The sequence below is a fragment of the Micromonospora sp. NPDC051227 genome (genome assembly GCF_044455385.1).
In the GTDB taxonomy this organism is placed as follows: domain Bacteria; phylum Actinomycetota; class Actinomycetes; order Mycobacteriales; family Micromonosporaceae; genus Micromonospora.
Genome location: NZ_JBITET010000001.1, coordinates 341720 through 398195 on the forward strand (window position 1 = coordinate 341720; position 56476 = coordinate 398195).

Sequence of the window (56476 nt, forward strand, 5' to 3'; positions counted from 1 at the left end):
CAGCGCTGCCGCAGCCGGTCGATGTCAGGAAGTTTGGCGGCGACGTCGTAGACGGTCACCGGGTCACCCTAGTGAGGCGTCAGCACCCCGGACCCGGGGGCGAGGACCCGAGTGAAGAACGCCAGGGTGTCGCGGACCAGCGGCTCCAGCGGCACTCCGGCGAAACAGTGGTCGGCCCCCTGCACCACCGACAACTCGACCTCGGCACCCGCCGCGGTCAACGCCGCGGCAAGTTCCTCGCTCTGCCCCACCGGTACGACCAGGTCCTGGTCGCCGTGGATCAGCAACATGGGCGGAGCCTGGTCGGTGACGTAGGTGATCGGACTGGCCGCCGAGCCCAGCCGCGGGTTGTCGGCCAACGGGGCGCCGATCAGCAGTGACTCGGGTGAGTCCGCCGCGTCGTGGTCGATCGTCCCGGACGGGTGTGCCTGTGACTGCATGGTCAACAGGTTCGATGGCGCGTACCAGCAGACTGCCGCCCGGACGCCGCTGTCGTCCTGGTCGTCCCCCGTCAGCGCGACCATCGAGGCCAGGTGCCCACCGGCCGACTCACCCCACACGCCGATCCGCTCGCCGTCCACGCCGACCTTGTCGCCGTGTCGGCGCAGCCAACGCACCGCCGCCTTGACGTCGTCGAGTTGAGCGGGGAAGTGCGCCTCCCCGCTGAGCCGGTACTGCGCGGAGGCGACCGCGAATCCCGCACGGATGGCGGCGGTGAACGGATCCGCCTTCATGAGCCAGTCCGCCGGGTGCTTGGGCGAGCCGAACAGCCACGCGCCGCCGTGGATCCACACCAGGACCGGGGCCAGTCGGGGTGCCCCCACCGGCAAGACAATGTCCACCGTCACCGGGCGGAAGCCCGGCGCCTCGTTGACGACGATGTCACGGTGCTCAATCCGGTCGTTCCAGCGCGGGGGTTCCAAATCGGTCATCGCGTCATCGTCGCACCGACGGTCCGGGCGTGCGGACCAGCCGACCGGGCAGAGTCGGGCTCGATCACTGCTGCTTGTCGGGCCATCAGGGCCGGTCGGACCACCACGGTGGTCGCCGTCGGTACCGCCCGCCATCCCCGGACAGGGCCCACCAGCGCCGGTACGCTCCGCGCCGGTCTCAGCCCAGCTCACGGCAACCCCGGGAAGTAGGTAGGCCATTGATACCGTGTTTCACGAGGAGGGCTGTTGCGGCTGCCCGTCGATGGGCTTCGGCTTGGCCGTGCCGGTGTCCGCAGGTCTGCTCACCCCGGTGACCGACAGGTCAGAGGTGTCCGAGCTGGTGTGAGCCTTGACGTCGTCCGCCGCGAAATTCGAGGGCCAGGACCGGGCCGAGGTGAGAAGGATGGAGCAGTACATGATTGTTCCGCAGGGGTTCCGCGCGGTGGTCGCGAACGCCGGGCTCAAGGAGGACGAGGACGACTTCGCCGCCCTGGTCTCCGAGGTGCCTGCGGTCAGCGCCGCAGTGTTCACCCGCTCCCGGTTCGCCGGCCCCAGCGTCGTGCTCAGCCGTTCGGCGGCGTCGACATCGTCCGCCCGCGGCGTCGTGGTGCTCTCCCGCAACGCGAACGTGGCCACCGGCAAGGAAGGGCTGGAGAACGCCCGCGAGGTGCGGTCCATCGTGGCTCGCGCCGCCGGGCTGGACGACGACGAGCTGCTGATCGCGTCGACCGGGGTGATCGGGAAGCAGTATCCGATGCCGCGGGTGCGACAGCGCCTGGCCGAGCTTCGGTGGCCCTTTCCTGCTGCCGATTTCGACCGGATCGCACGGGCGATCATGACCACCGACACCACGCCCAAGGTGGTGCGGGTCAGCTGCGGAGCGGCGAGCATCGTCGGTGTCGCGAAGGGCGTCGGCATGATCGAACCGAACATGGCCACCCTGTTGACGTTCTTCTGTACAGACGCCCGCATCGAGCCGGTCGACCTGGACCGGGTGTTCCGGTCGGTTATCGCTCGCACCTTCAACGCGGTCAGCATCGACACCGACACCTCCACCAGCGACACCGCGGCCGTCTTCGCCAACGGCCTGGCCGGGCCGGTCGATCTGGACGAGTTCGAACAGGCGTTGTACACGGTCGCACTGGATCTGGTGCGGATGGTCGCCCGCGACGGGGAGGGTGCCAGCAAACTCATCGAGGTACGGGTCAGCGGCGCCCGGGACGGCCAGCAGGCCAAGCGGGTCGGCAAGGCCATCGTCAACTCACCGCTGGTGAAGACGGCCGTGCACGGCGCGGACCCGAACTGGGGCCGGGTAGCCATGGCGGTCGGCAAGTGCGAGGACGACGAAGACATCGACCAGCAACGGGTACGGATTGGCTTCGGCGGTATCGAGGTCTATCCGACACCGGCCACTGAGGAGACCCTGGTTCGGCTGCGGCGTCACCTCGAAGGCGACGACGTTGTGATCGAGGTCGACCTGGGGATCGGCGCCGACGCCTTCACCGTGTACGGGTGCGACCTCACTGAAGGATACATCCGGATCAACGCTGACTACACCACCTGAGCGACGATGCATCCGGGCGGTACCCCACACCGGCCCACTGCACCCGGGTGGCGCGCTCGCGCAACACGACCCGCGCGAGCAGGAGCGTGCTGACCGGGTAGAGCGATGCCAGCAGTTGAGGCGGCCGACCAGATTGCTCAGACCCGGCGACTCACCGTCGAGGCTCACCGCAAGTGGGGTTGAGCAGCGCCTGGACACTCCACTCCCGAAGATTCGTACGGATTACCGCTGCTTGTCCGGTGTGGCGGGGCGGGCGCGGACGTGCAACCGTTCCCCCTGCGGCCCGAAGAGGCTGAGGGCTTCGGCGGTGCCGGGGCCGGGGTTGAAGAAGAGGTGCGGAATGCGGGTGTCGAACTCGGCCACCTCCCCCGGGGTCAGCGTCAGATCACGGTCACCGAGCAGCAGGCGTAGCCGGCCGGAGAGCACGTAGAGCCACTCGTACCCCTCGTGGGCCTGTGGGGTTCGGCCCCCGGCGGACGGGTCCGGCGGGAAGATCTGCTTGAACGCCTGCACGCCGCCCGGTCGGCGGGTCAGCGGCAGGTGAGTCACGCCGTGGATGACGATCGGTTTGGGGCGTACCCGGGGGTCGCCGGTGGCGGGGGCGTCGACCAGTTCGTCAAGCGCCACCTGGTAGGCCCTCGCCAGCGGGAGCAGCAGCTCCAGGGTGGGCCGACGGCTACCGGACTCCAGCCGGGACAGGGTGCTCACCGAGATGCCGGTCAGGTCGGCGAGCTGGGTCAGCGTGGTCCCGCGTTGGTGACGCAGGGCACGTAGCCGGGGGCCGACGGCCGCCAGCGCGGCGCTGTCCTCGTTTGCCATAACGGCAAGGATAGTTGCCACCATGCCGACGGCGACGGATGGTGGGCGCAGCCGACAGAGCAAGAGGGAGATATACCGGTGGACGAGACATATGACGTGGTGGTGGTGGGTGGCGGTGCCGCAGGGCTCAGCGGGGCCCTGGCGCTGAGCCGGGCCCGACGATCGGTGCTGGTGATCGACTCCGGTGAGCCGCGCAATGCGCCGGCCGACCGGATACACAACTACCTGGGCCGGGAGGGGACGCCGCCGGGCGAGCTGCTCACGATCGGCCGGGCGGAGGTGGCCGGGTACGGCGGGCAGTTCCGCACCGGGCGGGTGCAGGCTGCGGCCCGCGACGACGACGGGTTCCGGCTGAGCCTCGACGGCGGGGATTCGGTGCGGGCCCGCCGGCTGCTGGTGACCACCGGTCTGACCGACGAGCTGCCCGACGTGCCCGGCCTGGCCCAGCGGTGGGGTCGCGACGTGCTGCACTGCCCGTACTGCCACGGGTGGGAGGTTCGCGACCGGCGGATCGGCGTCCTGGCGACCAGCCCGTTGAGCGTGCACCAGGCCGAGATGTGGCGACAGTGGAGCCCGAGCGTGCTGCTCCTCCTGCACGACTCCCCGGCGCCGGACGCGGAGACAGCCGAGCGGCTCGCCGCCCGCAGCATCGCGGTGGTGCCCGGTCCGGTCGCCGCCGTGGAGGTGACCGACGACGCGCTGACCGGTGTACGGCTCGCCGACGGCCGGGTGGTGGCGCTCGACGCGATCGTGGTGGCGACCCGGCTCACTCCCCGCGCAGACGTGCTGGTGGGGCTGGGCCTGGCTCCGGAGGAGGTGACGATGGGTGAGCACGTCATCGGCGCCCAGATCCCGACCGACGCCACCGGCGCGACGACCGTTCCGGGTGTCTGGGTGGCGGGCAACGTGGCCGACATCCGCGGTCAGGTGATCACGTCCGCCGCTGCCGGCCTGAACGCGGCGGCGGCGATCAACGCCGACCTCATCGCCGAGGAGACCCGCGACGCGGTGTCCGCGTACCGGCAGTTGGTGGCCACGACGTTCGAGGAACCCGCGTGGGAGGAGCGCTACCAGTCCCGCCCCTCGGTCTGGAGTGGCCGGCCGAACCCGCAACTGGTCGCCGAGGTCACCGACCTGGCCCCGGGCCGCGCCCTGGACGTGGGCAGCGGCGAGGGCGCCGACGCGGTGTGGTTGGCCGAGCGCGGCTGGCAGGTGACGGCGGTGGACATCTCCACCACGGCGTTGAGCCGGGCCGCCGCGCACGCCGAGGCCGTCGGCGTGGGCGACCGGATCGAGTTCACCCACGCCGACCTACGGGACAAGCCGCCCACCGAGGAGGCGTACGACCTGGTGTCCGCGCAGTTCATGCACCTGCCACCGACGGAGCGGCGGGAGCTGTTCGGCCGCCTGGCCGCGGCGGTGGCACCCGGTGGCGTCCTGCTGATCGTCGGGCACCACCCGTCCGATCTGTGGGGGTTGGCGCACCGGATGCACATGCCGGACGCGATGTACACCGCGCAGGACGTGGCCGCCGATCTGAAGCCGGCCCACTGGGAGGTGCTGGCGGCGGAGGAACGCTCCCGCCTCGCCACCAACCAGAACGGCGAGGACATCACCCTCCACGACGCGGTCCTGGTCGCCCGCCGACGCTGACCTCGCGCGACCACGTCGCCGTACGGTTCCCATGTTGGCCTGCGTCGATCATGGAGTGGTGCTGGATGACAAAGGTGGTGGAGCACCACCTTTCCGACACGACGAGTCCATGATCGGCGCGGGATCGGGGCAACGCGGGATGGCAACGTGAGAGGTGGTGGGGCAGGACTTCGCATGAGGTCCGCTCGGCGGTAGCGTTGCGCCACACTGACGGCCCGTGGGGCAGGCGACCGCCGACCCTGACGCCCCGATCGTACGGAGGATGGTGCATGTCCCTCGGCGCTGAGCCGCACGCAGCACGCGACGATGCGGCCTCCCGGCCGAGCTTCGAGCTCGCCCTGCGCGGATACGACAAACGCCAGGTGGACCGGCACCTGGAGCAGCTGGACGGCCAGATCGCGATGCTGAGCGGGGAGCACGGGCGTTCCGCCGTCCGCGTCCGTGAACTGACCGCCGAGGTGCAGCGGCTGCGCGCCGAACTGGCCGAGCTTCAGGAGCAACCCGTGCAGGTGGACCGCGCTTCATTCCACGATCTGGGCCCGATGGTCGGCGAGATCATGGCGCTCGCCGAGAAGCAGGCTGGCATCATCACCGAGTCGGCCACCGACCGGGCAAACGAGCTGCGCAGCGAGTCCGAGCGGATCCTCGCCGACACCCGTGAGCGGGCCGCGCAGGCACGTCAGGATCTGGCCGAGGAGCTGGCCGCCCGGCGGGCCGAGCAGGAGCAGGCGCACGAGGAACGGCGCACCCTGGCCGAGGCCGAATTGACAGCGATCCGCGAGCACGCCGAGCAGTTGCGGGCCGACGGTGAGGCCGCGCACGAGCGCGCCCAGCACGAGGCCAAGCGGATCACCGAGCAGAGCGCGCAGCAGCTCAACCAGACCCGGGTCGCCGCCGACGCGCTGATGAAGTCGGCCCGTACCCAGATCCAGCAGGAACTCCAGTCGGCCCGCTCCAAGCACCAGCAGGAGATGGCCCAGTGGCAGGCCAACGTGGAGCGGGAGGTCAACGAACGACGTACCGCCGCCGAGCAGGACATCGCCGAACAGCAGGCCGCCGCCGAGCAGGAGCTGGCCGAGGAGCGCAGCGCGACCGAGCAGCAGATCGCCGGGCTACTGGCCGAGGCGCAGCAGCACGTGACCGAGCTGCGCAACCGCGCCGACGAGCAGGCCGCCAGCCATCAGCAGCAGCTCGCCGCCCTGCAGAAGGAGCTTGAGGAGCGCCGACAGGAGGCCGCCGAGCTGAACACCGAGCTGAACACCGGCCGCCAGCAGCTCGCCGAGATCCGCCAGGAGGGCGAGACGCTGGAGAACGAGCTGTCCCGGATGCAGCAGCGACTCAGTGAGGTCCGGCGGGACCTGACCGCCGAAAGCGCCCGGTTGGACGAGGCCCGGCGTGCCGGGGACTCCGCCGAGCGGCACGCCAAGGAGGTCCGCGCCCGCGTACAGCGGGAGGCGAAGCGGGTGGCCGACCTCGCCGCCGCCGCGGTCATGGCCGCGGCAGCCGGCGGTACGGAGACCGCCGAGTACCCGATGGTGGGCTCCCGCTTAAGCGCCGAGCGGCCCGCCCCGGAGCGGGTAGGTGTCGAGCGGCTCAACGTCGACCGCGTCGGCGTCGACAGGCACCCCGCGGAGCGACCCACAGTGGACGACGCGGACGCCGACCGCGCCACTACCGACCGCGCCCCGCTCGACGCCGCACCTGCCGACCGGAGCCCGGTCGAGAACGGCTACGCCGACCTGATCCCGGTGGAGCAGGCCAGTGGCGACCGAGCCCCGGCGGAGCAGGCGAACGACGAGCATGCGGACGCACCGGCGGTGGCGGACGAGTCGACGACGTCCGAACGCACGGCGGCCCGGGAGGTCAACGCCGACGACGCCGAGCGGGCCTTCCCTCGGCACATCGGCACGGACGCACCGACGCCCGTACCATTCCTGGCCTTCGGGCAGCCGGTCAGCGAGAACGGCGCCGCCCGGCACTGACCTCAGCCGCGGTTGCAACCGGGCCCGGAGCGGATCCGCACGGGCCCGGGCCGACCGCCGCCCGGTCGTCGATCGATGACCAAGCCACTCAAGAGGGCGACTGGGCCGACCGCTCAAGGAACGCCCCGCCCGCGCCGATCTTGCAGTTTCGGTCGCCGAGATGCGCGGAATGCCCCCTTACGTCGGGACAGTAAGTGCAAGATCGCGGAATGGGGGCGGCCCGGGCGGATTCTGCGTGGAACCGGGTCGCGGTATCCGGTTGAGCTGGCAGGCTGGGCTGGCCGCCGCGCATCAGCGGTGGCCGCCGGCCTGGCCGGTGACCGAGAGGAGCGCCCGGTGACCGACCAACCGGAGGAGTTCGACCTGCTCGTCGTCGGTGGCGGCAAGGCCGGCAAGACGTTGAGCATGGACGTCGCCCGATCCGGTCAGCGGGTCGCCATGGTCGAGCGCGCCATGATCGGCGGCAGCTGCATCAACGTCGCGTGCATCCCGACGAAGGCGCTGGTGACCAGCGCGCGGGCCGCCCGCCAACTGCGGGACGCGTCGGCGCTCGGCCTGACGGTGGAGGGCGGCCGGGTCGACATCGACCTCTTGCGCGCGCACAAGCAGGACGTGGTCGAGGGGATGGTCGCCGCCAACCGGCAGCAGTTCCTCGACTCCGGCCTGCACCTGGTGATCGGCGAGGCCCGGTTCGTCGGCCCACGAACCGTACGAGTGGCACTCGCCGACGGCGGCGAACGACTGCTGCGCGGCAGCGACGTGGTGATCAACACGGGCACCCGGCCCCATCTGCCGTCGGTGCCCGGGATGGCCGAGGCCGGGGTGCTCACCAGCGACGAGTTGCTGCACCTGGATCGGCTGCCGGCCCGGCTGGTGGTGCTCGGCGGCGGCACCGTCGGGGTGGAGTTCGCGCAGATGTTCGCGCTGTTCGGCAGCGCGGTGACAGTGGTCGAGGGTGGTCCACGGCTGCTCACCCGCGAGGACCCGGACATCAGCGACGCGGTGATGCGCGTCTTCCTCGATGATGGCATCCACGTACGGGTGGGTGTCGCGGTCGCGCGGGTCGACCGGGAGGCCGACGGCTCGCTGCGGGTGACGCTCGACGACGGCAGCGTGGTGATCGGGGACGACGTGCTGGTGGCGGCCGGCCGGGAACCGGTCACCGACGGGCTCGGCTTGGACGTGGCCGGCGTGCGGCTCAGCGAGCGGGGCTTCGTGGAGGTCGACGAGCACCTGCGCACCAGCGCCGAGCGCACCTGGGCGGCCGGGGACGTCGCCGGCAGCCCGCAGTTCACCCACGTCTCGTTGGACGACTACCGGATCATCCGGGCGAATCTCGCGGGAGGCCAGCGCAGCACCGCCGACCGGCTGATCCCGTACACCGTCTTCACCACCCCGGAACTGGCGCGGATCGGGCTGACCGAGACCGAGGCGCGCCGCGCCGGGTACGACATCCAGGTTGCCCACCTGCCGGTCGCCGCCATCCCTCGGGCACGCACCCTGCGCCAGACCCAGGGCATTTGGAAGGCGGTCATCGACACCAGCACCGACCGGATCCTCGGCGCGGCGCTGCTCGGCGCCGAGGCCGGTGAGGTGATCACCTCGGTGCAGTTCGCCATGCTCGCCGGGATGCCGTGGACCGCACTGCGGGACGCGGTCATCACCCACCCGACCATGACCGAGGGCCTCAACCTGCTCTTCGCCTCGCTGGAGTCCCGCCCGGTCCGCTGAGCGCCGCAGGGCCCGCCCAGCGACCGCTACCCGGCGATCTCGTCGCGTACCCGTTGTTGGAAGGCGCGGGCCTGCCCCCCGGTGGGCGGTGGCCCGCCGTGGCGTGCGGCGACCGCCTGACGGATCACCTCGGCCCGGTCGCCGGCATCGATCAGCCGCTGACCGGCGGCGACCTTCGCCAACCAGACGCCGTCGCGGTGGCGCACCAGCGAACGGCAGGCGCCGAGTACGGCGTCCTCGGTGCCGGGCGCGGGTTGGTCGGCCGGCGGTGTCGGCAGGGCGAGCCACCAGGAGAGCGCCTCGATGAGCAGCCGGCGCAGGTCGGCCGGGGCGAGGTCGGCGAAGGCCTCCCCCGCCGACGGGCCGAGCAGTGGGAGTCCACTCTGGTGCAGGATGCTGCGATCGAGGGCGTACCAGAATCGGCCGTCGGCGGCCGGGCGGTCGCCGGGGTCGAGGGTACGCCGGAACGGCATGGCGGCCCCGGTGTTCAGTTCGACCTCGAAGCCGGGCTCCGGGGTGCCGGAGGCGGCCACCGCCCGGTCGTAGACGACCAGCTCCAGTCCGCGCGCGGGGCAGGGCAGCGCCTCGTGCCGCAGCCGGGCGACCAACGTCTGCTTGGCGACCTCGGTGAGCGGCCCGGCGCTGAGCAGCGCCACGTCCACGTCGCTGCGGCCGGGCTGGTACGCCCCGAGCCCCACCGAGCCGGCCGCGTACGCGCCGACCAGGTCGGTGCCGAGCACGCCCCGGGCGGTGCTGACGAGGTCATCGAGGTAGCGCTGAAGATCGGAGTCCACGGGCCATCATGACGCACGGGTCGGCACCCGGTCGGGGCTACCCCGCGTAGAGCAGCAGCAGACCGGCGACGGTGTAGGCGACCATCAGTGCCAGCAGGGGTAGTTGGCCGGCCACCGCCCGGGCTCGGGGAAACAGGTACAGGGCGCGGTCGTGGGCCAGCAGCGTGCCGAGCAGGTGCCCGAGGATGATGACGGTGATCTGGAGGGTCGCCACCCCGGAGGGCGTGATCAGCGCGGTCTGCGGTTCCCAGTCGGCGGTGCCGAGCCAGTTGGCGCCGGTGCCCAGGGGGTCGGAGAGCAGCGCGACGGTGCGCTGGCCCTCCAGGATCAGCAGCGAGTAGTAGTGCGCGACCACGTACCCCACCGCGATCGGCACGATGGAGTGGGCGATCTCGCCCGGCACCCCACGGGCCTCGGCCGCGTCGGCGCGGCCGATGCGCGCCGCGGCACCGGCGGCGGCGAGGTACGCCACCGCGACGGCGGCGATGACGAGGCTCAGACCGGCGCTGCCGGTGACCGCCGGGTGCAGGCCGTTCTCCTGGCTGAAGCGCAACCAGCCCGGCGCGTTGGAGAGGCTGTCGAACATGGTCGAGCCGAGCAGCACGATCACCACGGCGACCAGCCCGGGGCGGGGTCGCAGGCCGGCGATCCCGTCGAGCGGGTTGCGCCACACCAGCACGCCGTCGGCGGCCCGGCCGAGCGGGGCGAGCTGACCGATCACCGTGCTGTACGCCTCGAACGGGTCGGCGTGGTCGAACCAGCCGGCGCCGAACAGCACCGCGCCGGCCAGCAGGACCACCGCGTACCCGGCCAGCCAGGCGGTGATGACCGGCAGGGTGGCCCGGTCGGGGGCGACCAGTTCCAGCCAGACGAACCCGAACACCGTGGCGGCGGCCGGCCACCAACCGACGCCGTCGGGCAGCTCACGGAGCCCGCGGTTCGGGTCGCGCCGCGCCGCCAGCGCCACGAGCAGGTGCACCGTACGCAGCGGGTTGACCGCCCGCCAGATCGGGCCGAGCAGCAGCGACAGCGGGGCCAGCCCGACCCAGAGCAGCACGTAGAGCGCCCCGGCGGTCGGGTTGCCCGCGGTGTCCGGCCCGCCCAGCAGACCGAGGCAGAACCAGGCGGCGGCGAGCAGGCCGAGCCCGCGCAGCGTCCACCGGAACGCGGGCGCGTCGACGAGTCGGACGAGCCACCGCGGCACCGGGCGACCGCCGGTGGCCTCCCGGTCGAGCCGGGGTTCGCGCCAGAGCAGGCCCAGCGCCACGAACGTGACGACGAGGGTCAGCGCTGCGGCGACGACGAGCTGTGGCAGTGTGATCGGCAGGTCCTGGCGGCCACCGACGCCGTGTGCCAGCAGCGTGGGAGCGGCCGTCATGTCGTTCAGCGGACGACGAGCTGGAAGAGCACCAGCTCGGACTCGTGCGTCTCCACCTCGAACAGCCCGGTCTTGTCGGCGCGGAACTCCACCGAGCCGGGCGTGCCGGCCGGCAGCCGGGCGCCCTGGTCGTAGCCGTGCACGTGCAGTTCGTCGGCCACGTCGGAGGTGACGGTGATCCGGACCAGCTGGCCCTTACTGACGGTGACCCGGCCGGTCGGCGGATCGACCCGCTTCTTCGCGATCGTGACGGTGATCTGTTGGTCCACCGCGGTGGTGCTGGCGGAGGCGCTGGGCGTGCTGGTGGCCGTCGCGGTCGGCGCGGCGGGGGCGGCGCTCGACGGGGTCGCGGACGTCGGCACCGTCGAGGGGGTGGCCACCGAGGGGTCGTCGTCCTGCCCGCAACCGGCGAGGAGCAGGGCGGCGAGGGTGGCGGCGGCGAGGGCGACGGCGGTCCGGGCGGCGGGGGTACGGACGAACACGGGCGGGCTCCGAACGACGCGAGGGGGGCGGGTGTCGGGTTGATCGTCGGGGAGGAGAACTCTACGTCTTGTTCGGTGCCGGGGAAATGACCATGATGAACGAATGCGATCGAATCTGGTCACTGTGCGTAAGATCCTGAGCCGTGTAGTGGTGGCGCTGGCGGCGACAGTGGTGGTGTCGTTGCTGCTGCCGGTCGCCCCGGCGTCCGCGCATGGCCAGCTGGCGACCTCGACGCCGTTGAAGGGCACTGTCGTACGCGAGCCGCTGACCCAGTTGGCGTTGTACTTCACCGAAAAGCCAGCGTCCAACGCGCACTTCGCCATCAGCGGTCCGGACGGGTCGCGAGTGGACAACGGCTGGTCCTACGGTGAGCCGAAGCGACTGGACAAGCCGGTCACCGAGTACTTCATGGTCAACGGCGTGTTCGAGCCACGGCTCTACCACACCGGCTTCCCGGCCATGGTGACCGTCGCGCACTGGCCGGCGAAGGGCCGCTACACCGCCAGCTACCTCTCGGTCGCCTCCGACGGCGAGGCGGTGCGGGGCGAGGTGACCTTCGACTACCAGGGCCCGGGCACGCCGGCCCCGGCCGGCTGGTCGGCACCCACGGCGGGGCCGGACCCGGCGCTGCTCGCCCAGGCCGAGGGCGAGGGATCGACCAGCCCCGGGGCCAGCGGCAGCCCGGTCGCCCCCACCGGCCCTGCGGCGGACGACCCGGCCGGCGCCACGCAGGAGCAACGCGGCAGCGGGTTCCCGGCCTGGCTGATCCCGGCCCTGATCGTCGTCGTGGTCTCGGCGATCGTGCTGGTGGCGGCCCGCCGTCGACCCGCCACGCGCGGAGCCTCCGCTGTGGATCGCCGGTCCGCCGGCGGCGCGGGCCGGGGCGGAGCCGCAACCCGCAAGTCCACAAACCCGATCCGGAAGAGCGGCAACCGGCCCGGCGGTCAGGCGCGGCGCGGACGTCGGTAGACCGTCGCAATAGCCGGGCATTCTTCGCGTACCCTCGCGAACTTTCGCACGGACATTGGAAACTTTTGATGTATCGAGGCGAAGCCATGGACAGTCCAATCGAAACGCCTTAATGTTCCGAGCCATCCACCCGGTGTTTCCGCAACGTCACTCGTCGGCGTCGAGGACGTTACGGAGCCGGGCCGACGGTCATCCTCACCGCTGCTCCACGCCGGCCGTCGGACACTCCACTGCCTCCTGGAGGAACGATGGGCACACGCCTGCTACGCCGACTCCACCATCCCGTCCTGGGTGCGCTGGCACTCGTCCTCGCCGCCGGTCTCTGGGCCGTCCCCGCCAGTGCCGCCCCCGCGCAGGAACCGGGCGTCACGCTGCGCGTCTTCGACGTGCAGGTGCCGCTGTCCGAGCTGTGCACGCTCAAGCCCGCCCAGACCCCGAACGTGGACAAGCTGATGTCCACCATCAACTGGACCTCGGCGGCCGACTTCGGCTTCGAGGACAACTTCGTCTCGCAGGTGCTCGGCAACATCACCACCACCCAGGCCGGCAGCTACACCTTCCGGCTCAGCAGCGACGACGGCTCCAAGCTGTCGATCGACAACGCCGTGGTGATCAACCATGACGGCCTGCACGGCGCGACCCCGCCGAAAGAGGGCACTGTCACCCTCACCGCCGGTCTGCACCCGCTGCGCATCGACCACTTCGAGCGTGGAGGCGGGCAGCAGATCACCCTGGAGTGGAAGACTCCCGGTTCGTCGACCTTCGTGGTCGTACCGAACTCGGCGCTGAGCACCGACGCCGGCGTGGTCCGGGTGACAGCACCCGGGCGCAAGGAGTGCGAGGGTGTCTCCGACACCCCCGGTGACGGCCTGCCGCTGACCGGCGTGCACCCCGGCTACACGCTGACCAACCTGCGGCCCAGCGGGTTCCAGCCAAAGGTCACCGGCATGGACTGGCTGGCCGACGGCCGGCTGGTCATCAGCACCTGGGGCGGCAGCGACCAGTCCGGCACCTCGCAGGACGGCGAGGTCTGGATCCTCGGCAACACCGGCGGTTCGACAACCCCGGGCAACGTGACCACCAAGAAAATCGCCGGCGGCCTCAAGGAACCGATGGGGCTCAAGGTCGTCGACGGGGTGGTCTACGTGACCGAGAAGCAGCGGTTGACCCGGCTGGTGAACACCGGCGGTGACGAGGTGGCCGAGCGCCTGGAGACCGTCGCCACCTGGCCGTACGGCGGCAACTTCCACGAGTTCGCGTTCGGCCTGCTCTACCAGGACGGGTTCTTCTATCTGAACCTGTCGGTGTCGATCAACTCCGGCGGCGCCACCACCAACCCGCAGCCCGCCACCAACCGGGGCACCACCCTCAAGGTCAACAAGGACACCGGAGCGGTCAGCTACGTCGCCGGCGGTCTGCGTACGCCACACGGCATCGGCTGGGGCCCGGAGGGCGGCATCTTCGTCACCGACAACCAGGGCGGCTGGCTGCCCTCGTCGAAGCTGGTGCACGTCAAGCAGGGCCGGTTCTTCAACCACTTCACAAACCCGGCGGGTCCGTTCGACACCGCCCCGGTCACGCAGCCGGTGCTCTGGATGCCCCAGAACGAGATCGCCAACTCGCCCAGCACGCCGCTCTACCTGACCAGCGGTCGATACGCCGGCCAGTTCGTCATCGGCGACGTGACGTACGGCGGCCTGCAACGGGCCAATGTGGAGAAGGTAAACGGCGAGTACCAGGGCGCGCTGTTCCGGCTCACCCAGGGCCTGGAGGCGGGCGTCTCCGAGGTCAACGTCGGCCCGGACGGCGCCATCTACGTCGGCGGGCTCGGCGCGGGCGGCAACTGGGGCCAGACCGGCAAGCTGTCGTACGGCCTGCAGAAGCTCACCCCGAACACCGCCACCGCGTTCGAGATGCTCGCGATGCGCGCCACCACGACCGGCTTCGAGGTGGAGTACACCCAGCCGGTGTCGACGGCGACCGCCACCGACCTGGCCGCGCGCTACAAGCTCAAGCAGTGGCGGTACGTGGCGACGTCGAACTACGGCGGTCCGAAGATCGACGAGGAGACCCTGACCGTCACCTCGGCCACCCTCTCGGCGGACGGCAAGAAGGTCAGCCTCACGGTGCCCGGTCGCAAGGCCGGCCGGGTGGTGCACCTGCGGTCACCGCGCCCGTTCACCTCCACCAGCGGCCAGTCCCTGTGGAGCACCGAGGCGTGGTACACGCTCAACTCGATCCCGGGCAGTCCCCCGCCGCCGACCGGCGGCACCATCACCGGCGTCGGTGGCAAGTGCCTGGACGTCGACAACGCCGGCACCGCCGACGGCACGAAGATCCAGCTCTGGACCTGCAACGGCACCACCGCACAGTCGTGGACGAAGGTCGGCGACACGTACCGGGTGCTGGGCAAGTGCCTGGACGTGGACAACGGCGGCACCGCCAACGGCACGAAGGTTCAGCTCTGGACCTGCAACGGCAGCGGCGCGCAGGTCTGGCAGCCGCAGGCCGACGGGTCGATCCGCAACCCGCAGTCCGGCAAGGTCCTGGAGGCCGCCGGCGGTAGCAGCGCCGACCGCACCCAGATCCAGCTCGGCACGTACGCGGGCGGCGCACACCAGAAGTGGGTGGTCAGTAGCGGGGTAACCGGCTGACCTCGGACGAAGGGGCGCGGTCTGACCGGCGGGTCAGGCCGCGCCCCGGCACGTTCGCCGCAGGTCACCGGCGAGCAACGCGTACAGTGCCAGCGCTGCGGCCAGCACCCCGCTCACCGCGACGACGAACCCGCGCTCGGCACCCTCCGGCGCCAGGGCGACCCCGACCGCCAGCGCGGCGAGCGCGGCCATCGCCATCAGCAGACGGGCGGCGTCCTCCAGACGCGGGGACCGGCGTCGGGCCGCGAACATGATGGTCGGCACGCCGAGCGCGCCGGCCATTCCGATGATCGACCAGGACACCCCCAAAGCGCGGGTCGGCGCGTCGACAGCGCTCACGCCGGCATACGTCAGCAGGCCGAATGCGACGAACAGCAGACCGCCACGCAGCCGGGCTCGCGATCCGCCCACACCATCCGGGGTACGCGTCGCCATCGCCTGACCTCCACGGTTGACCGCCGTCGCACCGGCATCATCCCCCGGTGCGGCGCTCCGGGGAAGGACCGCCGTCCAGCGTGCCGTGGGAGACGCGCCCCGGTTCGGAGCCGAGGCGTCGGTCAGGGGCCGTGCGGCAGCGGCTGCGCCAGTGCCCGCAGATCCGCCGGGAGTTGGGCCAGGGCGTCCTCGAACTCCCGGTGCCCGACCACCCGGTGCATCGTCTGGAGCACCGCGCGGGTGCCCCGCTCGGCAGCCGGGCGGTCGATCCCGGCGCGGTCGGCCACCCGGCGCAGGAACTCGTCGTAGCCGAACGTCTCCGGCGGCTCGGCGGCCTTGACCAGCAGCGGGCTCAACTCGTCGGCCAGGTGGGGGGCCAAAGCGCCCGCCTCCCCGCCGCTGAGCCGCTCGGTGAGGGTCCGCAGGACCGCCTCGGTGAGCGGGCGTGCCTGTTCCGCCGGGAGACCCGCCCGTGCCGCAACCTTGTCGACGAACGCCAGCTCGGCCATGCCCCCGCCCTTCGCTTTCGGAAACGCGTGGCTACCCGGGCCCACCGGCGGCAAACCCGCCAGCGACAGCGGGATGGTTCTGCTTGTTGCCCCGCGCGGCACGGTCCGTTTCTCGTACCGTGAGGTCGGACCGGGAACCCGACGGCTGCCCGACGGCGGCCCGTGCCGCAGGAGGAGCAGATGGCCCTCGACCTGCCCGACGTGATCGACCGGTACTTCCGGGCCGTCAACGACCGGGACCTGGACGCCTTCGTCGCCTGCTTCGCGGACACCGCGAGCGTCGCCGACGAGGACCGCCTGTACGACGGGCGGGCCTCGATCCGCGCCTGGCGACAGAAGACGATGGACGCCTACTCGTACACCGCCGAGCCGGTCCGGGTCACGTCGCAGGCGGGCGACTCGTACCTGGCCATCACCCGGGTGTCCGGTGACTTCCCCGGCAGCCCGATCGAGCTGCGGTACCGGTTCACGCTGCGCGACGGGCTTGTCGACGCCCTGGACATCCGCCCCTGACGCCGAGTTGGTCCACCGACACGAGGGGAACGCCACGGTGACCAGGTCCGCGGGGTGGCCCTCGACGTCAACGACCCCGCCGCCGCCCGCCCCGCTGCCGTGGACACGTTCGGAAGCTTGGACGTCCTGGTCAACAGTGCGGCAGCTGACCGAGTCGATCGCCTTCCACCCGGCTTCCTGACCCCTACGGACCGACGAGGCTGGTCGGGCCGGCCCGCAGGTGATCAACCGCCGAACGGACGAGACGGTCAAGGGGTCGATGGATGACATGATGTGGCGACACCAGCTGTCGCTACGAGAAGGGTTCCGGCTGCCCGATGGCGCACTTCGAGGCTCGCACGCCCACGGCAACCGCGCGGAACGCGGTGCCGCTGGCCCGGGCAGCCGCACCGGGCGGGCTGATGCCGGGCGAGCGACGGGAGACCGTGGCCGAGCAGAGTGTCCCCACCCACGCCGCGGACACCATGGCGTATCAGGTCGCGACCGACATACGAGCGCTGCGCGCGTTCGTCAGCGCCGCGGCACTGGCCCGTGGCTTGTCGACCGAGCGGGTGGAGCTGTTGACGCTGGCGGTCAGCGAGCTGGCCACCAACACGTTGCAGCACACCACCGGCGGCGGCTGGGTACGGCTCTGGGCCGAGCCGGGTCAGCTGTTCTGCGACGTGGTCGACCAGGGTCCGACGCGGGCGTTCGGCCGGAGCATGCCGGCCGCCGACTCGGTACGGGGTCGCGGGCTGGCGATCGTGGAGCAGATCTGTGACGAGGTCGCGGTGCTCACCAGCCCCGGGGAGACCGCCGTACGGATTCGCCTGGGTCTGTGAACATCGGCGGCGATCCCCACCCGCCCAGGCGAGGTTGGCTGCCACAATGCGGACAGCCCGGGCCGACTGTGGCACCGGGTCGGACCCGAACGGGAGGACGCCACGATGCCGGACAGCGCACGCGAGGCCGAGCTGCTCGACGCCGAGCGCACCCTGCAGGCCGCCCAACGGGCCGGCGACGTCGCCGCCCTCGATCAGCTGCTGGTCGACCAGCTGATCGCCATCGGTCCTGATGGGCGTACCCACAGCAAACAGGATGACCTGGCCGCCCACCGGGACCGCCGCTCGGTCGTTGAGGAGTTGGTGGAGGAGGAGCTGGACCTGCTCGTCGTCGGCGCGACGGGGGTGACGTTCTTCCTGGGCCGGGTGTCCGGGGTCTTCGAGGGGGCGCCGTTCGCTGCGCGGCTGCGCTACACCCGGACGTGGGTCCACGACGACCCGCACGGCTGGCGGGTCCTGGCCGCACACATCAGCCCGGTCTGACTCAGCTGCCGTCCTCGTCGTCATCGTCGAGCAGACCCTGCTCGTCGAGGAACGCGAACCACCGGTCGTCGGCGGGGGTCAGGTCGGCGTAGCCCGGCCCGAGCAGGTAGTAGTCCACGAAGGATTCCACGTCGGGGGCAAGCTCCTCGAACGCGTCGGACATGAACCACTCGGTGCCGTTCGGTGGGAAGTACCAGATCGCTCCCGTGCCACGGTCCATGAAGATCGGCTCGTCGCTGCGGACGCCGACCACCAGCCAGCCCGCCCGGTCCTGCGGGATGGACGAGAAGTCCGGCGCGTAGTCCAGGTGGTACTGCATCCCGGCGAGGGTCGACGAGGACGCCAGCTCGACCCGACCCGCCCGCAGTCCGTCGGCCACCAGCAGGAGGTCCCGCAGGTCGGCCGGGAGCCACGCCGGTACGGCGTCGATGGCCGCCCCCTCGCCGAACTCGGCGTAGGCCAGGCTGTCCGGCAGATCGGCCAGCTCAGCTCGCAGCTCCTCGATGAGCTGCCGCAGCTCGAGGTTCAACGCACCACCTCTGTTCGGATGAGGTCCCGTCCGGCACTGCCCCCGGCTGCCCGGAGACCTGCGAGCCGATGAGCGGTTTGGTTCTACCACGCACCAGCTCGCCAGAGCGTCACCTCGCCGAATCCGCCAGCCGGGTCAAGGGACGGCGCCGGTCAGGTCGACGTACACCATGCCGGTCCGGGAGTGCTGGCGTCGAGCCCTTTCCTCAGCTCACGACGGCGTCGATCGGGCCGACGCGCAGGGTGCCGTCGTTGAGGGGTGTGCAGCGGATGCCGCCGGTGGTGCGCAGCGCCTTCCACGTCCCCGGGCCGACGGTGACGTCCATCCAGGCGCACGGTCGGGCCGCCCGGTTGACCCGCAGGCTGACCGGGCCGTCGCCGGAGTCCAGCACCAGCACCCTGCCGATCAGTTCGTCCACCGCGATCCCGGTGGTGAGGATGTTTCGCCGCACCTCGGCCAGGCCGATGCCGACCGGCAGCGACTCCTGGGCGATGACGGTGACGCTGGCGTCGCGGTGTGCCTGCTGGCCGAAGTACCGGTCGCCGACGATGCCGAGGCCGGCCCGGATCCGGACGGCGTCGACCAGCTCGCCGGGCGGGGCCGGGGCCGGGCCCTCGGCGGGCCGGCCCAGGAAGCGGTGCACGGGCGAGGCCAGCAACTCGACGATCTCCGGCATGGCAGGAAGTCTACGAACCGGACCGGGTCCACCGGGGCAGGTCGACGAATGGCGCGGTGGGGACGCCGGCATGAGCGCCGTCGTCCCCACCGCGCCCCCGGTTCAGGCCGGTGTGCCGGTGACGGTCAGGTTGCGCAGTCGGCCCACGTTGTCGAACGAGCCGAAGCCGACGCGTCCTGAACCGAACGTGGTGTCCTTCGCGGTCAGCAGCGGGTCGCGGTGCCCGTCGACGTAGACGGCGATCTCGCCGGTGGCCGGCAGGTGCACCACCCGGACGCGGTGCCACCGGGCATCGGTGATCGCCGGGTTGGCGCCCCGGGAGCGGCCGTTCCACTGGTGGTCGATGCGCTCCCGGTCGGCGTTGTCCACCTTGAAGATGCCGTTGTGCGGATAGATCGTGTTGTCGGTGGAGAGGTGGGCGTAGTAGAACTCGGTGTCCGAGCGCCAGCCGAAGACGATGATCACGTCCCGGTTGGTGACCTCCACCGGTGTGTCGAGCCGTACCTGGGCGTCGACCTGCACCGACGACCACGCCGGGCCGTTGGTCAGCACGGCGTACTCGAAGGGCCGGCGCGGGCCCGGCCGACTTTCCCCGGCCTCGGCCAGGATGACCTGGTCGTGTGTGAACTGCCACTTCGCCGGCGTCACCGGCGCCCAGTTCGCCGCCCCGGCGGTGCGGCGGACTGTGACGTCCCCGACGTCACCGCTGGCGAACTCCCGGGCACCGGTCACCTTCCACACCTTTCCGTTGGCCTTCGCGACGACGTAGAGCTCACCGACGGCGTCGGTGCCGAAGCGCAGGTCCACCCGGTTGGGGTCACCGGGCGCGCCCGGCGCGGACAGGTCGCGCATCCGGACCGGGGTGCCCGCCGCGTCGAAGAGCGCGAGCTGGTGGATCGTGGCCAGCCCTCGGCCCCGGCGCATCTCGTTGGCCTCGGTGTAGAGCACCCGGCCGTCGACCAGGTCGCCGAAGACGTACTTGCCGCGCAGCGCGGGCAGCGCCCGCCCCCGGTAGACGAAGCCGCCGGCCACCGCGACACCGACATCGTCTGTGCAGTTCCAACCGGCGGCGGGGTCGTGGTCGTACGCGGCGACCGGATAGGTGTAGCCGTACCTGTCGTCGTCGGCGGGCAGCGGGAGCAGCCGGTCGCAGGGGTTCGTGGCCGCCTTGTCGAAGACGAAGGAGCCCTCGCGCTCGCTCCAGCCGAAGTTGTCCCCGGCGCGGACCTCGTAGATGGCCTCGACGGCGTGTTCACCGATGTGCCCGAGGTACATCCGGCCGGTCGCCCGGTCCCAGCTGAACCGGTGCGGGTCGCGGAAACCCACGGCGTAGAGCTCGCCGAGCGCGCCGGCCCGGCCGACGAACGGGTTCCCGGCCGGGATGCCGTAGCGCCCGTTCGCGGAGTTGGTGCCCCGGGGGTCGATCCGCAGCAGCTTGCCGTGCGGCAGGGCAAGGTTCTGCGGGTCGGTGTTGCGCGCGCCCTGGCCACCGTCGCCGACGGCGAGGTACAGCAGGCCGTAGTCGCGGTCGTGGCGCTTGGCCGTGGGGTTGAAGTTGATCTCCTGGATGCCGTGTACCTGGCCGCCGAAGCCGATGCGCAGCACCTCCCGGTGCGTACCGGCGAAGGTGGCGGCGGCCGGATCCGTCGCCGTCCACTCGGTGATGACGCCGTGGAAGAGCGTGTTGGGCTGGGCGAAGTCCGGAATGGCGGTCGTCGTCGACGCCAACTCGGTGTGGATGGTGTAGAACCGGCCGTTCACCCCGAACTCCGGGTGGAACGCGACGTACCCGAAGCCCTGGCCGAGCCCACGACCGGAGAAGAACCGCGGCGCGAACGTCGCAGCCACGTCCAGGTAGACGTGCGGCACGCCGCCCTCGACCAGGTAGAGGCTGCCGTTGAGGTCGGGCACCGCCCGCCGGCCGGAGCCGTCGGGCACCTCCATGATGGTGTTGATCCGCGCGGTACGCATGAGCCGCGCGTCGGTCGGCGCCGGCGTGGGGTACGACTGCGGGAAGCTGGCGTACTCGCTGAGGACCAGCCCCAGTCGGGACTGGACCGGCATCTCGGGGATCGGGTCGTAGACCGCGTCGGCGGCGCGCGCGGGCGTGGCTACCAGTGTGGACAGGATCAGCACGAGGGCGGTGAGACCGGCCCTCACTGTGGGCCGGCGGACGGTGCCGGCGCGGCGGTGCAGGGTGCGCACGCGTGTCTCCTTCTCGGTGGGACGGTGCCGAGGGTGGTCAGCGGGCAAGGTTGCGGTACTGCCTCCGCACGTCGTTCGCGGAGACCACACTGTCGAGGAACATCAGGCCGTCCATTCGGCAGTCGCACGGGTTGCGTTCCAGGGTGTCCTGGGGGAAGCTGCCGCCGATCTTGATGCCCCGGGGGTCGGACGCGGTGGTCACGTGCGGGCCCGGCCCGGACACCAGCCACGGGTCGTCGGCGCGGGTGTAGAAGCCGTCCACCGGTTCGCCGTTGCGGTAGAGGGCGAGCGCGCCGGTGTTGAAGTCGAAGGTGGCGGCCAGGTGCGCCCACTCCCCCACCGGCAGCAGCTCGCGCCAGTCCCGGGTGGCGGCGAAGGTCTGTGAGTTGCCGCCGTCGAGCCGCCGGCCGAGCGCGACGAGACGCAACTCCCCGTCGACGTCGATCAGCTCCAGCAGGGCGCGGACGCCGTGGCCGTCGGAGTCGCCGGTCAGCACTCCGGCCAGGCCGATAGCGTTGTACCTGTCGTCCGGGTCGGCGGTGGTGGAGTTGGGTAGCGGGCTGTCCATGTTCAGCTTGAACCAGCCCATGACCGTGGTGCCGGCGGTGGCGCTGAAGGCACGCAGTGTCCGCACTCCGTTGGCCGACCAGGTGCCGGCCTTCCAGTCGTCGTTGCCGGCGACGGCGGGGGCGACCTGCCGGGTCTGCACCGCGTTGCGACTGCCCCGGTAGGCGCGGTCCGGCACCCGCATGGCGGTGCCGCCGTTGATCAGCTCGATCTCGGTGCCGGAACGCCCCTGGTCGCGTTCCAGCGCGGGGTCGCCGGGCACCGGGTGGTCGAAGTCGTACGCGGCGACCAGGTGCGCGCGCAGCGCCGGATGGACGTCGGACGAGATGCTCCGATCCGCCTGCGCCGGTGGCGCGCTGGCGCCGGTCAGTGCGCCGATCGCCAGGAGGGAGACGGCCGCTCGTCGGGCCCTGGACATGGCTGTCACCTCGTTTCGCGGCATGCCGGATGCCGGTCACGTAAGCGCTTACGTAAGCGCTTACGTACCCTAGGCTTCGATCGATGCCACTCGCAACAGATCGGATGGCATGAATGTTTCCGGAGGGTTGCCGATGCCCAGGGCCAGCCAACGGCCGCGCCTCGTGGACGTCGCCGAACACGCCGCCGTCTCGCTGGCGACCGCCTCCCGCGCCCTCGCCGGCCGCGACGGGGTCAGCGCCGAGGTGGCCGACCGGATCCGGCAGGTCGCCCGTGAGCTGGGCTACGTGGCCAACCCGTACGCCCGCACCCTGGCCAGCGGGGCCACCTCCACTGTGGGGTTGATCGTCCACCAGGTCGACGACCCGTACTTCTCAGAGATCGCCGCCGGGGTCATCCAGCTCGCCTCCGAGCAGGGGCTGCTGGTGCAGATCTGCCAGTCCGGCCGCGACCCCGACTACGAGCTGCAACAGCTGCGCCACCTGATCGCCCAGCGGGTCGGCATCGTCCTGATCAGCGGCTCCGGCTACGACGATCCCCGGATGGAGAGCGCGGCGCGCGCCGAGCTGGCCGCGTTCCAGAACCACGGCGGACGGGCCGCCGCCATCGGACGACACGCGCTCGGCGTCGACGCCGTCCTGCCGGACAACGAGGCCGGCGGCCACGCGCTCGCCCAGCACCTGATGGATCTCGGCCACCGGCGGATCGCGGTCGCCGCGGGCAGCGCCGGCCTCACCACCGTCGCCGACCGGCTGGCCGGAGTGTCGTCGGCTCTGCGGGAGCGCGGGCGGTCCCCCGCCGACCTCGCCGTCGTGCACAGCGACTTCACCCGCGGCGGTGGGCGCGCCGCCGCCGAGCAGATCCTCAACGACCATCCCGAGACGACGGCGATCATCGCGCTCAACGACGCGATGGCCATGGGCGTGCTGTCGACGTTGCGGTCCCGCCGCGTGCCGGTGCCCGCGCGGATGTCAGTGGTCGGCTTCGACGACGTCTCCGTGGCGGCCGACCTCGCACCCAGCCTCACCACCATCCGCCTGCCGATGACCGAGATGGGCCGCACGGCACTCACCCTCGCGCTCAAGCCACGCACGACACGCCCTCGCCGCCGCCCCACCGGGCACCTGCTGGTCGTCCGCGACTCGACCGGGCCCGCGCCGACGACCTGACCGCTCCACCGTCTCGCCGGCTCAGACCGCCAGGGCCGCCCGGACCTCCCGCTCGGCCGTGACACCCCCGTCGCCGTGCGAGGTGACCCGACCGGACTCCAGCACGTGGTAGCGGTCCGCCACCCGCAGCGCGAAGCCCAGGTGCTGCTCGACGAGGAGCACGCTGAACCCGGACTGCCGGGTCAACTCGACGATCCGCTCCTGGATCTCCGCGACCACCGACGGCTGGATGCCCTCTGTCGGCTCGTCGAGCATCAGCAGCCGCGGCCGGGTGATCAGGGCGCGGGCGATGGCCAACTGCTGACGCTGACCCCCGGAGAGCAGCCCGGCCCGACGCCGCAGCAACTGGCGCAACGCCGGAAACAGATCGAGCACCTCCGCCGTGGCCACCGCCCCGTCGCGCCGGCCGTCGGCGACCAACCGCAGGTTCTCCGCCGCAGTCAGGTGCGGGAAGCACTGCTGGCCCTGCGGGACGTACGCCATCCCCCGCGCCACCCGCTCGTGCGGCCCGGCGCGGGTGATGTCCTCGCCGTCCAGCTCGACGGTGCCGGCACTCGGGCGCAGCAGCCCCGCCGCGACCCGCAGCAGGGTGCTTTTGCCGGCACCGTTGTGCCCGAGCACGGCAGCTACCCCGTCGGGCGGGACCGCGAGGTCGACCCCGTGCAGCACCCGGGATCGCCCGTACCCGGCGTGCACCCCGCGCAGCGTCAGCATCATGCCTCCAGGCCGGTGCGGGCCGACCCGGCGTCGACCGGGTGGCCAAGGTAGACCTCCTGCACGCTCGGGTCCGCCTGGACCTGCGCGACGGTGCCCTCGCTGAGCACCCGGCCGGCGTGCAGCACTGTGACGCTGCGCGCGAACCGACGCAGGAAGTCCATGTCGTGCTCGATCACGACGACAGTGCGATCCCGGCTCACCGTCTCCAACAGGGCGCCGGTGGCGTCGCGTTCCTCGTGGCTCATCCCGGCGACCGGCTCGTCCAGCAGCAGCAGTCGCGCGTCCTGCACCAGCAGCATGCCGATCTCCAGCCACTGCTTCTGGCCGTGCGCGAGCGTCCCGGCGAGGTCCGCGGCCCGCTCGGCCAGACCGATGGTCTCCAGCGCGGCGGCGATCTCGTCGGGCACACCCCGGCGGCGGCGGACGAGGGTCGCCCAGCTGCGCCGGGCGCCCGCCGCGATGTCGAGGTTCTGCAACACCGACAGCTCCTCGAAGACCGTCGAGGTCTGGAAGGTCCGCCCGATGCCGAGCCGGCTGATCCGGTGCACCGGCCGGCCGAGCAGTTCCTCGTCACCGAACCGGACCGAGCCGGTGGCCTTGACCAGGCCGGTGATCGCGTCGACCAGTGTGGTCTTGCCGGCGCCGTTCGGCCCGATCAGGAAGCGGATGTCACCGGCGGGCACCTCCAACGAGACGCCGTCCACTGCGGTGAAGCCGTCGAAGCTGACCCGCACGTCACGGACGGACAACCCGTCCAACCGCTCGCCGCTCATGCCGCCGGCACCTCCGTCCGCTCGGCGCGTCGTCGGCCCAGCGACAACCACCCCCGGCGCAGCGGCGGCGCGGCGACGTCGCGGCGGCGGGCCAAGGCCCACAGCGACGCCAGGCCGCCGGGCAGGAACGCCACCACGACCACGAAGAGCAAACCCTGAAGGTACGTCCAGGTGCCCGGGAACCGCTCGGAGAGGGCGGTACGCGCCCAGGCCACCGCCACCGCGCCGAGCACCGGCCCGAGCAGGGTGGCCCGGCCGCCCACCGCGACGCCGATGACGAACTCGATCGACGGGACGATGCCGATCAGTGCGGGCGAGATGATGCCCACCGCCGGCACGAACAGCGCCCCGGCCAGCCCGGCCATGCCCGCCGCGACCACGTACGCCACCAGCTTGACCGACGCCGGGTCGTAGCCCAGGAAGCGGACCCGCTCCTCACCGTCGCGGACCGCCACCAGCAGCTCGCCGTAACGGCTGTGGATGAGCTGACGGGTCAGCGCGAGCAACGCCAGCAGCGTCCCGGCGATGATGAAGTACACCATCCGCTGGTTGACCGGGTCGTCCAGGTCGTAGCCGAAGAAGCCCTTGATGTCGGTGAGTCCGTTGGTGCCGCCCGTGGTGCCCTGCTGGCCGATCAGCAGGATCACCATCGCGGCGGCCAGCGCCTGACTGAGGATGGCGAAGTACGCGCCGCGGACCCGGCGACGGAAGACCAACGAGCCGAGCCCGAAGGCGACAGCCATCGGCAGCAGCACCGTGGCGGGCAGCGCGAACCACGGGCTGGCGAACGGCCGCCACCACAGCGGCAGCTCGTCGAGTTGCCCGTACAGCTGCATGAAGTCGGGCATCCCACCCGGGCCCGCGTCGGCGAGCTTGAGGTGCATGGCCATCGCGTAGCCGCCGAGGCCGAAGAAGACCCCCTGGCCCAGGGTGAGCATCCCGCCCCGGCCCCAGGCGATCCCGATGCCGACAGCGACCATGGCGACGCAGAGATACTTGGCGAGCAACGCCAACCGGAAGTCCGACAGCACCAGCGGGGCGACGGCGAACAGCAGCGCCGCGCCGAACGCGAAGCCGGCCAGCGTCCGTAGCCGCGAGCGGCCGGCGGCCCGACCCGGTGGTACGGCGCCGGCAGGCGCCGGGCGGACGGCGGTGCTCGGTGGCGCAGGGGTGACGGCGGTCATGCGAGGCTCCTGGTCCGCAGTGTGAACAGGCCCTGTGGCCGCCACTGGAGGAACGCGACGATCGCCACGAACACGATCACCTTGGCGACGCTGAGGGTGGTGAGGTACTCCCCGGTGGCCTGGAGCACGCCGAGGGCGAAGGCGACGATCACACTGCCCTTGAGCTGGCCGATCCCGCCGACCACGACGACCAGGAAGGCGTCGATGATCAGGTTGGTGCCCATGGTCGGGCCGATCGGGCCGAGCAGGGTGAGGGCCACCCCGGCGAGCCCGGCCAGGCCGGAGCCGAGGAAGAAGGTCGTCCGGTCGACCCGGGAGGTGGCGATGCCGGACACGGCGGCGAGGTCGCGGTTCTGCACCACCGCGCGGATACGACGCCCGAGCGGGGTGAGGCGCAGCGCCACTGTGAGCACCGCGACGGCGGCCAGCGCCAGGGCCAGGATGAACAGCCGGTTGTTGGCGACGGTCAGCCCACCGGGCAGCGCCACGTTGCCGGTGAGCAGCTCGGGCGCGCGGGTCTGCACGTTCGGGCTGCCGAAGATGTCCCGGGCCAGTTGTTGCAACATCAGTGACACACCCCAGGTGACCAGCAGGGTGTCCAGTGGCCGGGCGTAGAGCCGGCGGATGAGCAGCACCTCCAGCAGGACACCCATGGTGCCGGCGACCACGAACGCCACCGGCAGCGCGACCACCAGCGACAGGCCGGCGCCGGTGATGCTCTGTTGCAGCACGTAGGTGGTGTACGCGCCGGCCATGATGAACTCACCGTGCGCCATGTTGATCACGTTCATCTGGCCGAAGGTCAGCGCGAGGCCGAGCGCGATGAGCAGCAGCACCGCGCCGATGCTGATGCCGGTGAAGAGTTGACCGAAGAGGACTGTCACGGTGGGTACTCCGAACTGCTGGTCGGGTGGCCCGGGCGGAGCGCGCGGCAACGCGTTCCGCCCGGGCCGGCGTCGTCAGCTCAGGCCGCTCGCCCACGGGTAGGTCTTGAGGTACGGGTCCGGCGCGACCGGCTTGCCGGAGTTCCACACCTCGGTGATCAGGCCGTCCGCGCCGATCTTGCCGATCCGGGCGGTTTTGGAGATGTGCTGGGTCTTGCCGTCGACGGTGACCAGACCCTCCGGCGCGTCGAAGGTGATCCCGTCCGAGGCGGAGCGGACCTTCTCCACGTCGAAGGCGCCGGCCTTCTCGACCATCGCCTTCCACAGGTGCACGCCGACGTACGCGGCCTCCATCGGATCGCTGGTCGGCTTGTCCGCGCCGTACTTCGCCTTGTACGCGGCCACGAACTTCGAGTTCGCCGCGCCCGGGGTGGTCTGGTAGTAGTTCCAGGCCGTCAACTGGCCCTCCAGGTACTGGGTGCCGATGCCCTTGACCTCTTCCTCGGCAATCGACACCGACACCACCGGCATCGCGGCGGCGCTCAGGCCCGCGGACTTGTACTCCTTGAAGAAGGCCACGTTGCTGTCACCGTTGAGCGTGTTGAACACCGCGTCCGCGCCGGACGATTTGACCTTGTTGACGATGGTGCCGAACTCGGTGGAGCCCAGCGGCGCGTAATCCTCACCCAGCACGGTCATCCCGTTCGCCGTGGCGTATGCCTTGATGATTTTGTTGGCGGTTCGGGGAAAGACGTAGTCGCTACCGACCAGATAGACCGACTTCGCGCCCTGCGACTTGAGATAGTCGAGCCCGGGAACGATCTGCTGGTTGGTCGTCGCGCCGGTGTAGAAGATGTAGGGCGACTGCTCAAGTCCCTCGTACTGCACCGGGTAGAACAGCAACGCCTTGTTCTTCTCGAACACCGGCTTGACCGCCTTGCGGCTGGCCGACGTCCAACAGCCGAAGACGGCTGCCACCCGGTCCTCGGAGATGAGCTTCTCGGCCTTCTCCGCGAAGGTGGGCCAGTCCGAGGCGCCGTCCTCACCGACCGGCTGGATCTTCTTGCCGAGGACGCCGCCGGCCGCGTTGATCTCTTCGACGGCGAGCATGATGGAGTCGCGGACGGTGACCTCGCTGATCGCCATGGTCCCGGAGAGCGAGTTGAGCAGGCCCACCTTGACGGTGTCGCCGGAGACGTCGGCGGTCACGCCGGTCGCGCCACCCTCGTCGGTGGTCTTGCTGCCGCACGCGGTCATCGCGGCCGCGGCGACCAGGGTCATGGCACCCGCCAGGATGCGGCGGCCCCGGAATATTGACATCTACTCTCCCTGCGGTGCACTCAAGTGGCGAAAGGACGGTCGGTGCGGTCCGATGGAGCTGACGTGGGCGATGCCAGGGTCGGCGGGTGGACGCCGCGCAGGGCACCGGATCGGATATGGGCACCGAAAGCGTCGACCGGCATGATTGCGCGGGTGTTTCCCGGTCCTTAATTGACTGTTTCCGAAGGACCGTCAGGGCGCGCACGAAAAACGGCCGACACCGTTGGGGAGGAAACGGTGTCGGCCGTTGGGAAAGACGCAGGATAAGTGCCACCACAATGGTCGACGGACGAATCCGCCGACGGTGGGCACGCAATGGTGAGATCTGACCCCGTGGCCAGATACTTCACGCAGGAAGCATCTTAGGACGGTGTTGGGTGGCGCTGTCAAGGGTCGGGTGGGCCGACTGGCAGTGCGGGGTTCAGAGCTGGGCGAGCACTGTGAAGTCGAGCCCGTCGGCCTCGGCGAGGTAGATGCGCTGCCGGACGTGCCGCTGACGCAGCCGCAACCGCCCACGCGGCCCGTGGTAGGCGACCGTGTCGGCGGCCGTCTCGATGGCCCGCACGTCGAGGGTGCGGGCCTGGCCGATCAGCGCGGCGAGCAGCATGACGCCCTCGTAGCAGGACTCCCCCAGGCTGCCCAGCGGCGGCGCCTCCATCCCGAAGCGCCGCGCGAACTCGCCGTGGAAGTCGAGATTCTCCTGGGTGACCAGCCCGGCGAAGAAACCCGCAGTGCTGTACAGCCTCCGGGTCGCGCCGGCACCGCTGGCCAGCAGCATGTTCTCGTCCATCAGGGTGCTCAGCCGCAGGCAGCGCTGATCCAGGCCGGATCGGGCGAACGCGCGGTTGAACCGCACCGCGTCCGCACCGACCAGCAGCATCAACACCGCGTCCGCGTCACTGTGCTCGATGCGGCGCAGGACCTCGGTGAAGTCGTGCGCGTCCAACGGCAGGAAGTGCCGGCCCACCACCTGCCCACCGCCGCGCAGCGCGTACCGCTGGGCCGCCCGCGACGTACGGCGCGGCCACACGTAGTCGTTGCCCACCACGAACCAGCGGTGCACGCCCTGCTCCCCGGCGAGCAGCCGCATCGCGGGCCACAGCTGGGCATCGGGTGTCTCGCTGGTCAGGAAGACCCCTTCGGTGCGTTCGCCGCCCTCGTAGAGCGCGGTGTAGACGTACGGCACCCGGTGCGCGACGCGGGGCGCCAACGCCTGGCGCACCGAGGAGAGGTGCCACCCGGTCACCCCCTGCACGGCCCCCACCGACACCAACGCCTCGACCTCGGCGGCCACTTCGGCCGGCGGTGCGCCACCGTCGACCGGCACCAGGCGAACCTCCCGGCCAAGCACGCCACCGCACCGATTGATCTCCTCGACCGCGAGCTGCGCGCAGAGCTCACAGGTGGGGCCGAACATGCCGGCTGGCCCGCGCATCGGGTAGACCAGCGCGATGCTGACCACGGCACGGTCGACGGTCAGCCACGGCGGTGCCGGCGCGGACATGAGCACATGATTGTCCGGCCCACGACGGAAGACCAGCACTCACCACTGACCGGGACGACTCGCTACCATGACAGGGTCACCGGACCAGGGAGTTACATGTCGGACGTGCCCGGGGCGCCAGCCGACCTGCTGCGCTCGCTCACCCGCGCCGAACGGCTGCTCTCCCGCCGGCTGGGCGCCATTCTGGCCGACGACGCGATCAGCATCGAGGCATGGCGGGTGCTCTGCCTGCTCGCCGACGGCCAGGGTCACCCGATGAGCGAGGTGTCCGTCGAGGCGTCACTGCCGCCGGGCACCCTCACCAAGCTGGTCGACCAACTCGTCGACCGCAACCTTGTCTTCCGTCGGATCGATCCGATCGACCGCCGACGCATCCGGGCGTACCTGACCGCTCGGGGCCGCCGCGAGCACGCCCGCCTGGACGAACGAGTCCGAGCCAGCATCGCCGAACTGGGCGTGGAGCAGGCGGCCGACCTGATCGGCCGCCTCGACGACCTGATCGGCCGCCTCGACCCGACCCGTCAGCGGGAACACGCCGACGCGGTCGGTCCAGACCACCGCCCCCTTCCCCGCTCCCCCGGCTTCCCGGCTTCCGGGCGTCCGGCGCGGCAGTGGGCGCGGCCGGCCCTCGCACCCCATACGGCAGAGAGCGTGATGTCGGTGAGTCATCATGATGACTCACCGACATCACGCTCTTGAGAGTGTCCGCCGGGCCGACGCCGTCGTTCTCCGCACCAACCTGACCTCGGGAACGGCCTCGGTGGCCGAGGTCAATCCCTTCAGGACCGGCAGACGACTCGGCAGCGGCTTCCTAGACGCTGAGGTGGGCGCGCAGGGTGTGCGCGTCGGGAGCGGTGGCCGTCCACAGTGCCGCTGGGCCGCCGGCCAGCGGTAACCGGGCGACGCCGCCCTTGACCGTCGGAGGTTCGGCGGGCTGCGACGGGTCGACCACCAGCAGTGATCCGGTGGCCGGAGCACCGCCGAGCACCGCCGGGCCGGCCCAGCCCGGCGCGTGCGGTCCCACCGCGAGGGACTGGCGCAGCAGTGGTCGACCCGCGTAGTCGACCTGGGTGTGCACGACGGCGCCGCCGGGCGCCTCGCCGTACCGGCCGCAAATCAGCTCGTCGCGCCACCGCAGGCTCGCACCGGCGGCCAGCTCGATCCGGGACTCGGCGAGGTGCGCGCAGCCGGCCGCCGCGACCAACTGTTCCGGAAGCCAGTGCAGCGTGGCACCGGTGTGCACGACCGCCCGAATCGCCATCCGGGAGACGGCACCCGCGCGACCCGGTAGGGCGATCGACGCGGCGACGCTGTGCACCCGGACCGCCGCACCCGCGCCGACCTCGATCTCCAGGCGCAGATCGTCGCCAGCGAGCGGCCCGGCCGCCCCGCCGACGAGGTGCACCGTGGCGACACCACCGTCGGTCGGGGTCTGGCGCAGCAGCAACGGCGTTTCGCCGTGCAGCTCGACCAGGGCCGTGCCACCCCGACCGTCGGTCCGGGCGACCAGCCGAGCGAGCGCTCGCATCAGGCCGGGCCGACCGGCACGGCCAGTGGGTGCACTGCGGCGTGGTGAGCCAACTCGTGCCGGATCCAGTCCGCTACCGACGTGGCAGTGGGGTCTCCCACGATGGACAGGAAGAGGGTCGGGAGGTCTCCGCGCCGGGCCCGCGCGTCGCGATCCATGACGGCGAGATCGGCACCCACCATCGGCGCCAGGTCGGTCTTGTTGATCACGAGAAGGTCGGCGGCGGTGACCCCCGGCCCGCCCTTGCGGGGCACCTTGTCCCCGCCCGCCACGTCGACCACGAAGATCTGCCGGTCGACCAGCCCCCGACTGAAGGTCGCGGTCAGGTTGTCCCCACCGCTCTCCACCAGGACGAGGTCCAACGGACCCACCGCTTCGGCCAGTTCGTCGACGGCGTCCAGGTTGGCGCCGATGTCGTCGCGGATCGCGGTGTGCGGGCAGCAACCGGTCTCCACCGCGCGGATCCGGGCCGGGTCCAGCACACCGGCCCGCCGGAGGAAGTCGGCGTCCTCGGTCGTGTAGATGTCGTTGGTCACCACGCCGAGCCGCAACTCGTCGGCGAAGGCACGGCAGAGCGCGGCAACCAGGGCCGTCTTGCCGGAACCGACCGGGCCGCCGATGCCGACCCGCAGGGCACGGCCGGCACGCGCCAACGGCGGATGGGGGTCCACCCCCGGCTCCGGATGGGTGTGCGGAACGGTCTCGTCGTGGGGTGGGGTGGCCGGCGACGGCGTGGTCGGTTCGACGGCGGGCACAGCGCTCGGCTCAACGGTGTCAGGACGCAAAGAGACGCACCTCCCAGGTGGCATGGATTTCGGCATGGATGTCGGCGAGTGGAGCAGCGGCGGCCGGCAGCCGCTCCGGTGGGTCATCGGCGGCCCGCGCCGCGTCGGCGGCAGTGCCGTCGCAGGCGTCGGCCAGGCCGACCAGCAGGGCCTGGACCTGGTACGGGTCGAGGCCGAGCAGACGTACGCCGGCGCTGGCCGCCCCGGTCAGCGTCCCGTACGCGGCGATCGTGGCGGTCTCGACGCGGGACAGCCCGGCCGCGGCGCAGAGCAGCCCGAGCACCAGCGGTTGGTGTGTGCCACCGGGCGTCGCGGGCAGGTCGGCGAACGGGGCGTCCGGCCAGATGGCCCGGCCGGCCCGCAGCAGCGCCCGGCCCTGTCGGCGCGAGACCGCCCGCAACGCCGGGGCGGCGGTACGCGCGTCCAGCTCCGCGTCGAGCCGAGCCAGCGCCCCCGACCGAGCGGCGGTCTCGGCCGCCGACGCTCGGTGTGCGGCCGCCGCGAACGCCGCGCCGACCAGACCGGCGGTGGCCAACCGCCCGGCCAGGAACGCCTCCAACGAGGCCAGGTCGGTGACCCGGCCGGCGGCGACGGCCGCCTCCAGACCACCCGAGTGCGCGTGCGCCCCGGCCGGGAAGCGTCCGTCGGCCAACAACAACAGCAGGCTCGGCGTCGCCATCAGAACAGGAAGTACCGCTGGGCCATCGGCAGCCGGGTCACCGGGTCCGGCTCCACCACCTGCCCGTCGATCCGTACCGTGAAGGTGTCCGGGTCCACCTCGATGCGCGGCATCGCGTTGTTCTCCGGCAGGTCGGCCTTGCCCCGCGACCGTACGTCGCTCACCGGCACCACCCGGCGACGCACGTCCAGGCGGAGCCCGGCGTCGAGGGCCGCCGGGGCCACGAAGGCCAGGCTGGTGGCGGCCGCCGCCGCGCCGTACGCCCCGAACATCGGCCTCGGCAGCATCGGCTGCGGTGTCGGGATCGAGGCGTTGGCGTCGCCCATCTGGGCGTACGCGATCATGCCGCCCTTGAGCACCAAGTGCGGTCGGACGCCGAAGAACGCCGGGTCCCAGAGCACCAGGTCGGCGAGCTTGCCCGGTTCGACCGAGCCGATCTCCCGTTCCAGCCCGTTGGCCATCGCCGCGCAGATGGTGTATTTCGCCACGTACCGTCGGGCCCGGTGGTTGTCGGCGGGCCCGTCGCCCGGCAGCGCGCCGACCCGGTCCTTCATCACGTGGGCGCTCTGCCAGGTCCGCATGATCACCTCGCCGACCCGGCCCATCGCCTGTGCGTCGGAGCCGATGATCGAGATCGCGCCGAGGTCGTGCAGCAGGTCCTCGGCGGCCATCGTGGACGGTCGGATCCGACTCTCGGCGAAGGCCAGGTCCTCCGGAACGGACGGGTTGAGGTGGTGGCAGACCATCAACATGTCCAGGTGCTCGGCCAGGGTGTTGGCCGTGTACGGCCGGGTCGGGTTGGTCGATGACGGCAACACGTTCGGTTCGCTGGCCACTGTGATGATGTCCGGTGCGTGCCCGCCACCGGCTCCCTCGGTGTGGTACGAGTGGATCGCGCGTCCACCGATCGCCCGCAGGGTGTCGGCGACGAACCCGGCCTCGTTGAGGGTGTCGGTGTGGATCGACACCTGGACCCCGGACGCGTCCGCCACCCGCAGGCAGGCGTCGATCGCCGCCGGTGTGGTGCCCCAGTCCTCGTGCAGCTTGAAACCGCCCGCACCGGCTCGCAACTGTTCCCACAGGGCCTCGCTGGAGACGGTGTTGCCCTTGCCGAGCAGCAGCACGTTGACCGGCATGGTGTCCAGCGCCTCGTGCATCCGGGCCAGGTGCCAGGCGTTCGGGGTGACAGTAGTCGCGCGGGTCCCCTCGGCCGGCCCGGTGCCGCCGCCGACCATCGTGGTGATGCCACTGGCCAGTGCCTCGGTGACGATCTGCGGGCAGATGAAGTGCACGTGGGTGTCGACCGCGCCGGCGGTGAGGATCCGACCGTTGCCGGCGATCACCTCGGTCGACGGGCCGATGACCAGGTCGGGGAGGACACCGGGCATGGTGTCCGGGTTGCCGGCCCGGCCGAGCGCCACGATGCGCCCGTCGCGCAGCCCCACGTCGGCCTTGACCACGCCCCAGTGGTCGAGCACCACCGCGCCGGTGATGACGGTGTCCAGTGCCCCCTCTGCGCGGGTGGCAGGGGACTGCCCCATCGACTCGCGGATCACCTTCCCGCCGCCGAAGACCGCCTCGTCGCCGCCCACGCAGTGGTCGGTCTCCACCTCGATCAGCAGGTTGGTGTCGGCCAGGCGGATCCGGTCACCGGTCGTCGGCCCGTACAGGTCGATGTAGCGGTCCCGCCGCACGACGCTCATCGCGGCGACCCGTCGGCCGTGACCGCGTGCGGCGGCTGGTCCAACGGCCCCGCGCACTCTGCGCGCAGGCCCGGCACGACGCGTGCGCCGCCAAGTGGCACGAGGTCGACGCTGCGGTTGATGCCCGGCTCGAACCGGACGGAGGTGCCGGCCGGAACGGCGAGCCGTTGCCCCCAGGCCGCCCCCCGGTCGAACGACAGCGCCGGGTTGGCTTCGGCGAAGTGGTAGTGCGAGCCGACCTGCACCGGGCGGTCGGCGGTGTTGACCACGAGCACTGTGGTCACCGGACGACCCACGTTGATCTCGACGGGGTCGGCCGCCGGCAGGATCTCCCCGGGGATCACGGGATCGGGTGGTGCACCGTCACGAGCTTGGTGCCGTCCGGGAACGTCGCCTCCACCTGCACCTCCCTCAGCAGCTCGGGGATGCCGTCCTGGACGTCGTCACGACCGAGCACCGCCCGGCCGGCGGACATCAGGTCGACCACCGACCGGCCGTCGCGGGCCCCTTCGAGGAGGAACGCGGTGATCACCGCGATGGCTTCGGGGTAGTTGAGGCGCAGGCCGCGTTGGCGGCGGGCGCGGGCGACATCGGCCGCGACGTGGACGAGCAGGCGGTCCTGCTCGTGCGGGCTGAGGAACACGGGCTCTCCCGGTGGGTCGGCGTGCCCCGGCTCGCCGTCGGCTCCACGCGGAGCCGCCCGGGCACCAGGACCCGAGGGGACGAACTGGGAGTCACACGACCGCCGGGTCACCGCCGACGGGGCGACCCGGGACTCCACCATCCCGGCCCGCACGACGGGCAACCGGCGGTGTCGGGTCGGATGCGGACCGCACCGCCCACCGCTGAGCAGACCGTAGAGGATCGCCACCGACCGAGGCAACAGTCCGATGGGGATCACTCCGGTCGGCGGCTGGATACCGGTCCGTATTCCCGTGGGGCGGCGGGCAGGGGATGATCGCCGGATGACGGCGACGAGGGGTACGCGCGCACTGCTCGGTGTTCTGTTCCTGGCGGCGGCCACGGTCGGTGCGTGGATCCTCTGGCTGGGTTGGGACACCCGGTACACGGTCGACGCGCAGACCGGCGCGAGCAGCGGCCCGTACGAGCCGTGGCAGGTGATCGGTTGTGTGCTGACGCTCGTGGTGCTGGCCGCGCTCGCCGGGACGCGGCTCAGTCCGTGGCTGGTGGCACCGGTGATGACTGTGGCGTTCACGGCGGTCTGGTCGTGGCGGGCCGCGGGGACCGACGACAGTGGGCTGTGGGTGGTCGGGGCGATTCTGGTGCTGGTCGGGATGGCGGTCGGCAGCGCCCTGGTGAGCCTCGCCGGGCGGCGGGTCGGCCGACGGATGGCCGGCCGACCCGCCTCGAGATAGCCAGTCGCCCCGTGGGTGTCGATGTGCTACAAGGGGACGTGTCTGACCTGACAAGCTCCCCTGCTGCCACGTCCCTCACGACTCCGCGGCTGCTGTTGCGCCGCTGGCGAAGCGATGATCTGGACGGGTTCGCCGCGGTCAACGCGCAGCCCGAGGTGATGCGCTACATCCATGACGGCCGCACCCTGGACCGGGCCGCCACCGCGGAGCGGCTGGCCACCTATCAGCGGCACTGGGACGAGCGCGGCTTCGGCCTGTACGCGGTGGAGATCAGGGAGACCGGCGAGCTGGCCGGTTTCACCGGACTGGCGGTGCCGGCCTTCCTGCCCGAGATCATGCCGGCCGTGGAGATCGGCTGGCGGCTCGGCCGCGCGTACTGGGGTCGGGGCCTGGCCACCGAGGCGGCCCAGGCCGTTGTCGCCCACACTCGTGCCAAGCTCGGCCTGCGGCGGCTGGTCAGCATCCACGTCGTCGGCAACGAGGCGTCCGCGCGGGTGATGGTCAAGCTGGGCATGTCGCTGGAACGCGAGACCGTGCAGCCGGACACCGGCCGCCAGGTCCGGGTGTACGCGATGGACCTGTAGGCGGCAGTGGGCCTGATCCGGGCGTGACCATCCATCGTGGAAACGTGTGATGTGTGGTCTCATGTCGTGGTGATCACTCCGACTCCCCTCATGCGTCTGGTGGCCGGTGTGTGGGGGTTCAAGACCCTCGCAGCCGGCGTTGAACTCGGTCTGTTCACCCGGCTCGCCGGCGGGCGGACGATGACCGTCGAGCAGGCCGCCGCCGAGTTCGGGCTGCCCGACCGGCCCGCGGACCTGCTGCTGGCCGCCAGTGCGTCGCTCGGCCTGCTGGAGAAGGCCGGCGACGGTTACCGCAACTCCGAGTTGGCCGAGCAGTTCCTGGTCGAGGGTCGCCCGTACTACTTCGGTGCGCAGGTCCGCTACTCGGACCTGCGCACCTACCTGCCCTGGCACCGCATCGGCGAGGCCCTGCGCACGGATCGACCGTTGACCTGGGACCCGGAGGCCCAACAGTCGATGTTCGACACCGCCGACCCGGCCATGCTGGCGCAGTTCTGGGACGCGATGTTCTCCACGTCCAGCTTCACCGCCAGCGCGTTGGCCGACGCGTACGACTTCTCCGCGCACCGGCGGCTGCTCGACGTGGGCGGCGGGGCGGGCGCGTTCCCGATCGAGTTCTGCCGACGCCTGCCCGAGCTGCGGGCGACCGTCCTGGACCTGCCGCACGTCTGCGTCCGGGCCCGGGAGCGGATCGCGGAGGCCGGCCTGACCGGGCGGATCGACGCGGTGGGCGGTGACTTCCTCGCCGACCCGGCGCTGCCGGACGGGCACGACGTCATCCTGCTCAGCATGATCCTGCACGACTGGGATGAGCCGACGAACCGGGCGTTGCTGGCCCGGTGCCACGAGGCGTTGCCGCCCGGCGGGGCGATCGTCGTCTGCGAACTGCTGCTCAACGACGAACGCACCGGGCCGCCGGAGGCGGCCCTGATGGGGATGAACATGCTGGTCGAGACCGAAGGCGGCCGGAACTACTCGGGCGCCGAGTACGCGGCCTGGCTCACCGACGCCGGCTTCGTCGACGTGGGTACCGTGCCGTTCGACGCGCCGGGCGCCAACGGCGCGGTGGTGGCCCGCCGGCCCTGACCGACGACGACACCCGGCCCCGGCGCGAACCGTGGGCCGGGTGTCGCGGCGCCTTACGGCGCTGGCGTCCGATCGGCTACCGGTACGGGTCAGGCGCGAGCCTTGGCCGGCTGCTTCATGAAGTCCAGGACCGCCTTGTTGACCTCGTCGGCGTGGGTCCACGGGATACCGTGCGGCGCGCCCTTGAGCGTGACGAGCGTGCCGGTCGGCATCATCGGCCCGAGCCGCTGACCGGTCACCGGATAGGGCAGCACCCGGTCCTGGTCACCCTGCACGATCAACACCGGAATGTTGATCTTCGGCAGATCCTGGCGGAAGTCTTCCTGCCAGGCGTCCACGCTGTCGTGGGTGGCCTTACCGGAGGCCATCGCGCCGATCTGCCAGTGCGCCCGGTACGCCTCTTCGCTGACCCGCTTGCCCATGTTCTGGTCCGGGTTGAAGAACGCGTCGCAGAAGGACGTCAGGTAGGCGAACCGGTCCTTGATGATGGCGTCCTGGAAACCCTTAAACAGGCTCCGGTCGACGCCCTCCGGGTTGTCGCTCGCCTTGGCCAGCATCGGTTGCAGCGGGCTCAGCAGCACGGCTCGGCTCACCCTTTGCGAGCCGTAGTTGCCGAGGTAACGGACGACCTCGCCGGTGCCCATCGAGTGACCGATCAGGGTCACCTCGTTCAGGTCCAGCTCGGTCATCAGCACGTCCAGGTCCGCCGCGAACGTGTTGTAGTCGTACCCGAACGCCGGCTGGGCGGAGTTGCCGAAACCGCGCCGGTCGATGGTGATCGTCCGGTATCCGGCGTTGAGCAGCGCGCTGGTCTCCTTCTCCCAGGTCGCACCGTTGAACGGGAAGCCGTGGATCAGCACCACCGGCTTACCGGAACCGTGATCCTCGTAGTACAGGTCGATGGGCGCGGAGTTTTCCGTACCCACGGTAATGAAAGGCATGTTTGTCTCCTGCTCCGGTTTCGGGCTGTCGGACGTCCCGCGCTTTCCCGTCGGGTCGCCGGATATGCGGGCCGCCGAAGGCACCTCGGGAGCCGCTCGGTCACCCATTTCCATCGACATTTATCAACCTCGTCGGTAGGGTCGCCGGTAGGAAAGTTTCGGCGCACGGGAGGTGGGCATGCTTCGACGAATCCGCACGAGGGCCGCCGCATTGGCCGTCGGAGCGACAACGATCGCGCTGGGCGCCACGCCGGCCCAGGCCGACCCGGTGGTGCCACGGCACGCCATCGTGGTCTGCCAGAGCGCCAGCTTCTACGCCAACTACGACTCCGCCGGCGGACCCACTGGCCTCAAGCGCACCCTGGCCTACGGCAACAAGATCGGCCACACGCCGGGGGCGCACCCGGTCTACAACGGGTGGGCGGCTTCCTTCGACTTCGGCCCGAACGACTGGGGTTACCTGCGCGCCGAGTGCATCGGCGGGTACGACTCATGGTGATCAGACGTCACGCCCTCGCCGGCCTGCTCGCAGGGATCGTCGCCGCTACCGTGGCCCTGCCGTCCCCCGCGCAGGCCGCCAACGGCACGATCGGTCAACGTGAGACGGTGTGCGCCAGCGATCTGTTCGTCCGCACCCAGCCCGTCGGCGCCTGGATGGGCACCCTCTACCAGGGTCAGACGTTCCTGGTCGAGGGTCCCCGCAGCGGCGGCTACGTCTACGGCTTCGCCTACGGGCACATCAACCGGCGCGGGTGGGTGCAGGACGGCTGGTTCTGTTGACCGAGCCCGCTGGCGGGACAGGGGTGTTCTGATCGGGCCGCGACGGCCTAGCCTCGGAGCGTGAGCCTTCCGCCCCGATTGCGGGCCGTCAGCGACCTGCACGTCGGCCATCCACAGAACCGCGCCTTCGTGCAGGAGCTGCACCCGGACAACGACGGCGACTGGCTGCTCGTCGCCGGGGACGTCGCCGACCGCTTCGCCGACATCGAGTGGGCGCTCGGACTACTGAGCAGCCGGTTCGCCCGGGTGGTCTGGGCACCGGGCAACCACGAGCTGTGGACACCACCGCGCGACCCGGTCACGTTGCGCGGCGAGGAGCGCTACCGCGAGCTGGTCCGGATGTGCCGGCGGCTGGGAGTGCTCACCCCGGAGGATCCGTACCCGGTGTGGGACGGCGACGGCGGCCCGGCGACCATCGCCCCGCTCTTCGTGCTCTACGACTACACGTTCCGGGTGCCCGAGGCGCACACCCAGGAGGAGTCGCTGGCTCTCGCGTACGCCGCCGGGGTGGTGTGCACCGACGAGGCGCTGCTGCACCCCGACCCGCACCCGAGCCGGGAGGCGTGGTGCGCGGCCCGGGTCGCCGAGACCGAACGCCGGCTGGCCGAGCGCGACCCGGCGCTACCGACGGTGCTGGTCAACCACTACCCACTGGTGCGGGAACCCACCGACGTCCTGCGCTACCCCGTCTTCGCCCAGTGGTGCGGCACCGTCCGCACCAGCGACTGGCACCTGCGCTTCGGCGCGTCCACCGTGGTATACGGGCACCTGCACATCCCCCGCACCACGTTCCACGACGGGGTGCGTTTCGAGGAGGTTTCCCTCGGCTATCCCCGCGAGTGGCAGCCCCGGGGGTCGGTGCCCGACCCGGTGCGCACCATCAACCCGGCGGACGACGTGCGACGCCGCTCATCCGTCAGCGGGTGAGGCCGACCACCGTGGCCAGTCGCGCCACGCCCGCCGGCGCCGGCCGCGCGCGGGCAACATCGGCGATCACCGTGTCACCGCTCGGGATACCGCGCCCTTAGCGCGAGCGCACGGGCGCACCCCGACGGTTGCAACCCCGTCTGCGGCACGACGCACGAAGAAGCCCCGGGCCGCCAGCGAAGACAGTTCGGGGTTCTGTAGTTGAGGGAGGAATCAGGATCGGCCGTAGCGCCGACGCGGAGGCGGGAAGCGACGTGCTCTCATGACCGCGTGAAGCTGATGTCACTGATCCGGGCCAGCAAACGGCAGTTCTTCTGCGGTGCGGCGATGTGGGGTATCGGCGCTCCGCTCATGTTCTACGCCCTCTTCCAGGGGATGCCGACGCTCTATCTGGTGGGTTTGGCAACTATGGCCGCCGGCAGTGGCATCGTCGCCAAGTGCCTGCGGCAGGCGGCCTCCCGGCAAGCAGCCAGCGGCCCTCAAGCTCACTGAAAGGCAAACTACCGGCGGGGCCTCGGCCATCTTGGGATGGTTGCGGCCATCCGACGAGTGGCAGCCCCAAGGGTCGGTGCCGGACCTGGTGCGCAACATCCACCCGGCCGATGACAGGCACCGACGAGCGTCCGTCAGCGGGTGAGGCCGACCACCGTGGCCAGTCGCGCCACACCGGCCGGCGCCGGCTGCGCACGGGCAACGTCGGCGATCACGGTACGCGCCAACGGCCGGCACCGAACCTCTGCCGGCGCGACGCTGTCCGCATCGACCAGGGCGCGAGCAGCACCACGCAGGTCACCCACCTGGAGGTACGCCCGAGCGGCGTCGACCAGGTAGGCGCCCCGATACTCAGCCGGCAACCGCCGCCACCCCTCCCGCCGCACCACTGTCGAGTGCCGCTGTAGCGCCTCGGCTGTGTCACCCCGTTGCGCCGCCACAAGCACCCGGGCCAGCTCGACGGCAACCGGCCCGAAGCTGGTGCGGTGCGGATCGTCGTACCCCCTCAGGCTGGCGGCGACGCCCGCAGCCCGGTCGGTCAACTCGTCGGCTTGGCGGTGCTCGCCGCAGCCGGCGGCGGCCAATGCCGCCTGCACCAGCAGCGTCCCGCCCACCGCCCACTCCCCCGGCGGTCGCTGTCGCGCGGGCGCACCCTCGCCTCGTTGATCATGAGGTTGACGGGCGATTTGATCTCCACGAGGCCCGCCAACCTCATGATTATCCGGCTGGGAGGGGGCCGGGAGGATGCGGTTCGCGGCGGTTAGGGCCGCTGTTAGGGCTAGGCGGTCGCGGTTTGACGCCCGGAGCGCCTGGGCTACCGAGATGGTCGCCGTTGCTGCCAGGATCGGGTCGTCGGCGGCGGCGGACATCGCTCGGTCGGCGGCCAGCCAGCCGAGGTCGGCCTCGCCGAGCTTCACCAGCAGCGACGAGGTGATCCGGTACGCCTGTGCCCGCAGCTCTGGTGTCTGCGCGCCCTCGGCTGCGTCGAGCAGACTCGGCAGGACCCTTACCAATTGACCGTAGTGCGCGTGCTGGTAGCTCAACCAGGCGTACCCGACCTGCCTTTTCGCTTCCTCCGTGGTCTGCTTCGGAGCTTGCGGGATGTCGTAGCGGGCGAGCGCGGCCCGGATGTCGTCCACCCCATCCGGCGTGCCCGCCGGGGTGCTGCGGGGCTGCCCGAGTAGCACCTCCGGATCGACCCGCAGGGCGTGGGCCAGCTCCTGGATCACCGAGTACCGGTCCAGGGCGCGCACACCCCGCTCCACCTTGTCCACCCAACTCTTCGACCTCCGCAGCCGATCGGCCAGCATCTGCTGCGTCATCGACCGCCGCACCCGCCACCGCGCCATCCGCCGACCAATCGGAACATCATCGTTGGTCACGCCGCCACCGCCGGTCCGGGACCGCACGGGTCGTGTCCTCCACGGGTACGCGCTCCGCCTCAGCCTGCGCCAGAAGGCGCCGCTTGGCAGCCTCCCGCTCGACCGCGTCGCACTCCTCGCCAATGCTCGTCGGCTCGTCGCCGTGCATTCCCACCACCTCCGTCAGTCGGCGCGCGACGCTAGGACATCGCCGGCACCCAGGACTCCTGCAATCACCGAAGCCGGTCGCCGATCGACGGACCAGATGGCAAGCGATGCGTGCGATTGCGCTGGTCAGGACGTGGGTTGCGCGGGGTTGCGCAGGTCCCCATAGGACCGCATCACCCCATAGGCTCATCACTAGTTGTAGTTGGCTGATACCTGGAGGCGGAACCATGGCGCGACCGGTGACGAACGCAGCATTCGAAGGGATGCTGCTTGCCGCCGGCTACGGCAACGCTCACGCCGCCTTCGCTCGGCAGCTCAACCACGCCGGGCGCAACGAGGGCGCTTGGCGCTACGACGCTTCCAGCGTCTACTGGTGGTTACGGGGTCGCCGGCCGGGCGAGCACGTCCAAGCGGCCATGGCCGAGACCCTAACCCGCAAGCTCGGTCGCTCCGTCGCCGTCAAGGAGCTGGGCTTCGGCGCACCCGACAGCGTCGGAACGTGCGTCTACCCCGCGTCCATCGACGGCGCGATCGATACCGCCGAGCAGATCTGGACGAGGCTCGCCAAGCACCTCAGCTCACAGGTCAGCGGGCCGTTCGACAGCGGCAAAGCCCTACAGGCGGCACTCGGTTGGCGGTATGACCCGAGCGACGTGACCGTCAGCAGGAGCGGCCGACAGCAAATCACCTCCACCGACGTTCACTCGCTGTACGCGCTGGCGGACCACTTCACCGATCTCGATCGACGCCACGGCAGCGGCTCTCCGCGCACCCGTTCCGTCATGGCCGACTTCCTCGTACGCCAGGTCGCACCCATGCTGCACGGCAGCTACACCGAAGCCGTGGGACGCGACCTTATGCGGGCAACTGCGACACTGTGCGGACAACTCGCCTTCATGTCGTATGACGCGGGCGACCATGCCACTGCCCAACAACACGTGACCGTCGCACTGCGGCTCGCCAAGGCCGCCGATGACCGCCTATACGGCGCTCACCTGCTGGCCAACCTCGCCACCCAGGCCGTGCACCTGGGCCACTCCCGGGACGCGGCCCGGCTCGCCGAAGCGGCCATCGACGGGGCTGGGCGTGCGCCGGCCGCCGTGCTCGCTCGGCTGCACGCCACCGCCGCCACCGCGTACGGGCAGTCAGGCGAGCGACGTGGCTGCCAGCTCGCGCTCGCCAAAGCCGAGCGTGCTCTCGACCGCACAGACGCAGTCCCCAGCCCGCACTGGGTCACCTACTTCAGCCCCGCCCACCTCGCCGGAGCCGCATTGAGGTGCCTGGGCGACCTAAAGCTGTATTCGCAGGCCCTTGACCACGCGACGGACGCTCTCACCCTCGCAAGCGAGAACACCCGGACGCGTGCCCTGCACACCGCTCTCGTCGCCGTGACTCATGCTCGCGCTGGGGACACCGACGCCGCCTGCAACTGGGGCCGGAAGTTGGCACAGCACGCTGAGGGCATCCATTCGGCGCGTGTTCAACAGCGCGTCCGCGAACTGACCGCAACGCTCAGCCCTCAGCAGGCGTCGCCCCAGGTCAACGAGGTCCTGCACAGCCTCGCGACCCTGCCGACAGCCGCATAGCGCGAGAGCCCCACCCGGCCCCGTCCGCTAGCGTCACCGAGGTGACCTGGACGGAGCCCGCCACGTGGTACGCCAACCTGGCTTCCTTCTACGCGGCCGCGGCGGCCTTCATCACCGACCCGGCCGGCAACGTGCTGCTCGTCAAACCCACGTACCGCGACCACTGGGCCTTCCCCGGCGGCTATGTCGACGAGGGCGAATACCCACACGACGCCTGCGCCCGTGAGATCCGAGAGGAGTTGGGGATCTCTGTGGTGGTGGGTGACCTCCTCGTAGTGGACTGGGCGCCGCCCGCCGGGCAGCGGCCACGCGCGATTGTCAGCTTCACGTTCGACTGCGGGTCAATGGCCAACCTCGATGGCCTCGTCCTGGCGGGACATGAGTTGGAGGAGGCCGCCTTCATCTCGCCCCAAGAGGCCGAGCAGCGCCTCCCCGACAACGTCGCCACACGAGTTCGTGCGGCGATGAGCGCTCGTGACCTCCAGGCTCCCCTGTACCTTGCTGGCGGTTCGGTCGTTTCAATGGAGCAGAACAGGTAGCAGGGCCTTGGCCGTAGACTGCAGGAACTAATCCCTCATGGGGTTTGAGGATCATCCGCAACCGGGCGGATCGCTGTCCTGGCCTGGGCGAACCTTGCCGTTGCCTAACAGTGGTTGACAGCCCTTGCCGGTCGCAGTTGTGCCCGATGGTCTTCGGCCCCACCCCCACACCCCCGGCTGCGCCCCTCAGCCATCCCGACGGCCTTCGTCCGCACCCCGTGGAGTGGGTGGGGCCTGCCCGGTCAAGGTGGAGCACCCCACCGTGTGAACGACCTTGACCGGGCAGGCCCTGCCCGCTCGGCTCTGCCCGGACGAAGGGTGTCGGGATGGCGCCAACCATCCCAGAGCGCCTGAGGACCCGCCGGAGGCCCTGCGCAATCGAGCCGGGAGTACGCAGGCCGCGCCTCGTGTGTCGCAGCCCGATCCTGCGCGTCCTGGTACTAGAATCCATCGATCCACTCGCCAACAGCTTAGGTACTTGAATGACAATCCTCTCGATCTGGGAAAAAGTGGATACCAGCGTGATGGATCCACCTATTCAGGCCGCGAAGAGGGATCCGGAAGATCCGAATAAACCAAAGGTCAATTGGCGTAGGCGTTTTCGAATCGCGAACATCGCTGCTTCTGCGGTCTGGCTGCTCGCGGTCACGAAGCTCGCACTCGTCGATGTTGACAGGATGGTGCTTGAGCGTGTGGCGCCATCGCTGACGTTTCTTGTGGATTATCGATTCTTTGTAATTCTCGCCCTGCTAGCGACATTTATTTTAGTCGCGAAAAAGGCGTTCCTGTGGCTGGCCTACATCGCCTTCTTCCCACTCTTTGTATTCTTTTGGCACATACCCCGCCTGCTCTACATGAGGAAGAGTTGGACTCTCGCGCTTGCTGTGGTGAGTATTGGATTCAGGCTTTTCCGAAAGTTCAAGCGCAACTTTGCGATTCGCGTTGCTGAATCGATCCTCGCGCTCATCATCCTAGTATCAAACAATGCTCCGCTGCTATGTGGCGCGGCGGGACTGCTGGTCGGATCCCTGGTCTACCACTATCTTGTGGCGCTTAAAGGAAGCTTCACGCCGTCGATATTCTTGCGGAGTCAGAAAGATTTCATTAGCAAGCAATTTACCTCGGAACGTCTATGGACTACAGTGGGGATTGATCCTCAGCTCAAAAGCGCCGAAGTCGTGAAGTTCAATAAAGCGCAGCTTGAGAAGTTTGGTCTCTCGATCTCCTCGGGCCTACTGCTGGTAAAGCTTGTAGACTTCTACGTCGTCTTGCTCGATCGCTACCGGAGAACGAGTGCCGAACTTGCAATGGCAGTAATGTCGTTCGTTTGGCTTTTCCTGCAGTCCGCAGGAATTCTGACGCTGGCCAATTACGCCCTATGGAAAGCCCTTCCTCAGCAATTCACGATTGCGGACGACCCATTCCTTTTGCACTTTGCGTACATGTCTCTGTTGTCGCTTTACGGCAATAGCATTTCGGGTATATCCCCCTCCGGGGGCTGGGCGGTATTGCTCAGCACGTTCGCCGCCTTCTACGGTCCGCTTTTGCTGGTTGCGCTTCTCCTGCAAGTGATATTTGGATACAAGCACTCAAAAAACGAGGCGGTATTTAAGGAGACAGCCGCAGAGATGCGCGCGCGGAAGCGCGATATCGAGAGCCGCTTAGAATCTGACTATGAAGTTTCCCTAGAGGAGGCTCTGCAAAGGCTCGTCGATGCCCGGCTCGGGGCGGGACCGTTTATCGCGTACTTGGCGAGGCGAGTGCCTTCCCCGGATGAGTCAGCACCCCCGGACCCCAGCTCTACCTGACCCTTTCAGTAGCAGCCCCGGAACCGCTAACCATCGGCGGCCCGGAGCTTCTTCGTGTTCGCGCTGCCGGCGGGCTGTAACCGCCGCGCTGGCGGCCGAAGCCCGAAGGCGCGGCGGCGGGCGGCAAGGCTTGGCCCAGGTCTTTGCGAACTTCGAACCGCCACGGGTGAGGTACCCCGCGAAGGCCGTCGGTCTCCCACCAGAGCGGGCCGCTCTGAAAGCGCACAGAAGGATCTAACAGGTACATCTCGGGACAACTCTTGGAATCCAGGCGACCAGTCGGCTGTAGCGAAGCGGTCTCGAAGCGTGGACATGAGGCTATTCCGAACTCGTCAGCCTTGTGATACTAGTTTCAGGTGCAACTATTGAGCGCCGATGACTGGTATGCAGCTGGCTCATTTTGGGCGACCGCCCTGACCGGGCTCGCCGGCTTGATGGTAGGTGCTGCAGGCGCATTCGCAACTTCCCGTGGACAGAAGCAACCAGAGCGCCGACTCATATTCGGCTTACCGGAGGTTACTCCATTGCTGGCGGCGCCTGATGGCGTTCGCGATGATTTGGAATTGCGCCACAAGGGGAGCCTTTTGGGTGAACCGTATATCGCGCAGGTGCTCCTATCATGCCGGGGTAACGTTGATATCGTCAGCGGCGATTTTGATCAACAAAAGCCTATTCGGCTTGACCTTTCCGCTCCCGTAATCGCGATTCTCGCGACTGACGCCAGCCCAGAAGGTCTCCGGGTTCCCGTCGTGGCTATGGCGGGAAGCGGCTTAGAGATTGGCCCAGCTTTTATATCCCGGAAGCTGGATCTCACTCTTACTGTTCTGGTCGAGGGCAGGCCGTCAATCGGCATGGAAAGTAGCATTTCGGGAGTCACCCCTGAGCGGTTGGAGAAGGTCCAGCAGCGAGCCGACTTGATTCAAGACGTGGCACGAATAGTCACTGCGGCCGTACCCTTCGGAGGATCCGCTTTTACTACCGTTGCAGCGAGGGCGATCACGCGAGCGGTAGAGCGCAGTAGCTAGAGTGGTATTTCGTGGGAGGGAAAAACTCTTCTTCGCACGCGGATCCGTCTAGTAGTTAGGCTCTACTGCTGCCGACACTTGATGAGTTCAAGAATCTAGCACTGCGGCTGCCTGCGCTCACAGTTCGCCGCCGCCACGCCTTCTGCAGAAAACGGCCCTCTGGATAGATGGGTTCGCGGTAGAGCTGTAGGCCTCCGAACCCGTAGATCGCCACGTCGCAGCTTGTGGCTTCGAACACAAGCTTTGGAAGCCGCGTCCAGTAGCAGGCAACTAGGCATATCGGGCACGGCTCGCTGGTGACGTACAGACCCCTCCGGAAACCGGCCTCGTCGCTGTGCTGGAAGCCGCCTGATGGACCATCGCGACCTTCCCCCGAGAAGGGTGTCGGGCGCACGAATCGCCTGCTTGCTGCCGCGAATGCCGCGCATGTCCTGGCGTTAGTCTTCCTGGCGCGGCCCGTCGGCCCGGTGGTAGGCCGCGGTCAGACTTGCCTGAGCCGCAGCTGGCGCGGCGGTCCGTCCGGTCCACCTCTATCCCACAGAGCAGACCAGGACCCGCTTAACGTGGGCCTTGGCGAGGTGCGGCCTACGCCCGTTCGATGAGATGGGCGGCCGCCGCTCCCCCGGCGGCCGCCCACGGCTCGATCAGCTGGCGTAGACCTCCAGCGTCGACAGTTGCCCGGCCGGCCAGCCGGTGTTGCCGGTGACGGTGATCCGCACGTAACGCGTCTGGGCAGCGGTGAAGGTCAGCGTCACCTGATTGCCGGTGGCCGGGTTGAAGGTGCGCCCCGCCGAGCCAACGAGCGTGCTGAAGCTCCCCCCGTCGGTACTGCCCTGCACGGCGAGAGTCTGCGTCCGACTCCCCCAGGCCGACGACGGCGGCAGCTTCAGCACCACCCGCCCGACCGAGCGCGAGGAACCCAGGTCGACCTGCACCCATTGCGGGAACGCGCTGTTGGCGCTCTCCCAGTAGCTGTTCGCGTCACCGTCGACCACGTTGCCGGAGGCGTAGCTCTGGACGTGACTGCTCTCCGCCGTGGGTCGACCCCGGGCGAGGTCCGAGTTTGCCGCGGCGTCGGTGGTGACGGTGACCGCCGAGGACGCGCCGGAGGTGTTGCCGGCGGCGTCGCGGGCCACAACCGTGAAGGTGTACGCGGTGGACGGGTTGAGCCCGCTCACCGTCGCCGTGGTGCCCGTGACGGTGGCGACCACTGTGCCGCCCTGGCGTACCTGGTAACCGGTCACCCCGGTGTCGTCGGTGGAGGCCGTCCACGCCAGGGACACGCTCGTCGAGGTCTTGCCGGTCACGGTGAGGCCGCTCGGCGTGGTCGGCGGGTTGTCCGGGACGGTGCTGCCGGCGTACACCTCGACCTGGGCGAGTTGGGCGGCCGGCCAGCCGGTGTTGCCGCTGATGCTGAGGCGGACGTAGCGGGCCGTGGTGGTCGTCAGCGTGCGGGTGACGGTGTTGCCGGTGGCCGGGTCGAAGGTGAACGCGGAGGCCCCGGCGATGGTGGCGAAGGAGCTGCCGTCGACGCTGCCCTGCACGGTGATCGTCTGGGTACGCGCGCCCCATCCGGCGGGCAGCCGCACCACGAGCTTGTTGACCTGGTGGCTGGCGCCGAGGTCGACCTGCCACCAGTGCGGGAAGGAGCCGCCGCCGCTCTCCCAGTAGCTGCCGACGTTCGAGTCCACCGCGTTCGACGCGGGGAACCCGCCGCCCTGGCTGCTGGCAGAGGTGGGTCGGCCGGCGGCCAGGTTGCCGGTGACCGGTGGCGGGGTGCCGACCATCGGTGGGGTCGGGCGGACGGCGGTGAGCGCGAGTTGCCCCTTGAGCATCCGGCCGCCGTCGGCGGTGATCCGCAGGTAGTAGTCGGAGGAGCAGGCGACGCCGTCCTCGTCGAGGGCCCGGATGTTCGCGCCGGCCGGGGTGGTGGCCTGCGTCTCGGACGTCTTGGCGATCTGGTTGCCCTCGTTGTACTCGTCGAACATGGACACGTACAGGCCCTGGGAGCCGAGCCGGACCATGTTGTAGATGTGCCGCCAGTAGAAGTCGCCGTGCTTGCGGTGCCCTCCGGCGAGGTCGCCGGGCATCACGCAGGGCAGGTAGTCGATGCCGCGGGCCGCGCAGTCGGCCATGTCGCCGACGTTGACGTTGTTGTAGTACGAGTCGAGTTCCTCCACGGTCCTGGCCCGGTAGACCATCCACGGCGAGATCGCGTGGAACGCGTGGTAGACGTCGAGGAAGCCGGGGCGGGAGTCCTCGATGCCCTGCCGCCACCAGGTGGGCACACCACCGATGACGTAGCAGCCCTGCGCCTTGAACCAGTTGATGACCTCCAGGCAGGGCCCGGGGGTGAAGGGTCGGCTGGGCTCGCTGAAGCCGAAGCCCCAGATGCAGACGACCGGCTTGCCGTTCTGCCGGGCGTACGCGGAGGAGGCGGTGTGCGCCGCCATCTTCGTCGTCCAGTCGGTCTTGATCTCCGATTGGAAGGTCAGCCAGTCGGTGACGTCGTACATGATGTAGAACTTGCGGTTGTACCGTTCGGCCGCGGAGCGCACCTTCTGTGTCATCGCGTCGCGGGTCGGGCCCTCGTCGCCCATCGGGTTGAACCGTTGCAGGGCGGCGGTGTCGCAGCCATACTCCTGCATCCACCGGAAGTGGGTGTCCACCGTCTGCTGGTCGTACGAGGAGAACAGCGTGGCCGGCTGGCCGTTGCCCAGGTTGGGGTACGCGGTGGGATAGGTGCGCGTGTACTCGCGCATGTCCGGCCAGGACACGATTGTGGTGTTGGCGGGTGAGGGCGGCTGGAACCGGTCGCGGCCCCAGTGCCACCATCCGCCGATCGGCGCCCCGTCGCCGGGGGTGCTGAACCAGCCCTGGTAGCCGACCGTCACCTTGCCAACCACGTCCCCGGGGGGACTGGCGGCGTGCGCGGGGCTGGACATGCTGGTGAGCAGTTCGGTGGTGGAGGCGGTGGCGAGGGCTGACCCGGCCAGCACCGATGTGACGAACCTGCGGCGGGACACCGCCATGAGGACCACTCCTTCGGGACGGAAGGCATTGACGGCCATCGTGGCAGCAGTGGATGCCGGCCCGCAAGAGTTAGACTGATCGATGAAAATGCCGATCAGATAACGGGAATTACCCGCTGGGTCGTCAGTGGCTGACGGCCCGCTCCCGTGCCCACAGCGGGGACAGGATCTGGCCTGGGGCCTGGCGGCGGCGGGCGTCGCGCACCGTTATCCGTACGCCCTCGATGAAGCCGATCTTCGGGTGCCACCCGAGCAACTCTCGCGCCTTCCTGGTGTCCAGCGCCATGTTGCGCACCTCGCCCGGCCAGGGCAGCGGCTCGTAGCGGGCCGCGCTGTCGACGCCGGACGCCTCCCGGACCGTGTCGTACACCTCGTTGACGCTCGTCTGCCGACCCGAGGCGATGTTGACCACACCCACACCGTTGTGGTGACAGGCGACGGCGATCGCCTCGGCGACATCGCTGACGTGGATGAAATCCCGGGTCTGGGTGCCGTCGTCGTAGATCACCACCTGCCGGCCGCCGAGCAGCGCATCGACCATGAGGGACACCACGCCGCGGTCGTTGCCCTCCTGCCGCGGCCCGTAGACATTGCCGAACACCATCGAGGTGTACGACAGGCCGTGCTGACGCCCGTACCAGTCGAGGTAGTGCACGCCGGCGGCCGTGCTGACGCCGTACGGGCTCACCGGGGCGATCGGGTAGTCCTCCCGGACCGGCAGGTCGTGGGCGGCGACACTGCCGAAGATGGCGCTGCTGGCCGCGGTGATCACCAGTCGTACGCCGCTTCGTGCGCAGGCGTCCAGCACGTTGACGGTGCCGAACACGTTCACGTCGGCGTCGTACAGGGGTGAACGATGGGCCGCGGGAACGCTCGGCTGTGCGGCGAGGTGCACCACCACGTCCGGCTGCCACTGGTGGATGATCTCGACGCCCTCCGGCGTACGGATGTCACCCGAGATGACGTCCGCCTCGGTCAGTCCGCCGTACGCGGCGTCGGCCAGGTTCTCGATCCGCCCGGTGGAGAAGTTGTCGAGCACCCGGACCTGGCTTCCCATCAGCATCAGCCGGGCGACCACGTGGCTGCCGATGAAGCCGGCGCCCCCGGTCACCAGCACGCGCCCGGGAATCAGGTCCGTCGGCGGGTCGCCACCGACGGCGGTAACGGGCAGGTCCATGTCGGACTCCTCGGAACGACGGAACGGTCGGCCCGCTGCGGCAACCGGACGGCCGGACACGACCGTAACCCACCAAAGGCCACCAAACGGGCGATCAGTCCGAACGCCTTGTACAGATATGCGAAATCCAGTGCGGAAAAAGGTGTTTTTACCCATTCATCGCCATTCACACTTTCGCGCTAGTACTTTCTCCCCCGGGGGGGTGTCCGCCGGCATGCCCTGGGAGCACCGGACGGAGAGGGAGGACGGCGTGTTGAGAGAGACTCTGGGCCCGCCACCGCGACAACCGGGCGGTGGCGTGACGAGCGCTCCCCTGCTGTCGGTACTGCTGGTCAGCTGGAACACCCGCGAGCAGACCCTCCAGTGCCTGAAGTCGCTGGTGTCGACCGCCGATCCCGATCTGGACTACGAGGTGGTGGCCGTCGACAACGGCTCGTCCGACGGCTCCGCCGACCTGCTCGCCGATCAACCCCGGGTCCGACTGATCCGCAACAAGCACAACAACGGTTTCGCCGCCGCCGTGAACCAGGCGTACCGACGGGCGAACGGACAGCTGATCCTGCTGCTCAGCAGCGACATCCGGTTCCACCCGGGCGCGCTGTCCCGAATGGTCGATCATCTGCGGGAGCGGCCGGACGTCGCGGGGGTCAGCCCGCTGTACCTCAACCCGGACGGCACCTTCCAGCAGCACTACGTTCAACAGCCCAGCTTCGCCGCCACCATCGCGCTGGTGACCGCGCTGCGCCGACTGCCCGGGTTCCGCCAGGCGCTGCACCGGTTCCAGATGCGGGGCGAGGACTTCAGCCGTCCCCGGCAACTCGCCTCGGGCAGCTGCGTGCTGCTGCGCCGCACGGTGCTCGGGCAGCAGACCATCTTCGACGAGACGTTCCCCGTCTACTGGAACGACGCGATCCTCGCGCGGCAGCTCGACCAGGCCGGGCACGAGCTGTGGATGCTTCCGGACGCGGTGGTGACGCACAGCCGTGGCGCGTCCTGTCGGCTGCTCGGGCCGACCATCCGCTTTCGACACCTGCTGGGCAGCCTGGTCGGGTATCTGCGGATGACCCAGCCCCGGTACCGGTTGCCGGTGTTCCGGGCCGTGCTGCTCGCCGACCACCTGGTCAAGCGACTCTTCGGTCGATCCGTACCGCTGGGCCTGGGCGACCTGTTCGCCGCGCTGCGCGGCGACGTCGGCCCGCTGCCCGACGGTGACACCCGCGACTGGGTGGTGCTGTTCAGCCGAACCCGCTGGTCTGTCGACGGGCATCCGACGGTGCTGGGGCAACTGGCGCCCGGGCAACGGTTGCTCTTCGTCGACCCGCCGGGACGCCGGCCGCGCTGGCGGTGCGAGGTGAGCCCGATCGGCTCGGCGGCCTGGCACGCCATCGCACCGACCGCGCTGCCGCTGGGTGACTCGGTGCCGCTGGTCAACTGGATCAACCGGCGGATCGCGGCCGGCGCGCTGCGTGGCTGGCTGGACCGGCACGCCGGCGCTCGCCTGCTGCGACTCGACGACGAGCGCGCCCGCGCGGTGCTCGGCCGCCTCGGCGAGGACGAGTTGCTGCCCGCCGGAGCGCCACGGCCGGTGGAACGGTCGGGCCGTGGCTGAGCACACCAACGACGCCGCCCGCCGCCGGGAGGTCGCCGCCCGCAACAGTTGGTCGGCACGGGGCGTCCAGCCGCGTTCCCTGTTGGAGGGGTTGCCGCGATGAGAGTGCCGGTCGTCGCACCCGGTGTGCTGCTCGCCGGCGTCGGGCTGGGCGGAGTGGTGACCGTGGTGACCCTGCTGCCCGAGCCGGTCGGCTTGGCCGCCGCCATCGGAGTGTCGTGTGCCGGCGCGTTCCTGCTGGCCCTGAGCCGTGCTGCCGGTCGGCATCATCGGCCGCGCCCTGCTCAGCGGCGGTGATGTACGCGGTCACGTACTCGGGATGCAGGCCTTTATCCCGCGAGCGCGGGACCGCCCGAGCGCGTGATTGGCAGGCTCGTCGTGCACTTCGCCGGGTGGCTCCTTCTGCAGGTGGCGTCTTTGCGGGCGTCGCTATTCGTACCGGCAAAGGGGTTATCGACCTTCAGTCGTGACCGGCGTCGGGAACTCCTCGGTGCCGAGCACCCGCAGCAGCGACAGGCGCTCGCGGGCCTCATCGTCGGCCGGCGTCAGCACCAGCAACTGCTGGCCCAGATCCGGGGTGACCAGGGTTTCGCAGTCCATGGTGAGCCGGCCGACCCGCGGGTGCTCGAACGTCTTGCGGTCGCTGCGGCGTACCGCAACCTCGTGTTCCGCCCACAGCCGGTCGAAGTCGGCGCTGGCGGTGCGGAGGGTCGCGATCAGGCCGGTGACCTCCGGGTCGCCTGCCCTTCGGCCAGCCACGGCGCGCAGATCGGCCACGTGCTGCCGGCCTAGCCGTTCGCGTTCCGGAGCGGATGAGACGGGGTGCGTGTCCGGTTCGGTGAACCAGCGATAGATCAGGTAGCGGCGGTAGCCGGTGAAACCGGTGTGATCACCGGCCAGCAGCATCGACGCCCGGTTCTGAGCCAGCACCACGCCCAGGTCGGAGATGACCATAGCCGGGGTGTCACCGAGCAAGTCCAGCATCCGCAGCAGACCGGCCCGGGCCAGTCGGGCGGTGTCGGCACCCGGCTGCGGTTGGTGCCCGGCCAGGCGGAACAGATGGCCCCGTTCGTCGTCGGACAGCCGCAGCGCCCGGGCCAGTGCGACCAGCAGCTGCGTCGACGGCTGGCTGCTGCGGCCCTGCTCCAGTCGGACCACGTAGTCCACCGACATGCCGGCCAGCCTCGCCACCTCTTCCCGGCGCAGTCCGGTGGTGCGGCGGCGCGGCCCGTCGAACAGGCCGACCTCGGCCGGGCGGATCGCCTCCCGGCGGCGGCGCAGGAAATCGGCCAGCTCGTCACGTTCCATGCGACCATAATCCCGCGTCAGGTCGCCTGGGAGACAGGGAGCGGCGCTCCCACGATAAGCGCTCCGCTCCCGGGCCCGGCGGATCCGGCGCAGGCTGGGGACATGCAGAAACGAACTCTTGGTGCGCACGGTCCGATCGTCTCCGCGCTGGGTCTGGGCGGGATGAGCATGTCCGGCTCGTACGGGCCGGCCGACCGCGGCGAGAGCATCGCCACCGTGCATGCCGCGCTGGACGCCGGCGTCACGCTGATCGACACCGCCGACTTCTACGGCATGGGCCACAACGAGCTGCTGCTCGGCGAGGCGCTGCGCGGCCGGGACCGGGACAGCTATCAGCTCAGTGTCAAATTCGGTCAACTGGTCGGGCCGGGCATGCGCTTCTCCGGCGCCGACGGGCGGCCCGAGGCGGTCAAGAACTTCCTGTCCTACACGCTGACCCGCCTCGGGGTCGACCACATCGACATCTACCGCCCGGCCCGGGTCGACCCGCAGGTGCCGGTCGAGGACACCATCGGCGCGATCAAGGAGCTGATCGAGGCGGGGTACGTCCTGTATGCCGGGCTGTCCGAGGCCGGGGCGGCCACGATCCGCCGGGCCCATGCCGTGCACCCGATCGCCGACCTGCAGATCGAGTACTCGCTGCTGTCGCGGGGGATCGAGGCCGAGGTGCTGCCGACGCTGCGTGAGCTGGGCATCGGGCTGACCGCGTACGGCGTGCTCAGCCGGGGCCTGCTCAGCGGGCACTGGGCGCCCGGCCGGGACGGCGACCACCGCAACCACAGCCCACGCTTCTCGGACGAGAACGCCGCGCACAACCTGGCCCTGGTCGACGCGCTGCGCCGGGTCGCCGAGGCCAAGGGCTACACGGTCGCCCAGTTGGCGATCGCCTGGGTCGCCGCGCAGGGCGAGCGCATCGTCCCGCTGATCGGCGCCCGCACCCGGGAGCGGCTGGCCGAGGCCCTCCCGTCGATCGGCCTGGAGTTGACCGGCGACGACCTCGCCGAGATCGAGAAGGCTGTGCCGGCCGGGTCAGCCCGTGGAGACCGATACCCGCCGGCGTTCATGGCCGCCCTCGAGGTCGGCAACTGAACTACATATGGGCCCAAGGAGCGCAAAGAAACGGTGACGAGCACCGGACCGCCCCGCGTGCGTCCGGCACAGCGGAAGGGGAGCCGGGCGCGTGGGGGAAGGTCTCAGCGGTGCAGGTGCTGCTGCTGACCGCTCACCGCTGACCGCTGACCGCTGACACGGAATCTCGCCGCGCCGCGTCACCCGCGCCTCGTACCGACGGGCCGGAGCCATCGCCGGCTCCGGCCCCGTGGTACGCCCGGTCCCCGCTACGGGGTCGGGTACTGGGTCAGGTACACCGGAGCGCCGACCCTGGTCATGTCGGCCGCGTCCCCGACGCCGTTGACCACGTGGTCGATCGTGCCGGCGCTGAGATTGACGGTCATGACGTGGTGCAGCCGCACCCCGGGCCGGTTCGGGACCTCGAAGCCGTTCTCGGTGTGGATCGACGGGTTGTTCTGGTTGAACACGTACACCCCGCCCCCGTACAGGGTGTGGTGACGCACCCGGTCACCGACCTTGTACCCGGCCCAGCCCTCGACCGCGCCGTTCATCCAGTCGGCCTGCGTCGGCGGGTCGTACGGCAGCTCGTTCTGGTAGAGGATCGTGGTGCCGTGCTCGCCGTTCCAGACCGTGTTGTAGCGCTGGAAGTGCTCGACGAAGAGGCCGGTCGCTGTCACGTGGTCGCCGTTGATGACGGCCCCGTAGCGACCGGTGTTGGTACGCCAGCGGTCGGTGTCACCGTTGACGCCCTCGGTGAAGCCCTCGACGCCGTGGTCACCGCGCCACACCCAGGTGTGGTCGATGAGTACGTTGTCGCTGTTGACCTCCAGCGCGGTGTTCGTCCGCCCGATGTGCGGGCCGCCGACCCGGAAGTACACGTCGGAGAGCGTGGTCGGGTTGTGCGGGCTGCTCGCGTTGCGGCCGTGCTCACGTCCGACCCGCAGCAGGACCGGCGATTCGACGAGGCCGGCGTCGATCGTGACACCGGCGACGATCACCCCGGGAACACCGGCCACGTCCAGCGGGATCGCGCCGTTCACGGCGGTCAGCGTGGCGTGCCCGATCCCCAGCACCACGGTGTTCGGACGCCGAACCTCGATGCTGCGCGCGATGTCGTACGTGCCGGGCGTGAGCAGCAGGTGCTTGCCGCGCGCCAACTGGCTGTTGATGACGCGCACCGAGTCCGACGGCTTGGCGATGAAGAAGTCGCCGATCCCGATGGTGCGCCCCGGCGTGATGCCGTCAG

At 70.3% G+C, this 56476-nt stretch carries 53 protein-coding genes (1 of these 53 only partly in view); 24 read left to right on the top strand and 29 right to left on the bottom strand.

Annotated features, from left to right (window positions below; genetic code table 11):
• Nucleotides 1-68 precede the first annotated feature (68 nt).
• Nucleotides 69-932, bottom strand: a complete 864-nt coding sequence (locus ACIA47_RS01645; protein ID WP_203125384.1) for an alpha/beta hydrolase — start codon at nt 930-932, stop codon at nt 69-71.
• A 403-nt stretch (nt 933-1335) separates the two neighbouring features.
• On the opposite strand from ACIA47_RS01645, the gene argJ reads away from it, so the two are divergent.
• Nucleotides 1336-2496, top strand: a complete 1161-nt coding sequence (argJ, locus tag ACIA47_RS01650; protein ID WP_396704560.1) for a bifunctional glutamate N-acetyltransferase/amino-acid acetyltransferase ArgJ — start codon at nt 1336-1338, stop codon at nt 2494-2496.
• Between the two features lie 222 nt (nt 2497-2718).
• Here argJ and ACIA47_RS01655 read toward each other — a convergent pair whose 3' ends face one another.
• Nucleotides 2719-3315, bottom strand: coding sequence for a helix-turn-helix domain-containing protein (locus ACIA47_RS01655; RefSeq protein WP_396704562.1), 597 nt, complete (start codon nt 3313-3315; stop codon nt 2719-2721).
• 78 nt (nt 3316-3393) lie between these two features.
• Here ACIA47_RS01655 and ACIA47_RS01660 point away from each other — a divergent pair, with 78 nt between their 5' ends.
• The 3 genes from ACIA47_RS01660 (at nt 3394) to ACIA47_RS01670 (ending at nt 8681) form a co-directional block, all read left to right on the top strand.
• Nucleotides 3394-4968: an FAD-dependent oxidoreductase gene (locus tag ACIA47_RS01660; protein WP_396704564.1), complete on the top strand. Its 1575-nt coding sequence runs from the start codon at nt 3394-3396 to the stop codon at nt 4966-4968.
• A 269-nt stretch (nt 4969-5237) separates the two neighbouring features.
• Nucleotides 5238-6950, top strand: a complete 1713-nt coding sequence (locus ACIA47_RS01665; protein WP_396704566.1) for a hypothetical protein — start codon at nt 5238-5240, stop codon at nt 6948-6950.
• A 336-nt stretch (nt 6951-7286) separates the two neighbouring features.
• The gene (locus tag ACIA47_RS01670) at nt 7287-8681 is read left to right on the top strand and encodes a dihydrolipoyl dehydrogenase family protein (protein WP_396704568.1); all 1395 of its coding nucleotides are present in this window, start codon (nt 7287-7289) and stop codon (nt 8679-8681) included.
• A 26-nt stretch (nt 8682-8707) separates the two neighbouring features.
• Here ACIA47_RS01670 and ACIA47_RS01675 read toward each other — a convergent pair whose 3' ends face one another.
• Genes ACIA47_RS01675 through ACIA47_RS01685 form a run of 3 tightly spaced genes read right to left on the bottom strand, consistent with a single transcriptional unit; the run spans nt 8708 to nt 11335 of the window.
• Nucleotides 8708-9475, bottom strand: a complete 768-nt coding sequence (locus ACIA47_RS01675; RefSeq protein ID WP_203125410.1) for a nucleotidyltransferase domain-containing protein — start codon at nt 9473-9475, stop codon at nt 8708-8710.
• A gap of 37 nt (nt 9476-9512) precedes the next feature.
• A complete protein-coding gene (locus tag ACIA47_RS01680) occupies nt 9513-10853 on the bottom strand; it encodes a hypothetical protein (protein WP_396704570.1) in 1341 nt (446 codons plus the stop codon).
• A gap of 5 nt (nt 10854-10858) precedes the next feature.
• Entirely contained in the window at nt 10859-11335 is a 477-nt protein-coding gene (locus ACIA47_RS01685; RefSeq protein ID WP_396704572.1) for a hypothetical protein, read from the bottom strand.
• A gap of 103 nt (nt 11336-11438) precedes the next feature.
• Here ACIA47_RS01685 and ACIA47_RS01690 point away from each other — a divergent pair, with 103 nt between their 5' ends.
• Both ACIA47_RS01690 and ACIA47_RS01695 read left to right on the top strand, forming a co-directional pair.
• Complete coding sequence (locus ACIA47_RS01690) at nt 11439-12305, top strand: copper resistance protein CopC (RefSeq protein ID WP_396704574.1); 867 nt, start codon at nt 11439-11441, stop codon at nt 12303-12305.
• A 248-nt stretch (nt 12306-12553) separates the two neighbouring features.
• Nucleotides 12554-14959, top strand: a complete 2406-nt coding sequence (locus ACIA47_RS01695; protein WP_396704576.1) for a ricin-type beta-trefoil lectin domain protein — start codon at nt 12554-12556, stop codon at nt 14957-14959.
• Between the two features lie 33 nt (nt 14960-14992).
• Here ACIA47_RS01695 and ACIA47_RS01700 read toward each other — a convergent pair whose 3' ends face one another.
• The gene (locus ACIA47_RS01700; protein ID WP_203122693.1) at nt 14993-15394 is read right to left on the bottom strand and encodes a hypothetical protein; all 402 of its coding nucleotides are present in this window, start codon (nt 15392-15394) and stop codon (nt 14993-14995) included.
• 122 nt (nt 15395-15516) lie between these two features.
• Complete coding sequence (locus ACIA47_RS01705) at nt 15517-15903, bottom strand: DUF2267 domain-containing protein (RefSeq protein WP_396704578.1); 387 nt, start codon at nt 15901-15903, stop codon at nt 15517-15519.
• Between the two features lie 180 nt (nt 15904-16083).
• Between ACIA47_RS01705 and ACIA47_RS01710 the strand changes: the two genes are divergently transcribed.
• The 3 genes from ACIA47_RS01710 (at nt 16084) to ACIA47_RS01720 (ending at nt 17720) form a co-directional block, all read left to right on the top strand.
• The gene (locus tag ACIA47_RS01710; RefSeq protein ID WP_396704580.1) at nt 16084-16416 is read left to right on the top strand and encodes a nuclear transport factor 2 family protein; all 333 of its coding nucleotides are present in this window, start codon (nt 16084-16086) and stop codon (nt 16414-16416) included.
• A gap of 317 nt (nt 16417-16733) precedes the next feature.
• Nucleotides 16734-17237 carry an ATP-binding protein gene (locus tag ACIA47_RS01715; RefSeq protein ID WP_238411358.1) on the top strand — a complete coding sequence of 168 codons (504 nt, stop codon included), beginning with the start codon at nt 16734-16736 and terminating at the stop codon, nt 17235-17237.
• 105 nt (nt 17238-17342) lie between these two features.
• A complete protein-coding gene (locus ACIA47_RS01720) occupies nt 17343-17720 on the top strand; it encodes a nuclear transport factor 2 family protein (protein WP_091398883.1) in 378 nt (125 codons plus the stop codon).
• Nucleotide 17721: 1 nt separating this feature from the next.
• Here the strand turns inward: ACIA47_RS01720 and ACIA47_RS01725 are convergent, their stop codons facing one another.
• The 4 genes from ACIA47_RS01725 to ACIA47_RS01740 form a co-directional block, all read right to left on the bottom strand.
• On the bottom strand, nt 17722-18249 hold the full coding sequence (locus tag ACIA47_RS01725; RefSeq protein ID WP_203122697.1) for an SUKH-4 family immunity protein: 528 nt from the start codon (nt 18247-18249) through the stop codon (nt 17722-17724).
• A 205-nt stretch (nt 18250-18454) separates the two neighbouring features.
• The gene (locus ACIA47_RS01730) at nt 18455-18925 is read right to left on the bottom strand and encodes a molybdenum cofactor biosysynthesis protein (protein WP_396704583.1); all 471 of its coding nucleotides are present in this window, start codon (nt 18923-18925) and stop codon (nt 18455-18457) included.
• A gap of 102 nt (nt 18926-19027) precedes the next feature.
• Nucleotides 19028-21130 carry a PQQ-dependent sugar dehydrogenase gene (locus ACIA47_RS01735; RefSeq protein WP_396704585.1) on the bottom strand — a complete coding sequence of 701 codons (2103 nt, stop codon included), beginning with the start codon at nt 21128-21130 and terminating at the stop codon, nt 19028-19030.
• Between the two features lie 37 nt (nt 21131-21167).
• A complete protein-coding gene (locus ACIA47_RS01740; protein ID WP_396704587.1) occupies nt 21168-22115 on the bottom strand; it encodes a LamG-like jellyroll fold domain-containing protein in 948 nt (315 codons plus the stop codon).
• A gap of 133 nt (nt 22116-22248) precedes the next feature.
• On the opposite strand from ACIA47_RS01740, the gene ACIA47_RS01745 reads away from it, so the two are divergent.
• Nucleotides 22249-23283 (top strand): LacI family DNA-binding transcriptional regulator, encoded by a 1035-nt coding sequence (locus tag ACIA47_RS01745; RefSeq protein WP_396704589.1) that lies wholly within the window; start codon nt 22249-22251, stop codon nt 23281-23283.
• Between the two features lie 21 nt (nt 23284-23304).
• Here the strand turns inward: ACIA47_RS01745 and urtE are convergent, their stop codons facing one another.
• The 6 genes from urtE to ACIA47_RS01775 all read right to left on the bottom strand — a co-directional run bounded on the left by urtE (nt 23305) and on the right by ACIA47_RS01775 (nt 29665).
• Nucleotides 23305-23997 carry an urea ABC transporter ATP-binding subunit UrtE gene (gene urtE / locus ACIA47_RS01750; protein WP_396704591.1) on the bottom strand — a complete coding sequence of 231 codons (693 nt, stop codon included), beginning with the start codon at nt 23995-23997 and terminating at the stop codon, nt 23305-23307.
• Complete coding sequence (gene urtD / locus ACIA47_RS01755) at nt 23997-24773, bottom strand: urea ABC transporter ATP-binding protein UrtD (protein WP_396704593.1); 777 nt, start codon at nt 24771-24773, stop codon at nt 23997-23999. Before urtD ends, urtE begins: the two co-directional genes overlap by 1 nt.
• A complete protein-coding gene (gene urtC / locus ACIA47_RS01760; RefSeq protein ID WP_396704595.1) occupies nt 24770-25957 on the bottom strand; it encodes an urea ABC transporter permease subunit UrtC in 1188 nt (395 codons plus the stop codon). Before urtC ends, urtD begins: the two co-directional genes overlap by 4 nt.
• Entirely contained in the window at nt 25954-26841 is an 888-nt protein-coding gene (gene urtB, locus ACIA47_RS01765; RefSeq protein WP_396704597.1) for an urea ABC transporter permease subunit UrtB, read from the bottom strand. Before urtB ends, urtC begins: the two co-directional genes overlap by 4 nt.
• 75 nt (nt 26842-26916) lie before the next feature.
• Complete coding sequence (urtA, locus tag ACIA47_RS01770; RefSeq protein ID WP_396704599.1) at nt 26917-28161, bottom strand: urea ABC transporter substrate-binding protein; 1245 nt, start codon at nt 28159-28161, stop codon at nt 26917-26919.
• A 421-nt stretch (nt 28162-28582) separates the two neighbouring features.
• Nucleotides 28583-29665 carry a substrate-binding domain-containing protein gene (locus ACIA47_RS01775; RefSeq protein ID WP_396704601.1) on the bottom strand — a complete coding sequence of 361 codons (1083 nt, stop codon included), beginning with the start codon at nt 29663-29665 and terminating at the stop codon, nt 28583-28585.
• A 96-nt stretch (nt 29666-29761) separates the two neighbouring features.
• Between ACIA47_RS01775 and ACIA47_RS01780 the strand changes: the two genes are divergently transcribed.
• The gene (locus ACIA47_RS01780) at nt 29762-30364 is read left to right on the top strand and encodes a MarR family winged helix-turn-helix transcriptional regulator (protein WP_396704604.1); all 603 of its coding nucleotides are present in this window, start codon (nt 29762-29764) and stop codon (nt 30362-30364) included.
• Nucleotides 30365-30476: 112 nt separating this feature from the next.
• Here the strand turns inward: ACIA47_RS01780 and ACIA47_RS01785 are convergent, their stop codons facing one another.
• From ACIA47_RS01785 to ACIA47_RS01810, 6 genes are read right to left on the bottom strand one after another with little or no spacing between them, the layout of a single operon-like run.
• Nucleotides 30477-31193 (bottom strand): urease accessory protein UreD, encoded by a 717-nt coding sequence (locus tag ACIA47_RS01785; protein ID WP_396704606.1) that lies wholly within the window; start codon nt 31191-31193, stop codon nt 30477-30479.
• A complete protein-coding gene (ureG, locus tag ACIA47_RS01790) occupies nt 31193-31978 on the bottom strand; it encodes an urease accessory protein UreG (protein WP_396704609.1) in 786 nt (261 codons plus the stop codon). The genes ACIA47_RS01785 and ureG overlap by 1 nt, the downstream gene beginning before the upstream one ends.
• A complete protein-coding gene (locus ACIA47_RS01795; protein WP_396704611.1) occupies nt 31968-32657 on the bottom strand; it encodes an urease accessory protein UreF in 690 nt (229 codons plus the stop codon). Before ACIA47_RS01795 ends, ureG begins: the two co-directional genes overlap by 11 nt.
• On the bottom strand, nt 32657-34360 hold the full coding sequence (locus ACIA47_RS01800; RefSeq protein ID WP_396704614.1) for an urease subunit alpha: 1704 nt from the start codon (nt 34358-34360) through the stop codon (nt 32657-32659). Before ACIA47_RS01800 ends, ACIA47_RS01795 begins: the two co-directional genes overlap by 1 nt.
• Nucleotides 34357-34704, bottom strand: coding sequence for an urease subunit beta (locus ACIA47_RS01805; RefSeq protein WP_203121358.1), 348 nt, complete (start codon nt 34702-34704; stop codon nt 34357-34359). Before ACIA47_RS01805 ends, ACIA47_RS01800 begins: the two co-directional genes overlap by 4 nt.
• Nucleotides 34701-35003 carry an urease subunit gamma gene (locus ACIA47_RS01810; protein WP_203121361.1) on the bottom strand — a complete coding sequence of 101 codons (303 nt, stop codon included), beginning with the start codon at nt 35001-35003 and terminating at the stop codon, nt 34701-34703. The genes ACIA47_RS01805 and ACIA47_RS01810 overlap by 4 nt, the downstream gene beginning before the upstream one ends.
• A gap of 322 nt (nt 35004-35325) precedes the next feature.
• On the opposite strand from ACIA47_RS01810, the gene ACIA47_RS01815 reads away from it, so the two are divergent.
• From ACIA47_RS01815 to ACIA47_RS01825, 3 genes are all read left to right on the top strand, one after another.
• Nucleotides 35326-35736: a hypothetical protein gene (locus ACIA47_RS01815; RefSeq protein WP_396704617.1), complete on the top strand. Its 411-nt coding sequence runs from the start codon at nt 35326-35328 to the stop codon at nt 35734-35736.
• Nucleotides 35737-35774: 38 nt separating this feature from the next.
• Nucleotides 35775-36320 carry a GNAT family N-acetyltransferase gene (locus tag ACIA47_RS01820; protein WP_396704619.1) on the top strand — a complete coding sequence of 182 codons (546 nt, stop codon included), beginning with the start codon at nt 35775-35777 and terminating at the stop codon, nt 36318-36320.
• Nucleotides 36321-36389: 69 nt separating this feature from the next.
• A complete protein-coding gene (locus ACIA47_RS01825) occupies nt 36390-37406 on the top strand; it encodes a methyltransferase (protein ID WP_396704621.1) in 1017 nt (338 codons plus the stop codon).
• A gap of 89 nt (nt 37407-37495) precedes the next feature.
• On the opposite strand, the gene ACIA47_RS01830 is transcribed toward ACIA47_RS01825, so the two are convergent.
• Nucleotides 37496-38347: an alpha/beta fold hydrolase gene (locus ACIA47_RS01830; RefSeq protein ID WP_203121355.1), complete on the bottom strand. Its 852-nt coding sequence runs from the start codon at nt 38345-38347 to the stop codon at nt 37496-37498.
• 178 nt (nt 38348-38525) lie between these two features.
• On the opposite strand from ACIA47_RS01830, the gene ACIA47_RS01835 reads away from it, so the two are divergent.
• The 4 genes from ACIA47_RS01835 to ACIA47_RS01850 all read left to right on the top strand — a co-directional run bounded on the left by ACIA47_RS01835 (nt 38526) and on the right by ACIA47_RS01850 (nt 40546).
• The gene (locus tag ACIA47_RS01835) at nt 38526-38846 is read left to right on the top strand and encodes a hypothetical protein (protein WP_396704624.1); all 321 of its coding nucleotides are present in this window, start codon (nt 38526-38528) and stop codon (nt 38844-38846) included.
• Nucleotides 38840-39127: a hypothetical protein gene (locus tag ACIA47_RS01840; protein WP_112672921.1), complete on the top strand. Its 288-nt coding sequence runs from the start codon at nt 38840-38842 to the stop codon at nt 39125-39127. Before ACIA47_RS01835 ends, ACIA47_RS01840 begins: the two co-directional genes overlap by 7 nt.
• A 60-nt stretch (nt 39128-39187) precedes the next feature.
• On the top strand, nt 39188-40054 hold the full coding sequence (locus ACIA47_RS01845; RefSeq protein ID WP_396704626.1) for a metallophosphoesterase family protein: 867 nt from the start codon (nt 39188-39190) through the stop codon (nt 40052-40054).
• A gap of 270 nt (nt 40055-40324) precedes the next feature.
• Complete coding sequence (locus ACIA47_RS01850; RefSeq protein ID WP_396704628.1) at nt 40325-40546, top strand: hypothetical protein; 222 nt, start codon at nt 40325-40327, stop codon at nt 40544-40546.
• Nucleotides 40547-40680: 134 nt separating this feature from the next.
• Here ACIA47_RS01850 and ACIA47_RS01855 read toward each other — a convergent pair whose 3' ends face one another.
• Nucleotides 40681-41895 carry a helix-turn-helix domain-containing protein gene (locus tag ACIA47_RS01855; RefSeq protein WP_396705329.1) on the bottom strand — a complete coding sequence of 405 codons (1215 nt, stop codon included), beginning with the start codon at nt 41893-41895 and terminating at the stop codon, nt 40681-40683.
• Nucleotides 41896-42302: 407 nt separating this feature from the next.
• Here ACIA47_RS01855 and ACIA47_RS01860 point away from each other — a divergent pair, with 407 nt between their 5' ends.
• The 3 genes from ACIA47_RS01860 (at nt 42303) to ACIA47_RS01870 (ending at nt 46008) form a co-directional block, all read left to right on the top strand.
• Nucleotides 42303-43661 carry a hypothetical protein gene (locus ACIA47_RS01860; protein ID WP_396704630.1) on the top strand — a complete coding sequence of 453 codons (1359 nt, stop codon included), beginning with the start codon at nt 42303-42305 and terminating at the stop codon, nt 43659-43661.
• A gap of 41 nt (nt 43662-43702) precedes the next feature.
• Nucleotides 43703-44200: an NUDIX domain-containing protein gene (locus ACIA47_RS01865; protein WP_396704632.1), complete on the top strand. Its 498-nt coding sequence runs from the start codon at nt 43703-43705 to the stop codon at nt 44198-44200.
• 482 nt (nt 44201-44682) lie between these two features.
• Nucleotides 44683-46008 carry a hypothetical protein gene (locus ACIA47_RS01870; protein WP_396704634.1) on the top strand — a complete coding sequence of 442 codons (1326 nt, stop codon included), beginning with the start codon at nt 44683-44685 and terminating at the stop codon, nt 46006-46008.
• Nucleotides 46009-47677: 1669 nt separating this feature from the next.
• On the opposite strand, the gene ACIA47_RS01875 is transcribed toward ACIA47_RS01870, so the two are convergent.
• Nucleotides 47678-50065 carry a discoidin domain-containing protein gene (locus ACIA47_RS01875; protein WP_396704636.1) on the bottom strand — a complete coding sequence of 796 codons (2388 nt, stop codon included), beginning with the start codon at nt 50063-50065 and terminating at the stop codon, nt 47678-47680.
• Nucleotides 50066-50189: 124 nt separating this feature from the next.
• A complete protein-coding gene (locus tag ACIA47_RS01880; protein ID WP_396704638.1) occupies nt 50190-51242 on the bottom strand; it encodes a GDP-mannose 4,6-dehydratase in 1053 nt (350 codons plus the stop codon).
• A 298-nt stretch (nt 51243-51540) separates the two neighbouring features.
• Here ACIA47_RS01880 and ACIA47_RS01885 point away from each other — a divergent pair, with 298 nt between their 5' ends.
• Entirely contained in the window at nt 51541-52851 is a 1311-nt protein-coding gene (locus tag ACIA47_RS01885) for a glycosyltransferase family 2 protein (RefSeq protein ID WP_203121343.1), read from the top strand.
• Between the two features lie 99 nt (nt 52852-52950).
• Entirely contained in the window at nt 52951-53148 is a 198-nt protein-coding gene (locus ACIA47_RS01890) for a hypothetical protein (RefSeq protein WP_203121341.1), read from the top strand.
• Between the two features lie 153 nt (nt 53149-53301).
• Here the strand turns inward: ACIA47_RS01890 and ACIA47_RS01895 are convergent, their stop codons facing one another.
• Nucleotides 53302-54159: a helix-turn-helix transcriptional regulator gene (locus ACIA47_RS01895; RefSeq protein WP_396704641.1), complete on the bottom strand. Its 858-nt coding sequence runs from the start codon at nt 54157-54159 to the stop codon at nt 53302-53304.
• A 102-nt stretch (nt 54160-54261) separates the two neighbouring features.
• On the opposite strand from ACIA47_RS01895, the gene ACIA47_RS01900 reads away from it, so the two are divergent.
• A complete protein-coding gene (locus ACIA47_RS01900) occupies nt 54262-55248 on the top strand; it encodes an aldo/keto reductase (RefSeq protein WP_396704643.1) in 987 nt (328 codons plus the stop codon).
• Nucleotides 55249-55496: 248 nt separating this feature from the next.
• On the opposite strand, the gene ACIA47_RS01905 is transcribed toward ACIA47_RS01900, so the two are convergent.
• On the bottom strand, nt 55497-56476 hold the 3' portion of the coding sequence (locus ACIA47_RS01905) for an adenylyl cyclase (protein ID WP_396704645.1). It continues 874 nt past the right edge of the window; only the last 980 of its 1854 coding nucleotides appear in the window; its start codon lies beyond the right edge, outside the window; the stop codon is at nt 55497-55499.

Coding starts and splice junctions, on each gene's coding strand:
- ACIA47_RS01645 (WP_203125384.1), bottom strand. CDS start 932: ATGACCGATTTGGAACCCCCGCGCTGGAACGACCGGATTGAGCACCGT.
- argJ (WP_396704560.1), top strand. CDS start 1,336: ATGGAGCAGTACATGATTGTTCCGCAGGGGTTCCGCGCGGTGGTCGCG.
- ACIA47_RS01655 (WP_396704562.1), bottom strand. CDS start 3,315: ATGGCAAACGAGGACAGCGCCGCGCTGGCGGCCGTCGGCCCCCGGCTA.
- ACIA47_RS01665 (WP_396704566.1), top strand. CDS start 5,238: ATGTCCCTCGGCGCTGAGCCGCACGCAGCACGCGACGATGCGGCCTCC.
- ACIA47_RS01680 (WP_396704570.1), bottom strand. CDS start 10,853: ATGACGGCCGCTCCCACGCTGCTGGCACACGGCGTCGGTGGCCGCCAG.
- ACIA47_RS01690 (WP_396704574.1), top strand. CDS start 11,439: ATGCGATCGAATCTGGTCACTGTGCGTAAGATCCTGAGCCGTGTAGTG.
- ACIA47_RS01695 (WP_396704576.1), top strand. CDS start 12,554: ATGGGCACACGCCTGCTACGCCGACTCCACCATCCCGTCCTGGGTGCG.
- ACIA47_RS01700 (WP_203122693.1), bottom strand. CDS start 15,394: ATGGCGACGCGTACCCCGGATGGTGTGGGCGGATCGCGAGCCCGGCTG.
- ACIA47_RS01705 (WP_396704578.1), bottom strand. CDS start 15,903: ATGGCCGAGCTGGCGTTCGTCGACAAGGTTGCGGCACGGGCGGGTCTC.
- ACIA47_RS01710 (WP_396704580.1), top strand. CDS start 16,084: ATGGCCCTCGACCTGCCCGACGTGATCGACCGGTACTTCCGGGCCGTC.
- ACIA47_RS01715 (WP_238411358.1), top strand. CDS start 16,734: ATGGCGCACTTCGAGGCTCGCACGCCCACGGCAACCGCGCGGAACGCG.
- ACIA47_RS01720 (WP_091398883.1), top strand. CDS start 17,343: ATGCCGGACAGCGCACGCGAGGCCGAGCTGCTCGACGCCGAGCGCACC.
- ACIA47_RS01730 (WP_396704583.1), bottom strand. CDS start 18,925: ATGCCGGAGATCGTCGAGTTGCTGGCCTCGCCCGTGCACCGCTTCCTG.
- ACIA47_RS01740 (WP_396704587.1), bottom strand. CDS start 22,115: ATGTCCAGGGCCCGACGAGCGGCCGTCTCCCTCCTGGCGATCGGCGCA.
- ACIA47_RS01745 (WP_396704589.1), top strand. CDS start 22,249: ATGCCCAGGGCCAGCCAACGGCCGCGCCTCGTGGACGTCGCCGAACAC.
- urtE (WP_396704591.1), bottom strand. CDS start 23,997: ATGCTGACGCTGCGCGGGGTGCACGCCGGGTACGGGCGATCCCGGGTG.
- urtD (WP_396704593.1), bottom strand. CDS start 24,773: ATGAGCGGCGAGCGGTTGGACGGGTTGTCCGTCCGTGACGTGCGGGTC.
- urtC (WP_396704595.1), bottom strand. CDS start 25,957: ATGACCGCCGTCACCCCTGCGCCACCGAGCACCGCCGTCCGCCCGGCG.
- urtA (WP_396704599.1), bottom strand. CDS start 28,161: ATGTCAATATTCCGGGGCCGCCGCATCCTGGCGGGTGCCATGACCCTG.
- ACIA47_RS01775 (WP_396704601.1), bottom strand. CDS start 29,665: ATGTCCGCGCCGGCACCGCCGTGGCTGACCGTCGACCGTGCCGTGGTC.
- ACIA47_RS01780 (WP_396704604.1), top strand. CDS start 29,762: ATGTCGGACGTGCCCGGGGCGCCAGCCGACCTGCTGCGCTCGCTCACC.
- ACIA47_RS01785 (WP_396704606.1), bottom strand. CDS start 31,193: ATGCGAGCGCTCGCTCGGCTGGTCGCCCGGACCGACGGTCGGGGTGGC.
- ACIA47_RS01795 (WP_396704611.1), bottom strand. CDS start 32,657: ATGGCGACGCCGAGCCTGCTGTTGTTGTTGGCCGACGGACGCTTCCCG.
- ACIA47_RS01800 (WP_396704614.1), bottom strand. CDS start 34,360: ATGAGCGTCGTGCGGCGGGACCGCTACATCGACCTGTACGGGCCGACG.
- ACIA47_RS01815 (WP_396704617.1), top strand. CDS start 35,326: ATGACGGCGACGAGGGGTACGCGCGCACTGCTCGGTGTTCTGTTCCTG.
- ACIA47_RS01830 (WP_203121355.1), bottom strand. CDS start 38,347: ATGCCTTTCATTACCGTGGGTACGGAAAACTCCGCGCCCATCGACCTG.
- ACIA47_RS01835 (WP_396704624.1), top strand. CDS start 38,526: ATGCTTCGACGAATCCGCACGAGGGCCGCCGCATTGGCCGTCGGAGCG.
- ACIA47_RS01840 (WP_112672921.1), top strand. CDS start 38,840: ATGGTGATCAGACGTCACGCCCTCGCCGGCCTGCTCGCAGGGATCGTC.
- ACIA47_RS01855 (WP_396705329.1), bottom strand. CDS start 41,895: ATGGCGCGGTGGCGGGTGCGGCGGTCGATGACGCAGCAGATGCTGGCC.
- ACIA47_RS01860 (WP_396704630.1), top strand. CDS start 42,303: ATGGCGCGACCGGTGACGAACGCAGCATTCGAAGGGATGCTGCTTGCC.
- ACIA47_RS01870 (WP_396704634.1), top strand. CDS start 44,683: ATGACAATCCTCTCGATCTGGGAAAAAGTGGATACCAGCGTGATGGAT.
- ACIA47_RS01875 (WP_396704636.1), bottom strand. CDS start 50,065: ATGGCGGTGTCCCGCCGCAGGTTCGTCACATCGGTGCTGGCCGGGTCA.
- ACIA47_RS01880 (WP_396704638.1), bottom strand. CDS start 51,242: ATGGACCTGCCCGTTACCGCCGTCGGTGGCGACCCGCCGACGGACCTG.
- ACIA47_RS01890 (WP_203121341.1), top strand. CDS start 52,951: ATGAGAGTGCCGGTCGTCGCACCCGGTGTGCTGCTCGCCGGCGTCGGG.
- ACIA47_RS01895 (WP_396704641.1), bottom strand. CDS start 54,159: ATGGAACGTGACGAGCTGGCCGATTTCCTGCGCCGCCGCCGGGAGGCG.
- ACIA47_RS01900 (WP_396704643.1), top strand. CDS start 54,262: ATGCAGAAACGAACTCTTGGTGCGCACGGTCCGATCGTCTCCGCGCTG.